The organism is Bradyrhizobium sp., assembly GCF_035309285.1.
Taxonomy (GTDB): domain Bacteria; phylum Pseudomonadota; class Alphaproteobacteria; order Rhizobiales; family Xanthobacteraceae; genus Bradyrhizobium.
Map to the genome: position 1 here is coordinate 55,764 of NZ_DATGFH010000073.1, position 49,375 is coordinate 105,138.

49 protein-coding genes and 1 riboswitch (1 of these 50 running past the window's edge) are annotated in these 49,375 nt (G+C 64.4%); of the genes, 20 read left to right on the forward strand and 29 right to left on the reverse strand.

The features are described 5' to 3' along the window. On the forward strand, nt 1-524 hold the 3' end of the coding sequence (purD, locus tag VKR55_RS14210; RefSeq protein ID WP_324404492.1) for a phosphoribosylamine--glycine ligase. The gene continues 757 nt to the left of window position 1, outside the view; 524 of the gene's 1,281 nt are visible here — the last part of the coding sequence; its start codon lies beyond the left edge, outside the window; the stop codon is at nt 522-524. A gap of 91 nt (nt 525-615) precedes the next feature. Here purD and VKR55_RS14215 read toward each other — a convergent pair whose 3' ends face one another. Continuing rightward, entirely contained in the window at nt 616-1,845 is a 1,230-nt protein-coding gene (locus tag VKR55_RS14215) for an acyl-CoA dehydrogenase family protein (RefSeq protein ID WP_324404403.1), read from the reverse strand. Nucleotides 1,846-2,070: 225 nt separating this feature from the next. Between VKR55_RS14215 and VKR55_RS14220 the strand changes: the two genes are divergently transcribed. Further along, nucleotides 2,071-2,976, forward strand: coding sequence for an alpha/beta fold hydrolase (locus VKR55_RS14220; RefSeq protein WP_324404405.1), 906 nt, complete (start codon nt 2,071-2,073; stop codon nt 2,974-2,976). Between the two features lie 101 nt (nt 2,977-3,077). On the opposite strand, the gene VKR55_RS14225 is transcribed toward VKR55_RS14220, so the two are convergent. Beyond that, nucleotides 3,078-3,524, reverse strand: a complete 447-nt coding sequence (locus VKR55_RS14225; RefSeq protein WP_324404407.1) for a nucleoside deaminase — start codon at nt 3,522-3,524, stop codon at nt 3,078-3,080. Between the two features lie 61 nt (nt 3,525-3,585). Between VKR55_RS14225 and VKR55_RS14230 the strand changes: the two genes are divergently transcribed. Both VKR55_RS14230 and rsmD read left to right on the forward strand, forming a co-directional pair. Further along, on the forward strand, nt 3,586-5,499 hold the full coding sequence (locus VKR55_RS14230; RefSeq protein WP_324404409.1) for a pseudouridine synthase: 1,914 nt from the start codon (nt 3,586-3,588) through the stop codon (nt 5,497-5,499). Nucleotides 5,500-5,693: 194 nt separating this feature from the next. Continuing rightward, complete coding sequence (rsmD, locus tag VKR55_RS14235) at nt 5,694-6,275, forward strand: 16S rRNA (guanine(966)-N(2))-methyltransferase RsmD (protein ID WP_324404412.1); 582 nt, start codon at nt 5,694-5,696, stop codon at nt 6,273-6,275. 96 nt (nt 6,276-6,371) lie between these two features. Here the strand turns inward: rsmD and mutL are convergent, their stop codons facing one another. The 8 genes from mutL to VKR55_RS14275 form a co-directional block, all read right to left on the reverse strand. Further along, on the reverse strand, nt 6,372-8,180 hold the full coding sequence (gene mutL, locus VKR55_RS14240) for a DNA mismatch repair endonuclease MutL (RefSeq protein WP_324404415.1): 1,809 nt from the start codon (nt 8,178-8,180) through the stop codon (nt 6,372-6,374). Between the two features lie 95 nt (nt 8,181-8,275). Beyond that, nucleotides 8,276-8,695 carry an alternative ribosome rescue aminoacyl-tRNA hydrolase ArfB gene (gene arfB / locus VKR55_RS14245; RefSeq protein ID WP_324404418.1) on the reverse strand — a complete coding sequence of 140 codons (420 nt, stop codon included), beginning with the start codon at nt 8,693-8,695 and terminating at the stop codon, nt 8,276-8,278. A gap of 99 nt (nt 8,696-8,794) precedes the next feature. Beyond that, nucleotides 8,795-10,168: a M16 family metallopeptidase gene (locus VKR55_RS14250; RefSeq protein ID WP_414642367.1), complete on the reverse strand. Its 1,374-nt coding sequence runs from the start codon at nt 10,166-10,168 to the stop codon at nt 8,795-8,797. Further along, nucleotides 10,165-11,550, reverse strand: a complete 1,386-nt coding sequence (locus tag VKR55_RS14255; protein WP_414642368.1) for a M16 family metallopeptidase — start codon at nt 11,548-11,550, stop codon at nt 10,165-10,167. Before VKR55_RS14255 ends, VKR55_RS14250 begins: the two co-directional genes overlap by 4 nt. Before the next feature lie 145 nt (nt 11,551-11,695). Next, nucleotides 11,696-12,433 (reverse strand): hypothetical protein, encoded by a 738-nt coding sequence (locus tag VKR55_RS14260; RefSeq protein WP_324404421.1) that lies wholly within the window; start codon nt 12,431-12,433, stop codon nt 11,696-11,698. Nucleotides 12,434-12,474: 41 nt separating this feature from the next. After that, nucleotides 12,475-12,972: a signal peptidase II gene (gene lspA / locus VKR55_RS14265; RefSeq protein ID WP_324404423.1), complete on the reverse strand. Its 498-nt coding sequence runs from the start codon at nt 12,970-12,972 to the stop codon at nt 12,475-12,477. A 139-nt stretch (nt 12,973-13,111) separates the two neighbouring features. Beyond that, entirely contained in the window at nt 13,112-16,165 is a 3,054-nt protein-coding gene (gene ileS / locus VKR55_RS14270) for an isoleucine--tRNA ligase (RefSeq protein ID WP_324404425.1), read from the reverse strand. 184 nt (nt 16,166-16,349) lie between these two features. After that, nucleotides 16,350-17,321 carry a bifunctional riboflavin kinase/FAD synthetase gene (locus VKR55_RS14275; RefSeq protein WP_324404426.1) on the reverse strand — a complete coding sequence of 324 codons (972 nt, stop codon included), beginning with the start codon at nt 17,319-17,321 and terminating at the stop codon, nt 16,350-16,352. Between the two features lie 234 nt (nt 17,322-17,555). Between VKR55_RS14275 and VKR55_RS14280 the strand changes: the two genes are divergently transcribed. Next, complete coding sequence (locus tag VKR55_RS14280; RefSeq protein WP_300254881.1) at nt 17,556-17,951, forward strand: response regulator; 396 nt, start codon at nt 17,556-17,558, stop codon at nt 17,949-17,951. A gap of 4 nt (nt 17,952-17,955) precedes the next feature. Here VKR55_RS14280 and VKR55_RS14285 read toward each other — a convergent pair whose 3' ends face one another. The 8 genes from VKR55_RS14285 to uvrC all read right to left on the reverse strand — a co-directional run bounded on the left by VKR55_RS14285 (nt 17,956) and on the right by uvrC (nt 26,435). Then, nucleotides 17,956-18,810 (reverse strand): TIGR01459 family HAD-type hydrolase, encoded by an 855-nt coding sequence (locus VKR55_RS14285; protein WP_324404496.1) that lies wholly within the window; start codon nt 18,808-18,810, stop codon nt 17,956-17,958. Between the two features lie 12 nt (nt 18,811-18,822). Continuing rightward, on the reverse strand, nt 18,823-20,256 hold the full coding sequence (locus tag VKR55_RS14290) for an EAL domain-containing protein (RefSeq protein ID WP_324404427.1): 1,434 nt from the start codon (nt 20,254-20,256) through the stop codon (nt 18,823-18,825). A 217-nt stretch (nt 20,257-20,473) separates the two neighbouring features. Further along, entirely contained in the window at nt 20,474-21,823 is a 1,350-nt protein-coding gene (gene aptA / locus VKR55_RS14295) for an omega-aminotransferase AptA (protein WP_324404428.1), read from the reverse strand. A gap of 125 nt (nt 21,824-21,948) precedes the next feature. Beyond that, nucleotides 21,949-22,899: a 50S ribosomal protein L3 N(5)-glutamine methyltransferase gene (gene prmB, locus VKR55_RS14300; protein ID WP_324404429.1), complete on the reverse strand. Its 951-nt coding sequence runs from the start codon at nt 22,897-22,899 to the stop codon at nt 21,949-21,951. Continuing rightward, the gene (locus VKR55_RS14305) at nt 22,899-23,366 is read right to left on the reverse strand and encodes a molybdenum cofactor biosynthesis protein MoaE (protein ID WP_324404430.1); all 468 of its coding nucleotides are present in this window, start codon (nt 23,364-23,366) and stop codon (nt 22,899-22,901) included. The genes prmB and VKR55_RS14305 overlap by 1 nt, the downstream gene beginning before the upstream one ends. A 5-nt stretch (nt 23,367-23,371) precedes the next feature. Beyond that, a complete protein-coding gene (moaD, locus tag VKR55_RS14310) occupies nt 23,372-23,623 on the reverse strand; it encodes a molybdopterin converting factor subunit 1 (RefSeq protein ID WP_324404431.1) in 252 nt (83 codons plus the stop codon). After that, on the reverse strand, nt 23,620-24,234 hold the full coding sequence (pgsA, locus tag VKR55_RS14315) for a CDP-diacylglycerol--glycerol-3-phosphate 3-phosphatidyltransferase (protein WP_324404432.1): 615 nt from the start codon (nt 24,232-24,234) through the stop codon (nt 23,620-23,622). The genes moaD and pgsA overlap by 4 nt, the downstream gene beginning before the upstream one ends. 101 nt (nt 24,235-24,335) lie before the next feature. After that, nucleotides 24,336-26,435 carry an excinuclease ABC subunit UvrC gene (uvrC, locus tag VKR55_RS14320; protein ID WP_324404433.1) on the reverse strand — a complete coding sequence of 700 codons (2,100 nt, stop codon included), beginning with the start codon at nt 26,433-26,435 and terminating at the stop codon, nt 24,336-24,338. A 267-nt stretch (nt 26,436-26,702) separates the two neighbouring features. Here uvrC and VKR55_RS14325 point away from each other — a divergent pair, with 267 nt between their 5' ends. Continuing rightward, nucleotides 26,703-27,323 carry an outer membrane protein gene (locus VKR55_RS14325; RefSeq protein ID WP_324404435.1) on the forward strand — a complete coding sequence of 207 codons (621 nt, stop codon included), beginning with the start codon at nt 26,703-26,705 and terminating at the stop codon, nt 27,321-27,323. A gap of 172 nt (nt 27,324-27,495) precedes the next feature. On the opposite strand, the gene VKR55_RS14330 is transcribed toward VKR55_RS14325, so the two are convergent. From VKR55_RS14330 to VKR55_RS14345, 4 genes are all read right to left on the reverse strand, one after another. Beyond that, nucleotides 27,496-27,711 (reverse strand): cold-shock protein, encoded by a 216-nt coding sequence (locus VKR55_RS14330; protein ID WP_291695800.1) that lies wholly within the window; start codon nt 27,709-27,711, stop codon nt 27,496-27,498. 246 nt (nt 27,712-27,957) lie between these two features. After that, on the reverse strand, nt 27,958-28,818 hold the full coding sequence (locus tag VKR55_RS14335) for a 23S rRNA (adenine(2030)-N(6))-methyltransferase RlmJ (protein ID WP_324404438.1): 861 nt from the start codon (nt 28,816-28,818) through the stop codon (nt 27,958-27,960). A gap of 185 nt (nt 28,819-29,003) precedes the next feature. Beyond that, nucleotides 29,004-29,702 (reverse strand): ribonuclease T2 family protein, encoded by a 699-nt coding sequence (locus tag VKR55_RS14340; protein WP_324404439.1) that lies wholly within the window; start codon nt 29,700-29,702, stop codon nt 29,004-29,006. Between the two features lie 114 nt (nt 29,703-29,816). Further along, entirely contained in the window at nt 29,817-30,290 is a 474-nt protein-coding gene (locus VKR55_RS14345) for a hypothetical protein (RefSeq protein WP_324404441.1), read from the reverse strand. Between the two features lie 175 nt (nt 30,291-30,465). On the opposite strand from VKR55_RS14345, the gene VKR55_RS14350 reads away from it, so the two are divergent. Then, complete coding sequence (locus VKR55_RS14350) at nt 30,466-30,756, forward strand: hypothetical protein (RefSeq protein ID WP_324404443.1); 291 nt, start codon at nt 30,466-30,468, stop codon at nt 30,754-30,756. 50 nt (nt 30,757-30,806) lie between these two features. After that, the gene (locus tag VKR55_RS14355) at nt 30,807-31,346 is read left to right on the forward strand and encodes a DUF3617 domain-containing protein (protein WP_324404445.1); all 540 of its coding nucleotides are present in this window, start codon (nt 30,807-30,809) and stop codon (nt 31,344-31,346) included. An 8-nt stretch (nt 31,347-31,354) separates the two neighbouring features. Here VKR55_RS14355 and VKR55_RS14360 read toward each other — a convergent pair whose 3' ends face one another. From VKR55_RS14360 to VKR55_RS14375, 4 genes are read right to left on the reverse strand one after another with little or no spacing between them, the layout of a single operon-like run. Next, complete coding sequence (locus VKR55_RS14360) at nt 31,355-32,743, reverse strand: ATP-binding protein (protein ID WP_324404447.1); 1,389 nt, start codon at nt 32,741-32,743, stop codon at nt 31,355-31,357. A 10-nt stretch (nt 32,744-32,753) separates the two neighbouring features. Next, the gene (locus tag VKR55_RS14365) at nt 32,754-33,485 is read right to left on the reverse strand and encodes a response regulator transcription factor (protein ID WP_324404449.1); all 732 of its coding nucleotides are present in this window, start codon (nt 33,483-33,485) and stop codon (nt 32,754-32,756) included. After that, nucleotides 33,482-34,030, reverse strand: a complete 549-nt coding sequence (locus tag VKR55_RS14370; RefSeq protein WP_324404451.1) for a MarR family winged helix-turn-helix transcriptional regulator — start codon at nt 34,028-34,030, stop codon at nt 33,482-33,484. Before VKR55_RS14370 ends, VKR55_RS14365 begins: the two co-directional genes overlap by 4 nt. Before the next feature lie 23 nt (nt 34,031-34,053). Then, on the reverse strand, nt 34,054-34,197 hold the full coding sequence (locus VKR55_RS14375) for a hypothetical protein (protein ID WP_324404453.1): 144 nt from the start codon (nt 34,195-34,197) through the stop codon (nt 34,054-34,056). 209 nt (nt 34,198-34,406) lie between these two features. On the opposite strand from VKR55_RS14375, the gene VKR55_RS14380 reads away from it, so the two are divergent. From VKR55_RS14380 to VKR55_RS14410, 7 genes are all read left to right on the forward strand, one after another. Continuing rightward, a complete protein-coding gene (locus tag VKR55_RS14380; protein ID WP_324404455.1) occupies nt 34,407-35,486 on the forward strand; it encodes a branched-chain amino acid aminotransferase in 1,080 nt (359 codons plus the stop codon). A 425-nt stretch (nt 35,487-35,911) separates the two neighbouring features. Continuing rightward, a complete protein-coding gene (gene hisS, locus VKR55_RS14385; RefSeq protein WP_324404457.1) occupies nt 35,912-37,387 on the forward strand; it encodes a histidine--tRNA ligase in 1,476 nt (491 codons plus the stop codon). A gap of 175 nt (nt 37,388-37,562) precedes the next feature. Next, nucleotides 37,563-37,766 carry a 2-hydroxymuconate tautomerase gene (locus VKR55_RS14390; RefSeq protein WP_324404459.1) on the forward strand — a complete coding sequence of 68 codons (204 nt, stop codon included), beginning with the start codon at nt 37,563-37,565 and terminating at the stop codon, nt 37,764-37,766. A 124-nt stretch (nt 37,767-37,890) separates the two neighbouring features. Next, a complete protein-coding gene (locus VKR55_RS14395) occupies nt 37,891-38,877 on the forward strand; it encodes a Bug family tripartite tricarboxylate transporter substrate binding protein (RefSeq protein ID WP_324404461.1) in 987 nt (328 codons plus the stop codon). A 4-nt stretch (nt 38,878-38,881) separates the two neighbouring features. Beyond that, entirely contained in the window at nt 38,882-40,120 is a 1,239-nt protein-coding gene (locus VKR55_RS14400) for an aconitase X catalytic domain-containing protein (protein WP_324404463.1), read from the forward strand. After that, nucleotides 40,117-40,524, forward strand: coding sequence for an aconitase X swivel domain-containing protein (locus tag VKR55_RS14405; protein ID WP_324404466.1), 408 nt, complete (start codon nt 40,117-40,119; stop codon nt 40,522-40,524). Before VKR55_RS14400 ends, VKR55_RS14405 begins: the two co-directional genes overlap by 4 nt. Before the next feature lie 28 nt (nt 40,525-40,552). Then, entirely contained in the window at nt 40,553-40,948 is a 396-nt protein-coding gene (locus tag VKR55_RS14410; RefSeq protein WP_324404468.1) for a thioesterase family protein, read from the forward strand. A 136-nt stretch (nt 40,949-41,084) separates the two neighbouring features. On the opposite strand, the gene proC is transcribed toward VKR55_RS14410, so the two are convergent. Together proC and VKR55_RS14420 are read right to left on the reverse strand one after the other, a co-directional pair. Further along, nucleotides 41,085-41,906 carry a pyrroline-5-carboxylate reductase gene (gene proC / locus VKR55_RS14415; protein ID WP_324404471.1) on the reverse strand — a complete coding sequence of 274 codons (822 nt, stop codon included), beginning with the start codon at nt 41,904-41,906 and terminating at the stop codon, nt 41,085-41,087. A gap of 174 nt (nt 41,907-42,080) precedes the next feature. Next, the gene (locus tag VKR55_RS14420; protein ID WP_324404473.1) at nt 42,081-42,581 is read right to left on the reverse strand and encodes a type III secretion system chaperone family protein; all 501 of its coding nucleotides are present in this window, start codon (nt 42,579-42,581) and stop codon (nt 42,081-42,083) included. Nucleotides 42,582-43,013: 432 nt separating this feature from the next. After that, nucleotides 43,014-43,189, forward strand: a riboswitch (FMN riboswitch). A 75-nt stretch (nt 43,190-43,264) separates the two neighbouring features. Here VKR55_RS14420 and VKR55_RS14425 point away from each other — a divergent pair. After that, complete coding sequence (locus VKR55_RS14425; protein ID WP_324404475.1) at nt 43,265-43,828, forward strand: 6,7-dimethyl-8-ribityllumazine synthase; 564 nt, start codon at nt 43,265-43,267, stop codon at nt 43,826-43,828. A gap of 67 nt (nt 43,829-43,895) precedes the next feature. Here the strand turns inward: VKR55_RS14425 and VKR55_RS14430 are convergent, their stop codons facing one another. Beyond that, a complete protein-coding gene (locus tag VKR55_RS14430; protein WP_324404477.1) occupies nt 43,896-44,507 on the reverse strand; it encodes a hypothetical protein in 612 nt (203 codons plus the stop codon). 415 nt (nt 44,508-44,922) lie between these two features. Between VKR55_RS14430 and VKR55_RS14435 the strand changes: the two genes are divergently transcribed. The 4 genes from VKR55_RS14435 to VKR55_RS14450 all read left to right on the forward strand — a co-directional run. After that, the gene (locus VKR55_RS14435; protein WP_324404479.1) at nt 44,923-46,119 is read left to right on the forward strand and encodes an MHYT domain-containing protein; all 1,197 of its coding nucleotides are present in this window, start codon (nt 44,923-44,925) and stop codon (nt 46,117-46,119) included. A gap of 344 nt (nt 46,120-46,463) precedes the next feature. Beyond that, nucleotides 46,464-47,327 carry an FAD binding domain-containing protein gene (locus tag VKR55_RS14440; protein ID WP_324404481.1) on the forward strand — a complete coding sequence of 288 codons (864 nt, stop codon included), beginning with the start codon at nt 46,464-46,466 and terminating at the stop codon, nt 47,325-47,327. An 11-nt stretch (nt 47,328-47,338) separates the two neighbouring features. Further along, nucleotides 47,339-47,839, forward strand: coding sequence for a (2Fe-2S)-binding protein (locus tag VKR55_RS14445; RefSeq protein ID WP_324404483.1), 501 nt, complete (start codon nt 47,339-47,341; stop codon nt 47,837-47,839). Continuing rightward, the coding region (locus VKR55_RS14450) for a molybdopterin cofactor-binding domain-containing protein (protein ID WP_324404485.1) at nt 47,836-49,375 on the forward strand (1,540 nt) is incomplete at its 3' end. The genes VKR55_RS14445 and VKR55_RS14450, both read left to right, overlap by 4 nt.

A 49,375-nucleotide genomic window follows, 5' to 3' on the forward strand; every position in this document is an offset into this window, starting at 1 on the left:
TGACGGGCATGAAGAAGCGCGGCATGCCGTTTCGCGGCGTGCTCTATGCCGGCGTGATGCTGACGGAGCAGGGTCCGAAACTGTTCGAATACAATGTTCGCTTCGGTGATCCCGAATGCCAGGTCTTGATGCTGCGGATGATGTCGGACATCGTGCCGGCGTTTCTCGCCGCGTGTGACGGTGAGCTCAAGCATTTCAACCTGCGCTGGTACGCCGAGCCGGCGATCACCGTGGTGATGGCCGCGAAAGGCTATCCCGGCGATTACAAAAAGGGCACGCGCATCGACGGGCTCGATGAGGCTGCGAAAATCGAGGGCGTCGAAATCTTCCACGCGGGCACGATCGCCAGGGATGGCGCCATCCTCGCCAATGGCGGACGCGTCCTCAACATCTGCGCAATGGGCAAGACCGTCACCGAAGCGAAGACGCGCGCCTATCGGGCGATCGACCGCATCCGCTGGCCCGACGGCTTCTGTCGCCGCGACATCGCCTGGCAGGCGGTGGAGGCGGAGCGAAGCGGTTAGCATTCATCGCCGTCATTGCGAGGAGCGAAGCGACGAAGCAATCCAGACTGTCTCCGCTGCATGGATTGCTTCGCTTCGCTCGCAATGACGGTCAGAGCAAATCCCCGCCGGCGGCGAGCGCGGTCGTGCCGTGCTCGCGGAACGCCTTGATGACGTTGCGGCCGACCTTCCATTTGTGGACCTCGTCGGGGCCGTCGACCAGGCGCTGCGAGCGCACCTGGGTGTACCATGCGGCGAGCGGCGTATCCTGGGAGAAGCCGAGCGCGCCGTGGAGCTGGATCGCGGTGTCGATCACGTGGTGCACCATATGCGCCAGAAACACCTTTGCGATGGAGTTCTCCTGCCGGAAGTCGAGACCCTTCTCGGCCTTATAGGCAATGTGCAGCAGCATCAAGCGGCCGATATAGAGCTGGCTTGCGCATTCGGCGAGCATGAACTGCACGGCCTGGCGGTCGGCGAGCGGCTGGCCGAAGGTCGAGCGTTTTGTCACCCGCGCGGTCGCCATGTCGAGCGCGCGCTGGGCTTTGGCGATGTTGTGCATGCCGTGGCGCAAGCGGCCGTAGCCGAGGCGATGCTGGCCCATGTTGAAACCATTGCCTTCGCCGCCGAGCAGATTGTCGGCCGGCACTTTCAGATCCTTGATGTCGATCTCGGAATGGCCGCCATGGATCTGGTCGTAGTAGGGACCTTCGATCGCCATGTTCTTGACGTTGCGCTTGATCTTGTAGCCGGGGTTCGGCAGCTCGACGATGAAGGTCGAATAGCGCTTGTGGCGTGGCGCGTCGGGATCGGTCATCGCCATCACCAGTGCCATGTTAGCGACGCTCGCCGATGACGAGAACCATTTTTCGCCGTTCAGGATGTAATTCTCGTTGCCGTCCTTCACCGCGCGGGTCTGCATGCCGGTGGCGTCTGCGCCGGAGGCCTTCTCCGTCATCGAGAAGCAGATGCGCTTCTCGCCGTTGAGCAAGGGCTTTAAGAACTTCTCCTTCTGATAATCCGTGCCGTGGGCGAGGATGGTCATGATCGATGCATCGTCGGGGCCTTGCGTGTTCATCGATAGCGCGCCCAGCATGCTCTCGCCCAACTCCATCTGCACCAGCGCATTGGCGAGCGGCCCCAGTCCCATGCCGCCATATTCCTTCGGCACGAAGGGATTCCACAGGCCCTGCGCGCGCGCCTTCTTGCGCAGGTTGGCGAGCACGTCGTCGAATCCCTTGGATTCCAGCTCCTTTTCCGCCGGGATACATTCGTCATGGACGAATTTGCGGACCTTTTCGCGGACCGCCTTGGCTTCGGCGGGGACTTCGAAGTCGAGCATGGCATTTCCTCTTGTGGTTCTTGGTGCGGGTTCTTGATGGCCTGACCTGTGGAATGGCATAACGCCGCCCGCTACCTGCGGCAACGACAAACAAAGTTTGAACCGACGCGAAGCGTCGTACCTCGCGCAGGCGGGGTACCCAGTACGCCGCAGCAGATGTCGCGAAGGGGCTATTAGTGTTTACTGGATCATCCGCTTTCGTGGATGATGACATGGGTGCTGGCAATGACCGATCTCGCCGACCTCTTCCCCGGCTATGACTCCAAGTGGATCAACACCTCGCAGGGCCGCATTTTTGCCCGGTTCGGCGGCAGCGGGCCGCCGCTCCTGCTCTTGCACGGCTTCTCCTCGACCCATGTGATGTGGCACGTGGTGGCGCCGAAGCTCGCCGACAAGTTCACGCTGATCATCGCCGACTTGCCGGGCTACGGCTGGTCGGACATGCCCGAGAGCGACGAGAACCACACGCCCTACACCAAGCGCGCGATGGCCAAAGCGATGGTCGAGGCGATGGAGCAGCTTGGTTACGTGCATTTCGCGCTTGCCGGTCACGACCGCGGCGGCCGCGTGTCGTATCGGCTGGCGCTCGATCATCCCGGACGGCTGTCGCGGCTCGCCGTGCTCGATATCCTGCCGACCTATAATTACTGGGAGCGCATGAATCGTCTCTATGCGTTGAAGATCTATCACTGGACGTTCCTGGCGCAGCCAGCGCCGTTCCCGGAGACGTTGATCTTGGGCGCGCCGGATTTCTTCCTGAAGAAGAAGATGGCGAGCCAAACCAAGTCGAAGACCTTGAACGCGATCGATCCGCGCGCGCTGGAGCATTATCTCGCGCCCTTCCGCGATCCCTCGCGCGTGCATGCGATGTGCGAGGATTATCGCGCCGGCGCCTATGCCGACTATGAGATCGACAGGCAAGATTTCGAGGCCGGCAAGAAGATCACGATCCCGACGTTGGCGCTGTGGGGCGATGCCGGCATTGCATCGGCCGCCGCAACCCCGCTCGACACCTGGAAGCTGTGGGCCACGAACGTTGTGGGCTCGCCGGTCGATTCCGGACATTTCCTGACGGAGGAAAATCCGGACGCCACGGCGAAGTTGCTGCGGGAGTTTTTCCTGGCGGGGTAGGGCGTCTCCGTCATTGCGAGGAGCGTAGCGACGAAGTAATCCAGACTATCTCCGCGGAGCCGGTGTGGATTGCTTCGCTTCGCTCGCAATGACGAACTCGGCTATCGCCGCTCCCTGAAAAACTCCCTCAGCAGGGCCGCCGACGCGCTCTCGCCGAGCCCCGAATAGACTTCCGGTGCATGATGGCAAGTCGGGCTGGCAAAAAACCGCACCCCGCTTTCGACCGCGCCGCCCTTGGGATCGGCTGCGCCGTAATAGACCCGCCGGATGCGCGCAAACGAGATCGCGCCGGCGCACATGGTGCAGGGCTCGAGCGTGACATAGAGATCGCAATCGGTAAGCCGCTCGCTGCCGAGCTTGTCGGCAGCCTCGCGAATGGCCAGCAATTCGGCATGGGCGGTCGGGTCGCGGTCGGCAAGTGTCCGGTTCCCGGCCGAGGCGATCACCTCGCCGTCCCGCACGATGACGCAGCCGATCGGGACCTCGCCGGATTTCCCGGCTTTTTGGGCGGCTTTCAGCGCCAAATCCATGAAAGAGGAGGCGTTCATGCTCGTATTGCTGCAACAAGTCTGCTAATGCGCGTGCCTTCACCTCAAGGCGAGCCCCTTCATGCCCCGCGACACCGACAAACACAATGATTCCCCGCGCGGCCGGCGTGACGGTCCCGAAGGCCGCAAAAGCCGTGGCGGGGCGCGGGATGGCGACAAAAAATTCGCCAAGCGCGGCTTTGGGCCCAAGAGATTCGACAAGAGATTCGATAAGAAATTCGACAAGACATTCGATGGCGAGCGCGGCGACAAGGGCCGCTTCCGCAGCGATCGTGACGAGCGGCCTTTCCGCCGCCGCGATGGCGACGAGGCGCCGCGCCGCTTTGATCGCGACGAGAGGCGACCCAGGCGCTTCGACCGCGATGATCGCCCGCCGCGCCGTGACCGCGATGAGGCGCGTCCCGCCGGCCGCTTCCAGGACCGAAAATTCAGGGATCGCCAGAGCGACCGCGGGGATCGCCAGAGCGACCCCGGGGATCGCAAGAGCGACCGTGGGGATCGCAAGGATCGTGAATTCAGGCCGCGTCGAGACGATCGTGACTTCAAGGGCCGCGACCGCAGCGATGAAAAGCCCTGGCGGCAGCGCGGCGACCGCACGCGCGACGATCGCCGCGGCGGCGATGAGCGTCCACGTTTCTCGCGGTCGCGTGAGGACCGCCCGAAATTCGAGCGCCAACGCGAAGAGCGTCCCAAGTTCGATCGGCCGCGCTGGAAAAAGGATGACTCGCGCGAGCGCCGGGGCGACCACCCGCGCTTTGATCGCGATCGCCGCGACGATCGCCGCCCACGCCCCGAGGGCCGCACGGACTGGCAGGAGCATCCGCGCAGCGATCGCCGGGGACCCGATCGCTTTGCCGACCGCCCGCGCCGTGACAACGAGGACGACAGCAAGATTTTTGCCAAGCGCCCGGCCTTCGGCGGCCGCGGCGCCTACCGTGAGCGCAAGGACGACTTCGACAAGCGCGCCCCGCGCGAGGAGGTAAAGCCGAAGAAATCCGGCGAGCGCATCGCAAAAGTGCTGGCGCGCGCCGGGTTCGCCTCGCGCCGCGACGCCGAGGAGATGGTCACGCAAGGCCGCGTCACCGTCAACGGCCGTCTCATCAACTCGCCGGCGCTCGACGTCACGGCGAATGACGTGGTCGCGGTCGACGGAAAACCCTTGCCACCACGCGAGCGTACGCGGCTCTTCCTCTATCACAAGCCCAAAGGGCTGATGACGACGCATGCCGATCCCGAGGGGCGGCCGACCGTGTTCGACAATCTGCCCGAAGGCCTGCCGCGGCTCATCTCGGTCGGCCGGCTCGATTTCAACACCGAGGGGCTGCTGCTGCTCACCAATGACGGCGGGCTCGCGCGCGAACTGGAATTGCCGGAAACCGGCTGGCTGCGCCGCTATCGTGTGCGCGCGCATGGCGAGATCACGCAAGCTCAGCTCGACGAACTCAAGAACGGCATCGAGGTCGATGGCGTCAAATACGGGCCGATCGACGCCACGCTGGAGCGCGACCAGGGCAGCAATGTCTGGCTGGTGTTTGCGATCCGCGAAGGCAAGAACCGCGAGGTGCGCAATGTCATGGCGCATCTCGGACTCGAGGTGAACCGCCTGATCCGCATCTCCTACGGTCCCTTCCAGCTCGGCGAGCTCGAGGAGGGCAAGGTCGAGGAGGTCAAGACGCGCGTGCTCCGCGAACAGCTCGGCGAGAAGGTGATCGAGCGCTCGGGTGCCGACTTTGCGCGTCCGGAGCAACGCGAGACGGATGATGACGGTGAGGCGCTGCGCGGCAAGAAGCCGTTCAAGCCGGCGGGCAAGAGCGCGCTGGTCAGCGACCGCAAGGGCCGTCGCGTGCTGGTGCAGCGCACGGGCGGTGCGGAAGCACGAGCGCGCAACGAGGAGGAGAACGCCGGCTACGGCCCGCCGCGCCGCCCCAAGCGCGGCTATCACGGCAAGCGCGATCTGAAGCCACGGGATGAGTGAGGTCTCAGGATGACCGTCGCTCTTTCTGAGATTTCTTTAGGCACGCTCTCTCCATTCCCTCCCCCCATGCGGGGGAGGGTCAGGGAGGGGGGTATCCCACGGGAGGTCTGTCCGTGTGGCACTCCCTTCCCCAGCCCTTCCCCGCAAGGGGGAAGGGAGCGCACTTTCCGCGTTGCGACAGGGTTTGCATTGTAATGCGCGTGGTCGGCGGAGAGTTGAAGGGCCGCACTATCGCTGCGCCCGCTTCGAACGAGATTAGGCCGACCGCGGACCGCCTGCGCGAGTCCGTCTTCAATATCCTGGTCCATGCCTACGACGACCCGTTCCACGACGCGCGCGTGCTCGATCTCTTTGCCGGCACCGGCGCGCTCGGCATCGAGGCGATCTCGCGCGGTGCGGTGTTCGCGCTGTTCGTCGACAATGGGGCCGAGGCGCGCGCACTGCTTCGCAACAATGTCGAGGCGCTGGCGCTTGGAGGCGTCACTAAAGTCTATCGCCGCGACGCGACCAATCTGGGCCCCGCGCATCCCATGGAGCCATTCTCACTCGTGTTCCTCGATCCGCCCTATGGCCAGGGGCTCGCCGAGAAGGCGCTGGTGAGCCTGCGCGACGGCGGCTGGCTCAAGGCGAACGCGCTGCTCGTCGTGGAGGAAGCCAAGGCCGCGGCGTTCGCCGCGCCTGATGGCTTCGAGGAGCTGGAGCGGCGCACGTACGATGATACGGAGTTTGTGTTCTTGCAGAACCTTGGCGGACGGATGAGGGATCGTTTGCCGTAGTTTTGTAGGGTGGGCAGAGCGCAGCGTGCCCACCGTTTCCAGGGCGATGCTTGGTGGTGGGCACGGCGCTGCGCGCCTTTGCCCACCCTACGAATCTCACCGCCGCCCGAACAATTTCTCGACGTCGGCGAGCTTCAATTCCACGTAGGTCGGGCGGCCGTGGTTGCACTGGCCGGAGTTCGGCGTGTCTTCCATCTCGCGCAGAAGCGCGGTCATCTCTTCGGGCTTGAGGCGGCGTCCGGCGCGCACCGAGCCGTGGCAGGCCATGGTGGCGGCGACGTGCATCAGCCGCCGCTCCAGCGGCAGCGCCTCGTCCCATTCCTCCATGTGCTCGGCGAGGTCGCGCAACAGGCTTGCGGCATCGGTCTTGCCGAGCAGCGACGGCGTCTCGCGCACGGCGACCGCGCCGGGTCCGAAGGATTCGATCGCAAGCCCAAAGGAAGCGAGCTCGTCGGCGCGCGCCAGCAGACGCTCCACCGTCGCCTCATCCATCTCGACGATCTCGGGGATCAGGAGGATCTGGCGCTGCACGCCGTTTTTGGCGAGCGACGCCTTCAGCCGCTCATAGACGATGCGCTCGTGCGCGGCGTGCTGGTCGACAATGACGAGGCCGTCGCGGGTTTGCGCGACGATGTAGGTTTCGTGGAGCTGGGTGCGGGCCGCACCCAGCGGACGATCGATGAGATCGCCGGCGGCGTGCGCTTCGATGCGCACATCGGCGGTGGGCGCGCCGACATCGAAGGCGACCTGATCCTGCTCGGCGAGGGCCGCCGCGGCCGTCGCGAATGATGGCGTGGCGCCGACCGGATAGGATGGCGAGCGCCGCCAGTCCCAATTGCCCGGACGCGGCGCGAACGCCGGCCGGAATGAGGCGATCGCGGCATCCCCGCTGTTGACGGCCGTGCGCCTACCCTCGCGCGCGAGGCCATCCTTCAGTGCGTGCACGATCAGCGCGCGGACGAGACCGGCATTGCGGAAACGCACCTCGGTCTTGGCGGGGTGCACGTTGGCGTCGACCTCGCGCGGATTGAGCGTGACGAACAGCGCCACCACGGGATGGCGGTCGCGCGGCAGGTAATCGGCATAGGCTGCGCGCACCGCACCCAGGATCAACTTGTCGCGGACCGGACGGCCGTTGACGAAGAGGTATTGCCCGAGGGCATTCGCCCGCGTCAGCGACGGCGAGGCGGCGAAGCCTTCGACCACAACGCCCTCGCGCTCGGCCCGCACGTCGATGGCCGCGTTACGAAAATCCGCGCCGAGGATATCGCCGAGGCGGGTGAGCTGGCCCGGCGCGCCTGGCAGTGCCGCGGCCCAGGTGACGGGCATGCGCTCTTCGCCGGCGAGCGTGAACGCGATGTCGGGCCGCGCCATCGCGAGCCGCCGCACGGTTTCGCGGATCGCTTCGGCCTCGGTGCGGTCGGTCTTCAGGAATTTCAGGCGCGCCGGCGTTGCATAGAAGAGGTCGGCGACCTCGACGCGGGTGCCGCGGGCGAGCGCAGCAGGCCCGATCTCCGACTTCGTGCCGCCTTCGACCGCAAGCTGCCAGGCATGCGGCTCGCCGGCATGCCGTGTGGTGATCGACAATTTTGCGACCGCCCCGATCGAGGGCAGAGCCTCGCCGCGGAAGCCTAGCGTCTTGATCTGCAGCAGATCCTCGTCGTCGAGCTTGGAGGTGGCATGGCGGTCGACGGCGAGCGCGAGATCGGCCGCACCCATGCCGCTGCCGTCGTCGGTGATGACGATCTTCCGTCTGCCGCCGCCATCGGTGAAGACATCGATCCGGCTCGCGCCGGCGTCGATCGCGTTCTCGACCAGTTCCTTGACCACGCTCGCGGGACGCTCGACCACTTCGCCGGCGGCGATGCGGTTGACGACCTGCTCGGGAAGCTGGCGGACGGGCATGGGGGCAATTTAGTGCAGCCGATAGGTAATTGCATGTCACGAGGAAGCGCCACCCACTGTTTCTTCACCCTGCTCTGCAGGAGGAGGGTGAAGAGTCAATCCTCAAACCCGCGGACGCCGCGTCGGGCCTTGATGTCGCTGCGGCGTTTCTTGCCTTCGAGCCGGCGCTGTTTCGAGCCCAGCGTCGGCTTGGTCGGCCGCCTCGGCGTCGGGCGCACCATGGCTTCCTTCAGCATCTCCACCAGCCGCTCGATCGCGTCCGCGCGGTTGCGCTCCTGGGTACGGAAGCGATAGGCCTGGATCACGATCACGCCATCTTTGGTCATGCGGCTACCGGCAAGCCGCGCCAGCCGCTGTGCGGCGTCGGCGGGCAGCGCGATCCTATTGGTATCGAAGCGGAGCTGGGCGGCGGTCGAGACCTTGTTGACGTTCTGTCCGCCGGGCCCGGAGGCGCGGACAAAGACGATCTCGATGTCGTTCTCGTCGATGGAGAGTTCGCGCGAAATCCGCAGCATGGGCGCTACCCGGTCAGAATCGGTGCGCCACCATAGCGGGTTTGTCGTTACGACGCTCGGCTTCCTCCCCGTAAGCTGGGAGGAAGCGCGGCGGACGTCTCAATTCGCCTTGGGCGGTGGCGGCGCACCCGGTGCGCGGGCTGCTTCCGCGGCGGCCTGCGGCTCGCGGCCGACGACGACGGTGACGAGGCCCTGGCCCCACAGCCGCTTCGCCATCTGCCTGGCATCGTCGAGCGTCACTGCATCGATGATGCCGCTGCGCCTCTCGAGATAGTCGATCGGCAGCTTGTCGAGCTGGTACTGCAACATCGCGGTCGCGAGCTTGGAGGAAGTGTCGAGCTGCAGCATCTGCGAGCCCTTGAGATAAGACTTGGCCTCGTCCAGCTCCTGCTGGGTCGGCCCCTCCTGGGCAAACTTGCGGACCTCCTTGTCGATGGCGTCGATGCTTTCGCCGGCGCGGTCCGCGCGCGTACCGGTATTGCCGACGACCAGCGAGGAGTGATCCATCCAGAGCAGCGCCTCGAACATCGAATAGGCGAGGCCGCGTTTCTCGCGGACCTCGTGATAGAGCCGCGACGACAGCCCGCCACCGCCGAGAATGTGGTTGTCGATATAGGCGGCCATGAATTTTGGATCGTGGCGCATGACGCCGGGGGCGCCAAAGGTGATGGTGGTCTGCGGCACGTCGAGCGGCACGAAGGCGCGCTGCGGCGGCGCCGTCGCGACCACGTCAGGCGTGGGTGTCAACTTCGCCTTGGCCGGCAGGCTGCCGAAGGTCTTGTCGAGCAATTGGCCAAGCGTCGCCGGATCGACGTCGCCGACCACGGCGATCTTCAGCGTATCCTTGGCGATGACGCGGCTGATATAGTCGCGCATGTCGGCCACCGTGATGGTCGGCACGCTCTCCAGGGTGCCGCTGGCCGGCCGGCTATAGGCATGGTTGGCGAACTCGAGCTCCAGGAATTTACGGCTCGCCAACGCGTTCGGATTGGTGGTGTCGCGGCGCAGGCCCGACATGATCTGGGAGCGGATGCGCTCGACATCGCTGCTGGCGAGATGTGACGAGGTCAGCGCCATGTGCAGAAGGTCGAAGGCCTCGTCCTTGTTGTCCTTCAGCATGCGCAGCGAGCCGCGGAAATAGTCCCGCGTGATGCTGAAGCTCAATTCGATCGCGCGGCGGTCGAGCCGTTCGTGGAAGGCCTTGGAATCGAGGTCGCCGGAGCCCTCATCGATCGTGCTCGCCACCATGTTGCCGACGCCGGGCTTGTCGGGCGGGTCCTGGGTTGCACCGCCGCCGAAGGCATACTCCATCGCGATCAGCGGCACGGTGGAGTCCTGAACGAACCAGGCCTCGATCCCGCCGGGCGAGATCAGATGCTGGATCTTGGTCGCGGCAACGGCGGGTAGGGGCAGCGTCAGCGCGAAGGCGAGCGCAATCGCGCCGCGGCGCGTGAGGGCAAGAAAGTGGTTCACGAACGCTTCTCCTCGCGCTTGGGCGTGGTGTCCTTGATCAGATAGCCGGTGACCGAGCGATTCTTGTCCAGCCATTTCTGCGCGGCGGCGCGCACCTGGTCTGCGGTCACGGCGCGGATGCGGTCCGGCCAGCTCCTGATATCCTCGATGCTGAGCCCCGTGGCCAGCGCCCCGCCATACCAGCGCGCCATGGTCGCCTGGTTGTCCTGGGCATAGATCGCCTCCGCGACGAGCTGCGTCTTCACGCGCTCCAGGTCCTCGGCCTTCGGCGGATTCTGCTTGAGGTCCGCGATCACGTTGTCGACCACCTGCTCGACTTGCGGAAACTCGACGCCGGGCTTGGGCGCCACCGCGATCGAGAATTGCGAGGGGTCAAGCGCAGTACCTTGATAGGCGGCGGTAGCGGCGACCGCGAGCGGCTTGTCGACTACCAGCGCGCGATAGAGGTAGGAGTTGCTGCCGCCGCCCATGAGCTGCGCCAGCACATCGAGCGCCGTGCTCTCGCCCTTCGATGCGGTCGTGGCGGATGGCACGAGGTAGTAGCGCTTCATAGTCGGCTGCTCGACATGGGGATCGGCGAGCGTCACGGTGCGGGGCGCGACCTGCTTCGGTTCCTGCGGGCGGATGCGGCGTGCCGGGATCGAGGGCTGCGGCGGGATGTTGCCGAAATTCTTCTCGACCAGCGGGCGAACCTCCTTGACGTCGGTGTCGCCGGCAATCACCAGGATCGCGTTGTTGGGCGCGTAGAAGCGGTGGTAGAAGGCGAGCGCCTCCTGGCGGTTGAGCTTCTCGATCTCGTGATGCCAGCCGATTACCGGACGGCCGTAGGGATGGTTCAGGTACAGCGCGGCCATGATCTGCTCGTTCAACCGGGCTTCCGGATTGTTGGCGACGCGCATGTTGTACTCCTCGAGCACGACGTCGCGCTCGGGCAGCACGTTCTCGTCCTTGAGGATGAGTCCGGTCATGCGATCGGCCTCGAACTCCATCATCAAGGGAAGCTTCTCGCGCGGGACGCGCTGGAAATAGCCGGTGTAGTCGTTCGAGGTGAAGGCGTTCTCGTTGCCGCCGACCTTCAGCACGGTCTGGGAAAATTCGCCCTCCGGATGCTTGGCCGTGCCCTTGAACATCAGATGCTCGAGGAAATGTGCAAGGCCCGATTTGCCGGGCGTCTCGTCGGCGGAACCGACCTTGTACCAGATCATCTGGGTCACGACCGGCGTGCGGTGATCCTGGATCACGACGACCTGCAGGCCGTTCGGAAGCGTGAACGTCGCCGGCGGCTCGGAGGTGAACGTCGTTTGCGCGGACGCGCCGGTTGTCGAGAGCACGAGCGCAGCGAAGAGGAGGATAAAGGCGACAAAGCGGGTTTGGGACATCATGACCTTTGTGAAAGCCGACCGGTGGGTGCGGGTCAAAAGCGCCGCATCCTACACGGCGCGGCCAACACGGGGCGTCACGAAGCTGAGAGAAATCGCGACGTGGGCGCGATGAGGATAGTCATCCTGCGCCGCAATGGATTACGCGCTACTCGTCGCCGTACTTGCCGGCGACCGGGTTGTATTCCTTGTTCAGGGATTTCATCGGTCCGGTGCCGTACGAATAGTTCGGCGACGGTGTCTGATAGCCGGGCGGCGGTTGAATCAGCGAAGTCCGCGGCGGCTCGGCCTTGAACTCCTTGCTCTCGGACTGGTTGCCGTGGAACAGGCTCGAGAAGCTGCCCTCAAAACCGAGCTGCGAAGGGCTGAGCGGCGCGGCGTTGGGATCGCCGGGCTTCAGCGAATCAGATGTCTTTGCTCCCTCCGGGTCAGGCCGGGTTCGGGCCACGTTGAGCTGGCTCGGCGTGAGCGGTCGAGCTTCGTCAATGGCCGCCTGCGTAGCGTCCTTGTGATTGTTCTTGTCCTTCTTGCGCGCGGCGATCGCGGCCTTGCGCCGCATTTCGTCGGGGTCCTTCGGCCAGTTCGGCACGTTCGTCTCGGTGGAAGCCGAAACCGGCGGCGGCAAATCCAGCTTGGGCGGCACGACCAGCGGCGAGCGCTCGCGATAGTCGATGCTGGAGTTATCCATGTTGACGGCGCCCATGCCCCTCATGATGCCATCGATGATCTTCTGGTCGAAGGGCTTGTCTTCCTCCCCGTCATCGTCGTCGCCGGCGCGCGCGGCGCCTGCAGCGACAAGCAGGCCGACGCCGAGCACGACCGCCGCGAGCCGCAAGGCCTTCGGCGAGCACTTCATCATCCAACCGCTGGTTCCGGTCCTGCGCATCGACTTTACCCGTTTGGTACAGGGGTCCTGATCAGCCGGGATCAGGGCGCTTTTGCGGCGGGTACCCCCATAAAGGAATCATACAATAGGGCCATGACCCCGGCAACAATGGCCACATCCGCGAGGTTAAACACATACCAATTGAAGGTATTTCCGCCGATCCGGACGTGAAACAGGGCAAAATCGACCACCGCTCCATAGGCGAGGCGGTCGATACCGTTGCCGATGGCCCCGCCGATGATTAACCCGAGGGCAATGGTGGCAAGCGCCTTTTTCGAGCGCGCCATCCAGATCGCGAGCGCAACGACCGCCGCGGCCTTGAATACCATCAGGGCGGCCTGGGCGATGGGATTGTCGTTCTGAAACCAGCCGAAGCTGATCCCGATATTCCACTCCAGCACCAGGTCGAAGAACGGCGTCACGCGGACCGCGCCGCGATGGGTGATATCGAACACGTCAAGCAGCCAGAGCTTTGACGCCTGGTCAGCCAGCAGCGTGACGATCGCGGCGATGACGCCGTAGCGGAGCGGGGAGGTCATTGTCTTGTCGTCCCGGCGAACGCCGGGACCCATACCGCGTGATGCCAATTGATTGGGAGATTGCGGGACATCTTTCGTCGCTAGCCGAGAAGCCTGTGGTTATGGGTCCCCGCTTTCGCGGGGACGACGATAGCAATTGTCAGACGCTGACCCCCAGCGCTTTCCATTCGCGCAACGCCCTGGCATCGCGTGGCGAGACGTCGGGATACTCCCTGTCCTCGCCCACTGTCGGCAGAATCTTCCACGACCGCGCGCATTTGATGCCTTGCGCCTTCTCGATCACGACGGCGACACCGGGTACGTTGTCGAGACGGAAAGCGCCGCCGGGCGCCTCGCCCTCCTGCACCTCGCAGCTCGAGGTGATGCAGATCTCGGCGAGGTCAACGTCGAACAGCGTCGCCAGCATTCGGCGGTCGGCGACATGGATGACCGGGGAGGCTTCGAGCGAGGAGCCGATCTTTTTAGCCGCACGCTCCAATTCCAGCGCGCCGGTGACGACGCGACGCACGTCGCGGACGGTCTCCCATTTGCTCGCGAGATCGTCGTTCCGAAACTTTTCGAAGCCGTCCGGGAACAGCGTCAGGTGCACCGAGGGCTTGTCATTCGGCTTGTACATCCCCCAGGCTTCGTCGCAGGTGAAGCTCAAGATCGGCGCGAGCCATTTCAGGATCGCGTCGCAGAGGATGTCGATGGTGGTGAGCGCCGCCTTGCGCGCCACCGAAGACGGCGGATCGCAATAAAGCGTGTCCTTGCGGATATCGAAATAGAACGCCGACAGCTCGGAGTTCATGAACGCCGACAGCGTTGCGACCACGGTCTTGTAATCGAACTCGGCATAGGCCTGACGCACGATCCTGGCCTGTTCGGCAAGCTCGTGCAGCATCAGCCGCTCCAGCTCCGGCATGTCCTTGGGCGCGACCGCGTCTTGCGGCCCAAAATGATGCAGCGTGCCGAGCATCCAGCGGATGGTGTTGCGGAGCTTGCGATAGGTCTCGACCGTGTTCTTCAGGATTTCGGGGCCGATGCGCTGGTCGTCGGTGTAGTCGCAGGCTGCAACCCAGAGCCGCAGGATGTCGGCACCGGATTCCCTGATCACAGCTTGCGGCTCGACAGTGTTGCCCAGAGACTTCGACATCTTGCGGCCGTGCTCGTCCTGGGTGAAGCCGTGAGTCAGGACGATGTCGTATGGCGCCCGTCCCCGCGTGCCGCAGCTTTCCAGCAGCGAGGAATGGAACCAGCCGCGGTGCTGGTCCGAGCCTTCCAGATACATCACGGTGTCGGCGCCGCCATCGACCTTGCGCTTGATGCCGGCCAGCCCGGGGAACTGCACGGGGTCTTCGAGCACGAAGGCATGCGTCGAGCCGGAATCGAACCAGACGTCGAGGATGTCGTCGACCTTCTTCCAGTCTTCGTTGGCGCGCGAGCCCAGGAAACGCTCGCGCGCGCCTTCCATGTACCAGGCGTCGGCGCCTTCCTTCTCGAAGGCGTCGGCGATGCGCTTGTTGACGGCCTCGTCCTGCAGGATTTCTGCGGAGCCGTCACCGTTTTCGCGCACGAATACGGCGATCGGCACACCCCAGGCGCGCTGGCGCGAGATCACCCAGTCGGGTCGCGCCTCGATCATGCCGTTGATGCGGTTCTGGCCCGACGGAGGCACCCATTGCGTCACCGAGATCGCATGCAGCGCGCGGGCCCTAAGCGTATCGGTGCCGTCGGACTTGCTCATCGGCTCATCCATGGCGATGAACCACTGAGGTGTGTTCCTGAAGATCACCGGCTTCTTTGATCGCCAGGAATGCGGGTATTGGTGCTTCAATTTCCCGCGCGCGAGCAGCATGCCCGCGTCGACGAGGGCTTTGATGACGGCGTCATTGGCGTCGCCCTTCTCACCCTTGTCGTTGATGACGCGCTTTCCCGTGAAGCCCGGCGCTTGATCGGTATAGGCGCCGTTCTCATCGACGGTATAGGGGATCGTAACGTTGATGCCATCTTCCTGAAGACGTCGCGTGTTTAGTATCCACACATCGAAGTCTTCTCGGCCGTGGCTCGGCGCGGTGTGCACAAAACCCGTGCCGGTGTCGTCGGTGACGTGATGGCCCAATAGCAATGGAACAGCAAAATCGTAGCCACCAAGTGCTTTTAGGGGATGATCGCAGGCAACAACCACGTCGGCCGGGCCAGCCTCAAACACCACATCTCGAAGTCTTTTGAATTCTTTGACGCGGGCATGACGAAAAACGTCTTCTGCCAGCTTGTCGGCAAGGACGTAACGATCGCCGGTTTTCGCCCAATTGTCCGCAGGCGCGTCTACGACCTCGTAGAGACCGTACTCCACATGCTCCCCAAAGCTGATCGCGCGGTTTCCGGGAAGCGTCCAAGGTGTCGTCGTCCAAATCACGATGGAGCTGGACTGGAGATCTTTGGCGAGCTCGTGAAGGGACTTTAGGTCTTTCTCAGTTGCCTGCTGGTGAATCCCAGCAACTTTCGCCTCTCGGACCGGGAATTTCACCCAGACCTGATCGGAGACGTAATCCTCGTATTCGACCTCGGCTTCGGCGAGCGCGGTCTTCTCCACCACGCTCCACATCACGGGTTTCGAGCCGCGATAGAGCGTGCCGTTGGCGACGAACTTCATCAATTCGCGCGCGATCTGGGCTTCGGCCGCATAGGTCATGGTGGCGTAGGGATGCTCCCAGTCGCCGATGACACCGAGGCGCTTGAACTCCTCGCGCTGTACGTTGAGCCAGTGCGTCGCATAGGCGCGGCATTCGCGGCGGAACGCAACCATTGCGGCGGAGTCGCGGAAGTCCGGCTTCGCCTTGCCCTTGGAGCGGTAGTTTTCTTCCTCGACCTTCCACTCGATCGGCAGCCCATGACAGTCCCAGCCCGGCACGTAATTGGAATCCTGCCCGAGCATCTGCTGGCTTTTGGTGACGAGGTCCTTCAGGATCTTGTTCAGCGCCGTGCCGATGTGGATGTTGCCGTTGGCATAGGGCGGGCCGTCGTGAAGCACGAACTTGGCGCGGCCACGAGCCTCTTCGCGCAGTTTCTCGTAGAGGCCGATCTGGTTCCAGCGCTTGAGCATGTCCGGCTCGCGCTGCGGCAAGCCCGCCCGCATCGGGAAATCGGTCTGCGGCAGGAACAGGGTTTTGGAATAGTCTTTGGCGTCGGACTTTTGCGGCTTTTGGGACATGCGGTGTACTGGCTCGGAGGGGCGCGGGAAGAAGCGATTGGTCGCGGATGAACGAGGAAATCCCGGTCTTGCGCCGAGCCTTCAGGCTCAGGCGGAAGCCGGGCCGCTAATCCCTATGATGCGCTGCGCAAACATGGGCTCTCCATAGCAGGGGAGGCGCAAATCGCAAAGGCCGAAAGGGTCGTCAGGTGATCACGCCGAGCCTCGGAAAGACCCCGGGCGCGGCGGCCAATTGGGCGCGGGCGCGGGCGGAATCGTCATCCATCTGCCTGATCAGCGCATCCACGCTGGCAAATTTCAGCTCCTCGCGGATGAAGCCGATGAAGGCGACGTCCAGCCTCTCGCCATAGAGGTCGTCCCCGAAGTCGAACAGGAAGATTTCGAGCAGCGGCGCGCCATTGTCGAAGGTCGGGCGCCGGCCGAAGCTCGCCACGCCATCAAAGCGCTGTTCACCGCGGCCGATCCGCACCGCATAGATGCCGTGCTTGAGGCCGCAATTGTTGTCGAGGCGGATATTGGCGGTGGGATAGCCGAGCGCGCGGCCGCGCTTTTCGCCATGGATCACTTCGCCGTTGACGAACCAGGGTTGGCCCAGCATGGCGGTGGCCTCATCGATCTGCCCTTCCGCCAGCGCAGTGCGGATGGCGCTGGATGAGACCGGCCGCTCCTCGATATCGACATGCGGCTGCACGTCGACCTCGATGCCGAGCCGCGGCCCTTCAGCGACCAACAGGCTCGGCGAGCCGACGCGGCCCTTGCCGAAATGGAAATCGTAGCCGACCGCGATCCCGGAAATCCCGAGGCGCTCGATCAGGTCATGCTTAATGAAATCCTGTGCCGGCGTCCCGGCCCGCCTCTTGTCGAACGCCATGATCACCGCGCCCGCGAGCCCCGTGCCGGCGAGCAGACGCAGCTTGGCGGCCTCATCCGACAGCCGGAACTGGGGGGTGGTCGGGCTGAAGAAGCGCCTGGGATGCGGCTCGAAGGTCAACGCCAGCGCAGGCCGGCCATGCGCCTTGCCCATCTCGAGCGCGGCGCGAATGACCGCCCGGTGACCGAGATGGACACCGTCGAAATTGCCCATCGCCACCACGGAGCCCTTCGGAATGTCCGCCGCTGGGGTGGAATCGCGGATCACGGTGAAGACTGGCGGCATTTTGGAGCACTTTGGATCGGGTCGGGATGGGGCCGGACGGTTGCTTGGCGGACGCGGTTAAGTCAAGCCGGCACAACCATATCTACTTGGGATTGCAGCACATAACGCCTCGACTCAGGGTCGGTTAACGGGCTGTTTAAGGCCTGATGCTAGTCCTAGGGGTGGACTCGCGGTGGGCCTTTGGGCCGCCGTCGCGGGCCTGTTTGTCGTGTCTGTCCGCGCGGGGGTCAAGAAATGGCGGTTGATCTGTCGATGCCGGTTCTGGTGGTGGATGACTATTCCACCATGATCCGTATCATCCGCAATCTCTTGAAGCAGCTTGGCTTTGAGAACATCGACGACGCCAGCGACGGCTCGGCTGCGCTCAACAAGATGCGCGGCAAGAAATATGGCCTCGTGATCTCCGACTGGAACATGGAGCCGATGACCGGCTATGACCTCCTGCGCGAGGTCCGCGCCGACCCCAACCTCGCCACCACGCCGTTCATCATGATCACGGCGGAGTCCAAGACCGAGAACGTGATCGCGGCCAAGAAGGCCGGCGTGAACAATTACATTGTCAAGCCGTTCAACGCCGCCACGCTGAAGACCAAGATCGAGGCGGTCTTCCCCGACATGGCGAACGCATAATGCATCACCACCTTAGTTCCCGCGTCAGCGCGCGGGGCGGGTGGCCGAACAGTTCCTTCACCGACGCCGGGTCGAACTGATCGACGCCCTCGAACTCTTCGGAATGAATGCCTCGCGTGACAAACAGGCAGTCGATCCCGAAGCCATGCGCGCCGGCCAGATCTGTCCGCACGGAATCCCCGATCGCGAGCACCCGGTCGAGCTTGATTGCGTGGCCGCCATGCTCGGCGGCGAGCCCAATCGCCCGCTCGTAGATAGGTCGGTGCGGCTTGCCGTAGAAGATCACCTCGCCGCCAAGCTCGCGGTAGAGTTCGGCGATGGCGCCGGCGCAATAGATCAGGCGGTCGCCGCGCTCGACCACGATGTCCGGATTGGCGCAGATCAGCGGCAGCTTGCGCTCGAGCGCCTGCCTCATCATCGGACGATAATCCTCCGCCGATTCCGTCTCGTCGTCGAGCAGACCCGTGCAGACGATATAATCGGCTTCCGCCAGCGGCGACAGCACCGGATCGAGCCCGTGATAGATCGAACTGTCGCGCTCGGGGCCGAGCCAGAACACCTTTCGCCCGGGGTGGCCGGCGACGTAGTGCCGGGTCAGATCGCCTGACGTGACGATCGCGTCGTAGGTATCGTCGGCGACGCCGAGCTTCTGCAATTGCCGCTGCACGGAATCGGCCGGCCGCGGCGCGTTGGTGATCAGGATGACGGTGCCGCCGCGGCTGCGATACGTGTGCAGCGCCTCGCAAGCCTCGGGAAACGACTCGAGCCCGTTATGCACCACGCCCCAGATGTCGGACAGGATCACCTCGACTCCATCGACGAGGTCGCGCAGCCGCTCGACGAAGCGCAAGGTCATGATGCGTGGATCCGATTAGCCCGGGCCCGCAGCGCGGCGTGCCAGCGCAGCGTTGCCGACGGCCCGCGGCGGCGGATCGATGGCGGCAGGCTCTGGCAGCGGGGCCTTGGCGGCGCCGTTGATTTCCTGCGCGCCGGCGGGTGCCGCTGCGCCATTCGCCGGCGCGCCTTCCGGCCGCACCGGGCGCGGAGGGGCGAACAGGAAACCCTGGCCGAGGCGGACATCAAAGTCGAGCAGATCGACCACGGCGCGCTCGCCTTCGATCTTCTCGGCAATCAGGTCGATGCCGAAACGGCCGAGCAGGTCCGACAGATCGGAGGGATGGATGTCCGAGGTCGAGGTCTGTTTCGGATCGAGCAGGAGGGAAGCCGGCACCTTGATGAAGCGGACGCCGCGGTCTGCAAGCTCTCGCGGCTCGAAGCGCAAATCCGTCACGTGGTCGATCGAGAAACGGTAGCCGCGCTGGGCAAGGGCTGCCAGATGCTCGGTCTCGGACGGGCCGAGGTGACGGAAGGTCGTCTGCTTGAACTCAAGCACGAAGGATGGCGCAAGCGCGCGATTGGCGTCGAGGAAGTCGAGGCACTGCGAGAACGTCGCGCTGTTGCTCAAGGTCGAGGCGGCGACGTTGCAGAACACGCCGACTTCCTTGTTGCGCACCATCAAGCGACGCAGCACCTGCACGCAGCGGAGCATCACCATGTGGTCGATCCGCCCGATCAGGCCCGCGGTTTCGGCAATGCCGATGAAATCCTCCGCGGCGAGGACCTGATCCTTGTCGTCGCGGAGCCGCGTCACGGCCTCGTAGTAGCGCACCTTGCGCTGCGGCAGCGTCACCAGGGGCTGCAGATAGATGTCGATGCGGTTTTCCTCGACCGCGGCGCGCACGGCGGCAAGCGTCTGCATCTGGCTACGGGACGCTGCGGTTTCACCGGCCGCCGCCGCGTGAGGGGCGGGGGGAGGTGTCATCAGCTTCTCTTCGCCGAACCCCGGCGTCGCGGCGGATGGTCTGTCGGTCTCCGGCGCCGCCGCGGCATTGGCCTGGACCGCGGCCAGCATGTCCTCGTGGTTGGCGACTGAGGCGGCGAGCTGCTTCACCAACCCGCCCAGTTCGCCGATCTCGTTGACCACCCCCTGGATGCGGTCGGCGCCGGCCGAATTGGCCGACACCAGCCGGCTCTCAACGGCGGCGAGCCTGCGGCCGAATTCGGCGACCTGGCGGGCGAGGTCGGCGGTGCCGCGGGAGAGGTCGGCGATCTGGCTGCCGACGTCGGTGCGGTCGCGCATCCGCATCGACACAGCGTTGTAGAGGATCAGGAAGGTCAGCGCCGCGAGCGCCACGATGGCCGATTCAGACCCGCTGATACCGGCGACGGAATAGAGGATCAGCCCCAGCGATGCCGCGACCAGCACCATGCACAGGGCGATGAAAATCGTCGAAATACGGATCATGTGGCGCGCGCACTCCCCCGAGTGCGGCAACCTTACCACTAATGTTGATTCGGAAGGCTAGTGTTTCTTTGGCGCGGCCCGGAACCGAGGGGAGGCGGGCGGCGCCCAATAACTCGTCATGCCCGGCCTTGTGCCGGGCATCCACGTCTTGCCTTTGTGCAGAGAAGACGTGGATGGCCGGGACAAGCCCGGCCATGACGAAGCGAAAAGAGGAGGATCAAGCCACCGCCTTGATGACCTTGCCGACCTTGTCCACGATCTCGCCGATCTGCGCCTCGCTGACGATCAAGGGCGGGGTCAGCGCCAGCGTGTCGCCGGCAATGCGCAGCATCAGGTCGTTATCGTGGAACGCGGAGACCATCGCGTCATAGCCGCGTTTACCCGCCAGATCGGCGGCGCGGGGCGCGAGGTCGATGCCGGCCGTCAGGCCGACGGTGCGGATGTCGAGCACGTTCGGCAGGCCCTTCAGGGTCATCACAGTGTCTGCGAATTTCGGCTCCAGCGCCTTGGCGCGCTCGAACAGCTTTTCGTCGCGGTAGACGTCGAGTGTGGCGAGGCCTGCGGCGACCGCGAGCGGATGCGCCGAATAGGTGTAGCCGTGGGTGAATTCCACCATGTGCTCGGGGCCGCTCATGAAGGCGTCATGGATGGTGTCGCGCACGATCACGCCGCCCATCGGCGCCGCGCCGTTGGTGACGCCCTTGGCGAAGGTGAGCAGGTCGGGCAGCACGCCATAGCGCTCGGCGGCGAAGGCGTGTCCAAGCCGGCCATAGCCGGTGATCACCTCGTCGAAGATGAGCAGGATGCCATGCTTCTGAGTGATCTCGCGCAGCCGCTTGAGATAGCCCTTGGGCGCCGGCAGCACGCCGGTTGAGCCCGCCATCGGCTCGACGATCATGGCGGCAATGGTGTTGGCGCCGTGCAGCGCGACGAGGTTTTCCAATTCGTCGGCGAAATGCGCGCCGTATTCCGGCTCGCCCTTGGTGAAGGCCTGCTTCTCGCGATCGTAGGTCGCGGGGATGTGGTCGACGCCGGTCAAGAGCGTGCCGAACATCTTGCGGTTATTGACGATGCCGCCGACCGAGGTGCCGCCGAAGCCTACTCCATGATAGCCGCGAGCGCGGCCGATCAGGCGGGTACGGCTGCCTTGGCCGTTGAGCTGGTGATAGGCGAGCGCCATCTTCAGCGCGGTGTCGGCGGCTTCCGAGCCGGAGTTGCAGAAGAACACATGGTCAAGACCTTTGGGCGCGAGGTCGGCGATGCGGCTCGCGAGCTCGAAGGCCTGGGGGATGCCGAACTGGAAGGGCGGCGCGTAGTCGAGCGTTGCGGCCATTTTCGCGATCGCTTCCGAAATCTGGCTGCGCCCGTGGCCGGCATTGGTGCACCACATGCCGGAAGCAGCGTCGATGATCTTGCGGCCGTCGACGGTGATGTAGTGCATGTCCTTGGCGCCGGCGAGCAGACGCGGCTGCTTCTTGAAGGCGCGGTTGGCGGTGAACGGCATCCAGTGTGCCGCAAGGTCGTTCGGCACGTTGACTGATGGGGCGTTAGGGCTCTTGTCCAGCATGGGGGCCTCTTTAAGCGTTTCCGGGTAAAAGCGAGCTGACACGAAAGCTATCAGCTTCGAACCGCGACTGGAACGCCGATAACTTGCGATCTTTGGTCTATTTGCGGTGAATTGTTGCGCGGATGTCAGCGAAGATCGCCCGCCGCGACGAAAAATACCTCAGCCTCCGAATCCTCGGTATCAAGCCATAGCAACGGCAGCTCCGGATAGGCCGCCTCGACATTGTCACGGCCGCGGCCGATCTCGCAAACGAGCCCACCTTCGGGTGTAAGATAGGAGCCGGCCTTGTCCAGGATACGCCTGACGATATCAAGCCCGTCGGCGCCGCCATCGAAGGCAAGCCTGGGTTCGGCGCGGCATTCCGCCGGGAGCGCCGCCATGCCCTCGGCATCGACATAGGGCGGGTTGCTGATGATCAAATCGTAGCGTTTGCCAGCAAGCGGCTCGAACAAATCGCCGCGGTGCAACATGATGCGATCGTTCAGGCCATGGTCGGCGACGTTGCGCGCGGCCACCGCGAGCGCATCCTTCGAGATGTCCACCGCGTCGACCTCGGCGTGGGGAAAATGCCGCGCCGCAAGAATGGCGAGGCATCCGGAGCCGGTGCAGAGGTCGAGCACGCTTCCGATGCTCGCCGGGTCCATCAGCGAAGCGCCGTCGCCGCCGGCAAAATGCGAATCGAGCAATTCGCCGATGAAGGAGCGCGGCACGATCACGCGCTCGTCGACATAGAACGGCAGCCCGCGCATATAGATTTTGTTGATGAGATAGGCCGCAGGTTTCCGCGTGGTGACGCGTCGTGTGATCAGGTCGACGATGGACTTGCCTTCCGCGGCTGTCACGCGCGCGGTGGCAAAGCTCTCGAACTGGTCGGGATTAAGGTGCAGCGCTTCGCAAACGAGGAACGCGGCTTCCGCGACGGGATCGGTGGTGCCATGCGCGAAGGCGAGTTTCGCCTCGTTGAAGCGGCTCACGGCATAGCGGACGAAATCGAGCAGCGTGAGCAATTCGCCGCTGGTGACTTTGGGCAGTCTGGCCGCTCGCTTGCTCGCAGCCGGCTTTGCACGCTTCGCCATCAGGACTTGGTCCAGCGCGCTGCAGCGGCGTCATCATGGGCGCGGGCTTCGACCCAGCCTCTGCCCTCCGTGTTCTCTTCCTGCTTCCAGAACGGCGCGGAGGTCTTGAGATAATCCATCAGGAATTCCGCCGCCGCGAAGGCCGCCTGCCGGTGCTTTGAGGCCGTCACGACCAGCACGATGTTCTGCCCCGGCTCGATCCGGCCGAAGCGGTGAATCACGGTGACGCCCTGCAGCGGCCAGCGCGCCATCGCTTCATCCACATGCCGTTTGATCTCGGCTTCCGCCATGCCGGGATAATGTTCAAGCGTGAGCGACGCGATATCGTCGCCGCCCTCCGGTCCGCGGCAAATGCCCGAGAATGTCACCACCGCACCGATATCGGTGCGATCCCGGCTGAGGGCTGCGATCTCCCGCGCGACATCGAAATCATCTTGCTGGATACGGATGGTGACGGGCGCAGTCATGTCTTTTAGCCGCCGGTCATCGGCGGGAAGAAGGCGATCTCGCGCGCGCCGGCGATCGCCGCATCGGCTTTCACGTGGGCGTGGTCGATCGCGGCGCGGATCACCTTCGGCTTCTCGAAGGCATGCGCATAGGCCTCATCACGCGCGGAAAGCCAGGCGATCAGGTCGCCGACCGTGTGCACGTTCGAAGGCGGCTCGATCGTCTCTTCCGCCTTGCCGACGCGCTCGCGCACCCAGGCGAAATATTTGACCTTCATCCCTCATCCTCCTCGAGGACGTGGTGGATGCCGTGCCGGAAATAATCCCATCCCGTATAGATGGTGAAGATCGCCGAGATCCAAAGCAGCAAGAGCCCGATCTGGGTGACGACCGGAACCACCATGTCGCCGGCTTCGCCGGCGAGCAAAAAGCCGATCGCGATGAGCTGGATCGTGGTCTTCCATTTCGCCAGTTTGGTCACGGGCACGCTGACGCGGAGCGCGGCGAGATATTCGCGCAGGCCCGAGACCAGGATCTCGCGGCACAGGATCACGATCGCGGCCCAGAGCGACCAGCCATGGATGATGCCGTCGGCGGCGAGCATCAGCAGGCAGGAGGCGACGAGCAGCTTGTCGGCGATCGGGTCGAGCATGCGCCCGAAGGCCGATTGCTGATTCCAGACCCGGGCATAGTAGCCGTCGAGATAGTCGGTGATCCCGGCGGCGATGAAGACGGCCACCGCGACCCATCGCAGCCAGAGCGGGCCGTCCATAATGGACTGGGCGTAGATGCAGCCGATCACCACCGGGATGGCGGCGATCCTCGCGCAGGTCAGGATATTCGGGATCGACAGCGCGCCTTTCGCCGTCCGGGTGGTTGCGATGTTCATCCGTCCTTCCAATACCGCCGCGAGGCGCAGGTCAACCGGGTTGACCTAGATCATCCGTCGCAGGCGACAAGTGTATAACTCCCTCCCGGTCGGGCTCCGGTCTAGCCCGGCTGGGCATGGAAAAACTCAAAAATCTTGCGTGCGCTTTCGGCACTGACTCCCGGAACCTTGCCGAGGTCGGCGATCGAGGCCCGCTCGATCTCCTTCAGCGTGCCGAAATGGTGCAGCAGCGCGCGTTTGCGCGAGGGGCCGATGCCGGGAATTTCCTGCAGGCCGGCCTCGCGGATGTCCTTGGTGCGGCGCTTGCGGTGCGAGCCGATCACGAAGCGATGGGCCTCGTCGCGCAGACGCTGGATGAAATAGAGCACGGGATCGCGCGGCTCGAGCTTGATCGCCTCGCGGTCCGGCATGAAGAGGGTTTCGCGGCCGGCGTCACGGTCCGGCCCCTTGGCAACCGCCATCAGGGAAACCTTGGTCAACCCAAGGCTCTGGAAGATCTCGCGCGCGGCGTTGAGCTGGCCGCGGCCGCCATCGATGATCACGAGGTCCGGCCATTGCGGCACCGTGTCGTCGGTCGTCTTGTTGTCCCTAGCCTTGTCGGCGTCGGGCGGCGAAAGCAGCCGCTTGAAGCGCCGCTCCAACACCTCGCGCATCATGCCGTAATCGTCGCCGGGGGTAAGGCCTTCGGATTTGATGTTGAACTTGCGGTACTGGTTCTTCGCGAAGCCATCCGGCCCCGCGACGATCATGGCGCCGACTGCATTGGTGCCCTGGATATGGCTGTTGTCGTAGACCTCAATGCGCTTGGGCGTTTGCGGCAATTGCAGCGTGGCGGCCAGCGTCTCCAACAGCCGGCTCTGGGTCGCGGTGTCGGCAAGCTTGCGGCCAAGCGCCTCGCGCGCATTGGTCAGCGCGTGAGCGATCAGCTCCTTCTTCTCGCCGCGCTTCGGCGCCGAGACCTCGACCCTGTGGCCGGCCTTCACCGAAAGCGCGTCGGCGAGCAGGGTGCTCTCCTCGATCTCATGCGAGAGCAGGATCAGTTTCGGCGGCGGTTTGTCGTCGTAGAATTGCGCCAGGAACGACGACAGCACTTCTTCCGGCGTGAAGGATTTCTCCGCGCGCGGGAAATAGGCGCGGTTGCCCCAGTTCTGGGAGGTGCGGAAGAAGAACACCTCGACGCAGGAATAGCCGCCTTCCTGGTGGATGGCGAACACGTCGGCTTCTTCCACAGTGCGCGGGTTGATGCCTTGCTGCGACTGGATCGCCGACAGCGCGGCGAGGCGGTCGCGATAGACCGCCGCCGTCTCGAACTCCAGTTCGCCGGACGCTTTCTCCATCTCGGCGGCGAGCTGCTCCTTCACCGCCTGGCTGCGGCCGGACAGAAACTCCGTCGCCTCGCGCACGAGCTCGGTATAGCCGCCGAAATCGATCTCGCGGGTGCAGGGGCCGGCGCAGCGGTGGATCTGATAGAGCAGGCACGGGCGGGTGCGGCTTTCAAAAAAGCCATCGGTGCAGGAGCGGATCAGGAAGGCGCGCTGCAGCGCCGTGATGGTGCGGTTGACGGCGCCGGCGGAAGCGAACGGGCCGAAATAGCGCCCCGGGCGGCTCTGCGCGCCGCGGTGCTTGAGGATCTGCGGCGCCCAATGGTCGCCTGTGATCAGGATATAGGGAAACGATTTGTCGTCGCGGAGCTGCACGTTGAAGCGCGGCCGCAGCTGCTTGATGAGGTTGGCCTCCAGCAGCAGCGCCTCGGTCTCGGTCGTGGTCGAGACGATCTCGACGCTCACGGTCGCCGCGATCATGCGCAGGATGCGCGCCGGCAGCGGCGCGTTGGCGCGCGCGTAGGAGGAAAGGCGCTTGCGGACATTCTTGGCCTTGCCGACGTAGAGCACGTCGCTGGCCGCGTTCAACATGCGATAGACGCCCGGCGAGGTCGGCGCGAGTTTCACCGCATTCTCGATTGCGGCATGGCCGACCGCGAGCGGCCCTTCGGCGACAGCTTCGGTTCCTTCCTCGGCAAGCTCCGGCAGGCGGCCGTCCTCGTCGTCCTCGATGGCGAGCGCGGGATCGATGTCGGGGGCGGAAATCTCCTCCGGCGGCAGATCGCCCTTGCAGCCTTCTTCTTTGGGGCCATGCTTGTTGCCAAGCTTGTCTTGCCGCGGGCCGGGCGCCTTCGGTCGTTCGGTCTTCTCGGAATCCATGGGGCCTAACTTAGGGGCCGGGATGAGCGATTTGAAGTTCCTGGGCCGCCACTGCTGCCATAACGCACAGGCGGGATGGCCGGCGGGCCGGGAGCGGCCCGGTAACGCTTCATTAAGAACGTTAAGAGCCCGGTAACCCGGCTTAACAAGCCTTTAACTTAAGACTCTCGATAAATCTTGCAGGAAAAAGCCGGGGTTCCGTAACCATGGCGCCCGCGCAAGGCCGCGAGGCGCGCAGGGGGCGCGGCCGTTGCGTTGGAGTGCAAGATGAAAGGGTTCGTTTGGGGGGCAGTGGCGCTCGCCGTGGCGGGAGCCGCCTCGGCACGCGCAGCCGATCTTTCCTACGGTTCGCGCGCGCCCTATACGGTCAACCAGCCGCTCAATGCCTATAGCTGGGCCGGCCCCTATCTCGGCGGCAATCTCGGCTACGAGTGGGGCAGCGTCGAGAACAGTCGCACCAAGCCTTCCGGCATCGTCGGCGGCGCCACCGCCGGCTACAACTTTCAGAATGGCCCGTGGGTGTTCGGCGTGGAGGGCGATCTCGAGGTGACCGGCGCCGACGACACCTTTGCGCCCTGGAAGTTCTCCAATCCCTGGTTCGGCACCGCGCGGGGCCGCGCCGGCTATGCCTTCAGCAACGTGCTGGTCTACGGCACTGCGGGTCTTGCCTTTGGCGAGCTGCGCGCCGAGACGTTCGGTCTTTCGGAAAGCCACACCACCGCGGGCTGGACCGCGGGCTTCGGCGCCGAGGTCGGGTTCGCGCCGAACTGGAGCGCCAAGGTCGAATATCTCTATGTCGATCTCTCCGACAGCGCATTTGCGATTACAGGGGTGTCAAACGGCTTCCGGTCCAACGTGGTCCGGGCCGGCGTGAACTATCATTTCTGATAGCAACAAGAAAACTAGGTGACGCGAAAACTCCCGGCCACGGCGGTGGCCGGGATTTTTTTGGCACCTGCGATTGCGAGGGGCGCAAAAGGTCGTAGGAAGAAGGCCACACAAAAGCGGGCCCCACATGGAGCTGCTTGATGCTGTCAAGACGCTTCAAAACGAAACGCTACTACGATTGAACCACCAGATTGACCGCCTTGGGGCCTTTGCCCTTCTTGTCCGGTTCAACCTCGAAAGTGATACGTTGTCCTTCGGTCAAATCCTTCAGCCCGGCCCGCTCGACCGCGGTGATGTGCACGAACACATCGCGTCCGCCATCGTCTGGCTTGATGAAGCCGTAGCCACGTTCTCCATTGAAGAACTTGACCGTCCCAGTCATGGCCATCGGGAACTCCTCCCCCGCAATGCTCCACCGTCGCGCGCACGCCGCGCGGCGGCCGACCGACAATCGTATCTGAAGCTCTGGCCACCTGGGCCGGGTGGTGTCACGTCACCGCCCTGCCTGGCTGTTATTGTTAGGCCTTGTCACTCCGCCGCAACCATTCGCGGAAGCGGAACGTAAAGCCAGTCCGGAACCAAGCATAATACGGTTCCGGCGAAATTGAATACGGAAATTCCTTGAAAACGCGGCTCAAGGCTTAGGCGTCTCTAATCTGAAGCGGCCGGCGCCGCCTTGGCCAAGCGGCTTTTCCAGCTCGGACAGGATGATCTTGAGCTCGCGCTGCAACGTCCACGGAGGGTTGACGATCAGCAACCCGCTGGAGGCGAGCGCGGCGTCCGCGGTCTGCGGCGCGACGCTGAACTCGAGTCGCAGGCAGTTGCCGGACGGCTTGACCGAAGCCGCAACCAGCGCCACTCGCGCGGCGAGGCCGTCGGTCGCGCGCCGGCTTTTCGCGGGGTACCAGATCAAATAGCTGCCGGTCGGCCATTTTTCGAACGCGGCCGCAAAGCGGTCGGCGAGACGCTCGAACTCGTCGCTCTGCTCGAAGGCGGGATCGATCAGCACCAGGCCGCGCCGTTCATTCGGCGGCACGAAGGCCGGTAGCGCCGTCCAGCCGTCGAGATCAACCACGCGCGCCTGCGCATCGCGCCGGAGCGCGTCGATCAGCGACTTGCGCGCGGACGGCTCGAGCTCGCAGGCCGTGAGCCGGTCCTGCGGCCGCAGCAGAGCCCTCGCGATCAGCGGCGAGCCCGGATAGGTCTTGAGCAGGATATCGGGATTGAAGGCCCGGACAATGTCGAGATAGGGTTTGACCAGCGGCAGTGCGGCTTCCGAAAATCGCGCCTGCATGATCCGCGCAATCCCCGTCACCCACTCGCCGCCGCGGCGAGCTTCGTCACCCTCGAGATCATAGAGGCCTGCGCCGGCATGGGTGTCGATGACACGGAACGCGGACGGCTTCTCCTGCAGGTAGAGCAGGATGCGCGTCAGCACGATGTGCTTGATGACGTCGGCAAAGCCGCCGGCGTGAAAGGCGTGACGGTAGTTCATGCCCGAGGGTTACGATATTGGGGCCGTCATTGCGAGCCACACGGTCCGCGCAAAGCGCGGCCGGATGACAGGCTCCGCGAACCAATCCAGCGCTGGAAGAAAATGACAAGGACTGGCTCGCTTCCGCCTTCGCTCGTTGAGCTACGGCGGACAGGTCGTCGCTTACGCTTCTCGCAATGACGCCGTCAACCACCCCTGACCGGCGGCATGACCACCTGATCGCGGCGGCAGGCGCGGCTGTCGATCTCTTCACAGGCGCGAAATTGCAGGTCCTTGCTGAGGCAGATGCGCACCTCGCTCAACCGTTTGCTGTTGCAGGTCACCGCGATCGCCGAGGTCGACAGGCCCGGATTGGCCTTGACGAAAGCGTCCTCGATGTCGGCCGGCGCAAGCGTCTTCGGCTCGGACAATTGCAGGAATTCCTCCGGGATCTTGATCGCGGCGCGCGCCTTGCGAATGGTTTCGAAATAGGCGCGCTCACCGAGGCCGGAGCAGGTGCCGTGCTTGTCCCATTCATTGTAGATCAGCCTCGGCGCCGGCATCAGGTCGAGCATCGAAGTCATGATGTTGCGCGCAAGCCGCGGTGAGGGGTGCTCGCAATATTCGGGAAAGCCGTGCTCGTATTGCGGCCATAGGCCGTGCACCACGAAGGAATAAGGCCGCCCGCCGCACTGCTGGGCTTGCGAGCGTCCGCTACCACCACGCTCCTCGGCGGCCTCGCAGAAGGAGGGCGACCACGACAGCGACAGCACATAGAAGTCGAACTCGCCAGGCGTATTCTGTCGGCTGTCCTGGGCTGAGGCGCTTCGTGCGGCGGGCAGCGCGGCCGCGGCTATCAGCGCAAACGCGACCAGCAGGCGCGACATCGCAGCGGAATGAAACATGGTGACGCCCTCAACTTGACGGTGCAGGAGCCTAGACAGCGGCGCGGAACATTTCAAGAACAAAAGCAAAAGGCGCCCGAGCGGGCGCCCCCTCATGTTTGCCGCTATCCAAATTTATGGGGCCGCTGCCTTGCAGGCAGGGTTGTAGGCCCAATTGCGGTCGAGGCCGACCACGCACCATTCGACGCCCTGGCCGTAGCCGGCAAAGCCACCATCCTCGATGATGGAATAGTTCAGGGCGTGGACGGCGCCGTCGTTGAGCTGCACGCTGCCGGTGCAATAGCGGCGTGGGATATTGTCGGATTGCCACGGCCGGAAGGCGATCTCGTGGATGTTGCCGTAAGAGACGATCTGGAGCTTGGAATTCCAGAACTTGCTCTCCTTTTCCCGGAATTGCGCGGTGATGGTGCCGAGCGCCTTCTCGCATACCGCCACGCGGCCGTCATACTTCGGGCCGAACAGTCCGAAATTGAGCTCCCACGGCCAGGCGGCGTGTGCCGGGCGGCCGAGCGCCAGCAAGGCGAACAGGGCGGCAAAGCCGAAGCGGATAAGCCCGAAATGCTTCGAGGAGGTAGCGAGGTCGCGCATGTGCAATCCCGGAAAGGGCAGTCTAACCCGTGGAGCGGACCGTGCCCCCTCGGCTGTGAGCGGTCAAGTGCAACTCGGCAACACTTGGCCCAAGTCTGCACAACGCGGTCGCGGCATTCTTTTCACGGCCTCCGGCGCCCCTTAAGATGGCGGTCAAGCGAAATGGAGATTTCCAATGCGAAAGACGTTGGCCGCTGTCCTGGTTGCCACGTGCGGGGCGCTCGTGGGCGCGCCGGCTTGGGCGGATTGGGTGCCCAGTTTCAAGGGCAACGATACCGGCGGCATCATCGCCTGGGAGCTGGCGCATGAGGCCGATGCGCGCCAGCTCGCGGTCAACCACTGCGCCAAGTACGGCAAGGTCGCGCGATTCCTGGCGGTCGATCCCCAATATGGCGGCTATATCTCCTTTGCTTGCCGCTGGGTCCCTTACGGATCGAGTGAGCTGCCGGTGAAGGCCAGATACTGATCGCAAGAATCACTTCACGAGATCGACACATCGAGCAGGGAGCGCGCAACATGATGCGACGGCTTCTTTCATGGGGTCTTTGTGGAGGCGCGCTGGCGCTAACCGTCGTGGTTGCGGGCGCCGATGAATTGCCGACGCGCAAGCCGGGCCTATGGGAGATGAAGATCGTCAAGGTCGGCTCGCAGCTTCCGGAAATGACCATGCAGCATTGCACCGATGCGACCACCGACAAGGACATGGCCAATTCGGTGTCGCCGCTCGCCAAACAGATCTGCACCAAGCAGGATGTCCAGAAGACCGCGACCGGCTATGTCACGGATTCAGTCTGCACGGTCGCCGGCGTGTCCATGACCTCGCATTCCGAGATTACGGGCGACTTCAATTCCGCCTACACGGTCATGACCAAGGCTCATCTCGACAAGGGCCCCGATCAGCTTCGCGACACCACGACCAAGATCGAGGCGAAGTGGCTCGGCGATTGCAAGCCCGACCAGAAGCCCGGCGACGTCGTGATGCCCGGCGGCTTCAAGATCAACGTCAAGGACGCCGAGAAGCTGAAGAACCTGATTCCGAAGCCGAAGGCGAATTAGGAGCGACGCTAAACCGGCACGCGCACGGTGGCGCGCAGGCCGCCCATCGGGCTGTCGCCGAGCATGATTTCGCCGCCATGCGAGCGGGCGATGTCGCGGGCGATCGCGAGGCCCAGGCCCGTGCCGCCTTCATCCTGGTTGCGCGCATCGTCGAGCCGCAGGAAGGGCTTGAACACCTCTTCACGCATAGCGGCGGGGATCCCGGGGCCGTCGTCGTCGACGGTGACGGTGAGATAGCGATGATCGCGGTGGCCGGCGATGGCGATGTTGTCGGCGTGGCGGGCGGCATTGGAGACGAGATTGCCGAGGCAGCGCTTGAAGGCGGCCGGCTTGACAGTGACCACCGGCAGCCCCTGGAACGCGACCGTCGCGATGTGGCCGTTGCGCTCGGCGTCGCTGCGCAATTCCTCGAGCGCCGCCGCCATATCGGTCGGCTGCGCATTCTCGCCGAAATCGCCGCGCGCAAAGGCGAGATAATCCTCGAGCATGTTCGACATCTCGTCGACGTCCTTACGCATGGCGTCGATCTCGGGGCTGTCGCCGATCAGCGCCAGCTCCAGCTTGAAGCGGGTGAGGATGGTGCGCAGATCATGGCTGACGCCCGCGAGCATCGCGGTGCGCTGTTCGATGGTGCGCTCGACACGCGCCTTCATCTCCAGAAAGGCCTGCGCGGCACGCCGCACCTCGCGCGCCCCGCGCGGCCGGAAGTTCGGCGCTTCGCGGCCCTTGCCGAAACTTTCGGCGGCGTCCGCCAGCCTGAGGATCGGCCTGACCTGGTTGCGCAGGAACAGCACCGCGACGATCAAAAGGATCGAGGAGGTGCCGACCATCCAGAACAGGAAGATCTGTGAATTCGAGGCGTAGGCGGCGCTGCGCTCTGCGAACACCCGCATCACGGCATCGTCGAGCAGGATGCGGATCTCGACGAGGTTGGAATTGCCGACGGTGTCGATCCAGAACGGCCGGCCGATCTGCCGGCCGATCTGCTTCGACAGCGACTGGTCGAGCAGGGAGAAGAACGGTTTTGGGCCGGGTGGCGGCATGTCGCCGACGGGCAGAAAATCCACCACGAGGTTGAGCCGCTGCTGCGCGATGCGGCGGATTTGCGTGCGGTCCTTGTCCTGCGGATAGGTCTTGTAGACGTCGATCAGGCCGGCGATGTCGGCCACAACCGCGGCCGACAGGCGCCGCGTCACCATGTTGTAGTGGCTTTCCATGAACACGCCAGCCACCACCGTCTGCAGCACCACCATCGGCACGATCATGATCAACAGTGCCCGGGCGTAAAGTCCGGTCGGCATCCAGCCCTTGAAGGCATTGCCGAGCCTGCCATTTACCGCCGAGACGCGGTCGGCCGCGGAGCGGATCAGGGTCAGGCCGGCGTCCAGCGTGCTCATGGGCGGGGCTCTAGGGCGAGGCGACCAGGCGATAGCCGATGCCGCGGACCGCCTGCAGGAACAGGGGGCTTGCCGGATCGCGCTCGATCTTGCGGCGCAGCCGGTTGATCTGGACGTCGACGGCGCGCTCGTTGACGCTGCCGTTGCCGGTCAGTGCGCCGCGCGGCACGGTCTCGCCGGGTGCCAGCGCCAGGATACGCAGCATTTCGCGCTCGCGGTCGGTGAGGTGGATGATCTCCTCTCCCTGGCGAAGCTCGCCGCGGCCGAGGTGATAGACATAAGGCCCGAACGCGACTTGCTCGATGGTTTCGGCCGGCGGGGGCGGCGCGGCGCGTTTCAGGATGTTGTTGATGCGCAGCGCCAGCTCGCGCGGCTCGAAGGGTTTTGCGACATAATCGTCGGCGCCGATCTGCAGACCCTCGATGCGCGCCTCCGCCTCATGGCGCGCCGTCAGCATCACGATCGGCACCGTCGAGGACTTTCGGATGGAGCGGGCGAGGTCGAAGCCGGTCTCGCCGGGCATCATCACATCGAGGATGAGCAGGTCGAAATGGAGCCCTGCGAGCTTGGCGCGGGCATCGCTCGCGCTCATCGCGGTAGTGACGCGATAGCCGTCGCTGCAGAGGAAGCGGGAGAGCAGGTCGCGGATGCGGCGGTCGTCGTCGACCAGGAGAATATGCGGCGCGTCATCGGCGGGTTGCGCGGGGGGACGCGCGGCGGTCGCGGTGATCGGCACGGTCATTCCTTCACGGTGGCGGTGCTGAAGATCGTCTCCAGCACCTTGTCGGGGTCGTCGCGGTCGATCATCGCCCGCAGGAAACGGCGGACGGTGTCGGCGCCGGCCGGCCCGATCTCTTCCAGGGCGCGGTCGATGCGCTTGGTCTGCAACGTCGCGAGCTTGGCGACCAGGGCTTCGCCTTTGGCGGTGGCATAGAGCAGGCGCTGGCGACGGTCGTTGTTGCCGGTCTTCTGCACGATGTAGCCTTCGTCGAGCAACTGCTTCAGCACCCGCCCGAGCGACTGCTTGGTGATGCGAAGCACGTCGAGCAGGTCCGCGACTTTCAGGCCCGGATAGCGGTAGACGAAATGCAGCACGCGATGATGCGCCCGGCCGAACCCGAAAGCCTCCAGCTCATGGTCGGCGTCGCCGACGAAATCGCGGTAGGCGAAGAACAGCAACTCGATGATATCCCAGCGCAAAGTGCCGTCGCGCGCGGGCGTTTGGCGCGCGTCGGCGGTCCTCGATTCGGAGGCCTGCTGGGGACTCGAAAAATTTATGTCAGCCATATTGACATATCTTGGGTTCAATGTTACAAAACGATCAGCCACGACGAAATTTTAGATCGTTTCGTGCTGCGGTGACGTTTTACAGGTGGCCCGAGCGGGTCGAAGCGGGCGGCAAGCGCCGCGAGTTGATCTACCGTGCGATTGTCGAGCGGCATGTCGGCAAACATACTGGACTTCCGCACTTCGCAAAAGCATGTCCTCTGACATGGAAGGGGTGGCAAGGCTGGTCCAGGCATCATAAACCGTGCCGAGCCACAAAAAAGGCGGGGCGCGCCGATCCGGGAGAGAGCCCATGGCTGTTGCGTTCGATAAATCCGCTCAAAACCGAGCCAGCAGGCCAGAAATCGCGCCGGTTCCGGCGGCGGAAAGCAAGGCAATGAGTTTGAAATTCGAAATCAAGCCTACGGCGAATCCGACGCCCGAGAAGGAGCGCGCAGCCAAGCTCGCAGACCCGGGCTTCGGCCGGGTTTTCACCGACCACATGGCTATCGTCCGCTACAATCAGGCGAAGGGCTGGTACGGCGCGTGCATCGAATCCCGCGCCAATTTTCCGGTCGATCCGGCGTTAGCCGTCCTGCACTATGCCCAGGAGATTTTCGAAGGCCTTAAAGCCTACAAGCGCGACGACGGCGGGGTGAACCTGTTCCGTCCTGACGCCAATGCCCGGCGCTTCCACAGCTCGGCCGAGCGCATGGCTATGGCGCAGCTTCCCGAACCGGTCTTCATCGAAGCGGTCGAGCAGCTCGTGCGCGTCGACCGCGCCTGGATCCCGGGCGGCGAGGGCAGCCTTTACCTCAGGCCCTTCATGATCGCGAGCGAGGTCTTTCTCGGCGTGAAGCCTTCGTCCGAATACATCTTCGCCGTCATCGCTTCGCCGGTCGGCTCGTATTTCAAGGGTGGGCCCGCGCCGGTGTCGATCTGGGTGTCGGAGAATTACACCCGCGCGGCGATCGGCGGCACCGGGGCGGTCAAATGCGGCGGCAATTACGCCGCGAGCCTGCGCGCGCAGGCTGAAGCCATCGAGCACGGCTGCGATCAGGTCGTTTTCCTCGATGCGGTCGAGCGGCGCTACATCGAGGAGCTCGGCGGCATGAACATCTTTTTCGTGTTCGATGACGGCTCGCTGCTCACGCCGCCCCTCGGCACGATTCTGCCCGGCATCACCCGCGATTCGATCATCACGCTCGCCAGGGATTCGGGCACGCGCGTGCGCGAGGAGCCCTACACGATCGACCAGTGGCGTGCGGATGCCGCCAGCGGCAAGCTGAAAGAGGCCTTCGCCTGCGGCACGGCGGCCGTCATCTCGCCGATCGGCAAGGTGTGTTCCGTGAGCGGCGATTTCCTGATCTCCGGCGGGGTGGCCGGCCCCGTTGCCATGGGCATGCGCAAGAAGCTGGTCGACATCCAGTACGGCCGGACGAACGACCCGCACAACTGGATCAGAAAGGTGTTTTGACTGGTATGCTGGTGCGACACACATAATTAAGCGTTGCCTTGTATACAGAAGCGAGATCGCGAACGCGCGGTCTCGCTTTTTCAGTCTCGTCGAAGCATTGCCGGTTCATTCAAATTCTTCAGCGCTTCAGGCGCTGCTTCCACGACGAAGAACTGAGAGTTCAATCACATTCTTGATGCGAACGCGTTCGAGCGAATCCTCGACGCGAAAAAGTCGTGGCGTTTCAGATTCGAAGCGCCAACTCCTCATCCGCGATATCGGCTCTGATAGAACTCGGTTGAGTCGCGCGAAGGCACTTCAACTTCGCAAGGTTGGACCTTTAAAGTGCGTTCTTGCGCGCCCCGCGAGGCGCGACGTGACGAGAACGCCGGTTGCCGCCGCGCGCCCCGGCTGATACCAACGCGGCCCAAACGTTACGAACCAAAATGGCCGAAAAACCCAAAAAACCCTCGAAATTGAAGGCGCGCCTGCCGCGCGGGCTGGAGGATCGCGGTCCCGCCGCGATCAAAGCCACGCTGCAGATGGTGGAGAAAATCCGCGCCGTCTATGAGCGCTACGGGTTCGAGCCGGTGGAGACGCCGGCGTTCGAATACACCGACGCGCTCGGAAAGTTCCTGCCCGACCAGGACCGCCCGAACGAGGGCGTGTTCTCGTTCCAGGACGATGACGAGCAGTGGATCTCGCTACGCTATGACCTCACCGCGCCGCTCGCCCGCTATGTCGCGGAAAACTTTGAGACGCTGGCCAAGCCCTACCGCTCCTATCGATTCGGCTGGGTGTTCCGCAACGAAAAGCCCGGCCCCGGCCGCTTCCGCCAGTTCATGCAGTTTGACGCCGACACCGTCGGCGCGCCGACTCCGGCGGCGGACGCCGAGATGTGCATGATGGCGGCAGACACCATGGAAGCGCTCGGCATTCCGCGCGGCTCCTATGTGGTAAAGGTGAACAACCGCAAGGTGCTGGATGGGGTACGCGACGCACTCGGCATCAACGACGACGGGCAATGGTTGACCGTGATGCGCGCGATCGACAAGCTCGATCGGCTCGGCGTCGACGGCGTGAAGCAATTGCTTGGCGAAGGCCGCAAGGACGAGTCCGGCGATTTCACCAAGGGCGCCGGGTTGAAGCCGGCCGACATTGCACTGGTGATTGGATCGATCGCGCCGGGCAGTGCGCTCGATTCGCGCCTGCGCGAAAGCAAGATCGGCCAGGAGGGCCGCGCGGAGCTGGATGAAATCGGCAGAGTTGCCGGTGCGTCGGGCTATGGCGAGGATCGCATCAAGATCGATCCCAGCGTCGTCCGCGGCCTCGAATATTACACCGGCCCCGTCTTCGAAGTTGAACTTCTGCTTGAGACAAAGGACGAAAAGGGCCGCCCCGTGCGCTTCGGCTCGGTCGGCGGCGGCGGGCGCTATGATGGGCTGGTCTCACGCTTCCGCGGCGAGCCGGTGCCGGCAACCGGATTTTCTATCGGTGTGTCGCGGCTGCAGGCCGCGCTCACCATGCTGGGCCAGCTCGACACGCGGCCCGAGACCGGGCCCGTCGTGGTGACCGTATTCGGCGGCGATATCGCAGACTACCAGAAGATGGTTGCAGCCTTGCGCGCGGCAAACATCCGCGCCGAGCTCTATCTCGGCAATCCCAAGCACAGCCTCGGCCAGCAGATGAAATATGCCGACCGCCGCAACAGCCCTTGCGCGATCGTGCAGGGCTCGGACGAAAAGGCGAGGGGCAAGGTGCAGATCAAGGATTTGATCCTCGGCGCGGGCCTGACCGAGATCAAGGACCGCGAGGACTATCTGAAGCGCCAGGGCGAAGCGCAAACCGAGGTTGATCAGGGCGAACTCGTCGAAGCCGTGCGGAAAATCCTCGCCCGGCATGATGTGAAGTGGCAAATTTGAATTCGTCATACGCGGGCTTGACCCGCGTATCCATCTAAAAAATGATGGATCGCCGGGCCTTCGCCGCGCCGAAGGGGCACTCAACGAAGCCTGACTCTGGCTTCGGCTCCGCAAGCGGGTCGAGCCTGGCAACGACGATCTGGTAAAGCGAACAAGAATAAAGGGAGCAGTGAACATGCCTGAGGTCACCATCAATCTCGCCGCCGGCCGTACCGAAGAACAGAAGAAGGGGATGATGCTCGACATCACCCAGGCGGTGGTGAAGCATACCGGCGTCGATCCCGAAGCCGTGGTGGTCCAGATCAACGAGGCGCCGCTCAACAACAAGATGAAGGGCGGCAAGACCTTCGTGGAACGCGCGGCTGCCGCGAAGAAATGACGCGCAGCGTCATTCCGGGGCGATGCGCAGCATCGAACCCGGAATCTCGAGATTCCGGGTTCGCGCTTACACGCGCCCCGGAATGACGACCGCTACCAGCGGGTCTCAATCATCGGGATATCAGATGCATCGCAGAGAGCTGTTGGGATTGGCCGCGGTTCTGGCGGGAGCTCGGGTGCTCTCGCGGGTGCAGCCGGTGCGCGCGCAGTCCCTCGCCGGAAAGCAGATCCGCGTCGTGGTGCCGTTTCCGCCGGGCGGGCCGACCGACATCGTGGCGCGGCCGTTCGCGCAGATGCTGGGCGAAGCGCTGCAGGCGACCATGATTGTCGACAACCGCGCCGGCGCCGGCGGCTCGATCGGCGCCGAGCTCGCGGCACAGTCGGCGCCCGATGGACAAACCCTCCTGGTCGGCACCGTCGGCACGCATGCGATCAATTCCGCGCTTTATGCAAAGCTGCCGTATGACCCGGTGAAGGATTTCACGCCGCTGGCGCTGATCGCTCTCGCGCCGGTCGCGGTCGTGGTGCATCCCTTGGTGCAGGCCAAAAGCCTCGCTGATCTCGTCGCATTGGCGAAGAAAAATCCGAACAAGCTGAACTACGGATCCGCCGGCATCGGCACGCCCGGCCATCTCACCGCCGAGATGTTCCGCGCAGCCTCCGGCATCGACATCCAGCACGTGCCGTATAAAGGCAGCGCGCCTGCGCTCACCGACCTCATCGCAGGTCAGATCCAGATCATGTTCGATCCCCTGCAATCGGTGCTGTCGAACGTGAAGGGCGGCAAGATTCGCGCGCTCGCGGTCTCGTCCAAGACCCGCGCGCCTGTCGTCCCCGATGTGCCGACGATTGCCGAATCCGGTTATGACGGGTTTGAAACCACGGCATGGTGGGGCGTGTTCGCGCCCGCAAGTCTGCCCGATGCGCTGACCACCTCGCTTGTCACCGAGATCGAGCGCATCGTCGCCAGCGACACCTTCCGCAGCAAGCTCGAGCCGCTCGGCGTCACGGCGGTTGCCGACATTGGCGGCAGCGCGTTCGCCGATTTCCAGAAGAACGAGATCGCCAAATGGGGTAAGGCCGTGCGTGATGCGCACGTGAAGATCAATTGATGCGATGAAACTCAACGACGAAGAACAGGACATCCTGGCGGGCAAGGCAGGACCGGTCCCGCAGCTCGCGCTGAAACATCAGATCAAGGTCGGCGACTTCTTCGGCGCGAAAGACTTCGTGCCGGTGACGCAGGCTCACATCATGGCCGATACCGAGAGTCTCGGCGAAGCCGGCGTGCAGTGGCTCGAAGGGCTGGCCGCGACGACCGAGGGCCAGCGGCGCGTGCGCGTACCCACGATCACCGATCCGCGCGGCACCGATTTTGCGAAAGCCGAGTGGCTCGGCCAGACTTCGGCGATGGTCGATCTCGAACGCCGCGCGATTGCCGCGTTCGAGACGCTCGGCGTCGCCATGACCAACACCTGCATCAACTACCAGACCATCCAGCCGCCGACGCGGAACGAGCACACGGCGTTCGGCGATACCGGTGTCGTGATCTATGCCAATTCGGTGTGCGGCGCGCGCTCCAATTTCGAGGGCGGGCCTTCGGCGCTTTCCGCCGGCCTCACGGGGCGCACGCCGCGCTACGGCTTTCATCTGGAGCAAGCACGCCGCGGCACCTTGCGGATCGAGGTCGACCACACGCCGGCCTCGCTCAACGGCTGGGGCGCCCTCGGCGGGGTGATCGGCCGCATCGCCGGCAATTACTGGGCGGTGCCCGTGATCGAGGGCATCGAGGGCGCGCCGCGGTCGGACCAGCTCAAGCATTTCGGCGCGTCGATGGCGAGTTTTGGCTCGACCGCGCTGTATCATCTGGTCGGGCTGACGCCGGAAGCGACGAAACTCTCCGATGTCTCCGCGAACGATCTGCCGGTGCATCGCGTCACGAAAGCCGATGTCGAAGCGTTGCAGCGCTCCTATCACACCGACGACACCGTCGATGTCGTCGTATTCTCTGCGCCGCAGCTCAGCCTCTACGAGCTCGCCGATCTCGCCTTGCTCTGCGATGGCCGGAGATTCTCCGTGCCGATGCTTGCGGTGACGAGCCCGCAGGTGAAACCGGATTCCGACCGCATGGGCTATACGGCGCGGATCGAGGCGGCGGGCGGCGCCGTGCTGTCGGGCATGTGCTTCTATCAGTCCTATGCGCGCGAGATTTCGGAAGCACGCGGCTGGAAGCGGCTCGCCACCAACAGCGCAAAGCTCGTCAATATCCTGGGCGGCTACGGCTATCGGCCAATGCTGGCCTCGATGGAAGCCTGCGTGGACGCAGCGGTCAGCGGAAAACTGGTGCGGACATGAGCGCGAAGATATTCAAGGCGCGCCACGCCATGGGGCCGCTCGTGCGCGGGACCGCACTGGTTGCGAGCGACGGTTTCTCCGCGCGCTATGATCTCGATCGCATCAAGGGCGTGTTCAGCCGCCCCGCGCACAAGCTTGCCGGCCAATCCTATGTCGGCAAGATCCTGGTGCTTGATACCGCCAAAGGTGGCGTCGCCACCGCCTGGATGCTGCATGAGATGAAATCGCGCGGCATCGTGCCGCTCGCGCTGGTGCTTAATTCGGTCAACCCGATCCTGGCGCAGGGCGCGGCGCTCGGCGATGTCGCCATGCTTGCGGGCTTCGACCAGGACATCACCGCGGCCGTTCCGAACGGCGCCGAGGTGGAAGTTGACCCAGCCCAAGGTGTACTCAAACTGATCTGAGGCCGGCTCGCGCGGATATAGGGACATCATGGACGCACGCGAAGTTATCACGATTGGCCTGAGCGCCGAGCGCACGCTCGTCGTGCCGGTGGAGCAGACGGTCGGCCATTTGCTCAAGGGCATGCCGATGGTGTTTGCGACCCCGATGATGATCCTGCAGATGGAGTTGACCTCGGGCGATGCCATCCGGCATCAGCTTTCGTCCGGCTGGGTCACGGTTGGCACCGAGGTGAACATCAAGCACCTTGCGGCGTCGCCCGTCGGCGCCACGGTGCGCACGACCTCGAAGGTGATCGCGGTCGAGCGCCGCGTCATTCGCTTCGAGGTCGCCTCCTTCGACGGCGAGCGCAAGATCGGCGAAGGCTTTCACGCCCGCGGGCTGGTCAATATGGATGCGTTCAACAAGCGGTTCGGGGCGATGTAGTTCGCCACGTAATCAATGCCGTAGGGTGGGCAAAGGCGCTTTTGCGCCGTGCCCACCTTCCATCGTAACTCGCGTCACGAAATTGGTGGGCACGCTTCGCTTTGCCCACCCTACAACGTGCGATGGCAACGGAAAACTACTTCGCCAATTCCTTCGACCTTGCCGTCGCCGCGGCAATGGCGCGGGTCATGAGCTCGCGCAGGCCGTCCTGGCCCATCAGGACCTCCAGCGCGGCGGCCGTGGTGCCGCCGGGCGAGGTGACGTTCTGGCGCAGCGTCGAAGAGGGCAGGTCGGAGCGATGCAACAGCTCGCCGGAGCCGGCCACCGTTTCGCGTGCGAGCTTGGTCGCAAGCTCCTCGGGTAATCCGGCGGCGACGCCAGCGCGTGCGAGCTCTTCTGCGAGCAGGAAGATGTAGGCGGGGCCCGAGCCCGAGACCGCGGTGACCGCGTCCATCAGGCTTTCGTCTTGAACCCATTCGACCGCGCCGGTGGCACGGAGCAGCGCGTCGGCAGTCGCGCGCTGCGCAGGACTGACATTGTTTGCCGGAACCGCGACGGTGATGCCGCGGCCGATCGCGGCCGGCGTGTTCGGCATCGCGCGCACCACCGCACCGCCGCATACCTCCTGCAGCGATTTGATGGTGATTCCGGCCATGATCGACACCACCAGCGTCGCGGGCGCGACATGCGCTTTCAGCGCGGCGCCCGCCTCGCGGAACGACTGCGGCTTCACCGCGATCACCAGCGTCTCGATGGCGCCCGCATCGTTCGGATTGAGGCGGATGCCCCTGGCGATGAGCGCGTTGATCTCGGGCGATGGCATCGGCTCGATCACGACGACGTGCCTGGCGTCGAACCCGCCCGCCAGCCAGCCCGTCAGCATCGCGCCGCCCATCTTGCCCGCGCCGGCCAGGGCGATGGTGCCGGTGATGTTTTGCAGAGTGCTGTGTGAGTCCATTCAGCAATGCCTCGTCATTGCCGGGCTTGACCCGCCTGCGGGGCCGAAGCCTGAGTCAGGCTTCGTTGAATGCCCCTTCGGCGCGGCGAAGGCCCGGCAATCCATCCAAAGTGAAGCCGCTTTTTGGTTCTAGATGGATGCGCGGGTCAAGCCCGCGCATGACGAACTGAGGGCCTACGCCTCCCCCTCCACATCGAACATCGCGGCCGCCATCGCCTCCTGCGGCGATTTGCCGGCCCAAACCACGAACTGGAATGCCGGGAAGTAACGTTCGCAGGCGTGAATCGCCCCCGCCAGCATGCTCTCGCATTGCGCGGTGGAAGCGTTGAGCCCGCCGGGCAGCACCAGGGCCTGGCGGTGCATGATCATCCCGGTGTGGGTCCACAGATCGAAGTGCCCGATCCAGAGCTGCTCGTTGATGGAAGCGATCAGCTTTTGCACCTCGCCGCGGCGCGCCGGTGGAATCTTCATGTCGAACGCGCAGGCAAGGTGCAGCGCCTCGATCTCCGGCATCCAGGTGAAGGAGAGCTGGTAGTCGGTCCACTCGCCCTTGGAGACGATGGTGATCTCATCATCGCCCGAGCGCTCGAACGACCAGTTGTTATGGGCGGCAATGTCCTCGATCACCGCAAGCGGGTGGTTCTTCGAATCGATTATGCCTTCGAGCATGGACATGCCGTCTCGACCTCAATTTTCCAGTGTTCTTCTGATACGCACTCGGGTTCACCGGCCCGCTTTGTGCGCGTGGTTGCCGGCTGCAATCCCAAAGGTGTCCCAAGGGCGTCCCTCAAGGGCCTGCCGGGACCAACTGATGTGATTTGCGGAATCTGCGCAACTGCCCGCGGAGTCCGTCCACAGGGCGGCGGCTTACTTTCCCACAGCAGATCATCCCGGACTCGTTAACGATCAGAACAAACCGGAATCGGATTTGTGTCCTCGTCGCAATCGTTAATTTTTCGGGGCGAAATTTGGCTGGACCGGAGTCAGCGTGGAGTCGGAGTCGCCCGCTGCCGGCATGGGGACCATGCCGGTTCCCTATGCCAAAGCCGCTTGCCCCGTGGCCAGCGTTTCGCCATTATTCCCACCAGGCCGCTCATCCCGAACGGCCGATGTTCTCAGGGCGGGGTGAAATTCCCCACCGGCGGTAAAGGGGCGATAGCCCCAAGCCCGCGAGCGCCTTCCTCCAGAGCGGCTTAAACAAACCGCAGCTTCAGGAAGAAGGGTCAGCAGATTCGGTGCAATTCCGAAGCCGACGGTTAAAGTCCGGATGAAAGAGAACGGTCGCGATGCCAGCGCTTCTTTGGGCGCGGGTTTTCTCGTTCCGTGTGCCCTGATTCTGGTCCTGAAAGAGGAAAGCCATGAATCAGATGCTGCAAGACACCGAAACCAAGACCCCCGAATCCGCAAGCCCGCCGCCCCTGCCGCTACAGCATCCGCGCTTCGCCAAGCCGCAGCGGGTCGCCTTCGTGCAATCCCGCTGGCACCGCGAGGTGGTGATGGAATGCCAGACCGCGTTCCTGGCCGAGGCCGAGGCGCGTCACATCCCTCGCGCGGCAATCGACATTTTCGAGGTGCCGGGCTCGTTCGAGATCCCGCTGCATGCGCAGATCCTCGCCAAGACGCGACGCTACACCGCGATCGTCGCGGCCGGCCTCGTGGTCGACGGCGGCATCTATCGCCATGAGTTCGTCGCCGACACCGTGATCAAGGCGCTGATGGACGTGCAGTTGAGCACCGAGGTGCCGGTGTTCTCCGCGGTGCTCACGCCGCAGCAATTCCACGAGAGCCAGGCGCATTTCGAATTCTTCAAGAAGCACTTTGCGACCAAGGGCGTCGAGGTCGCGGAAGCCTGCGCCGACACGCTGCTCTCGCTCGAACGACTCCGCGGCCAGGTCGCCGCGGGGATTGTCGCGGGCGCTTAGGGACGAAAACGAACATCGGACGCCTGGAGGCGTCCGATGTCTCGCTGGGATCAGGGAGCGCCGGTGATTAGCGGGCCGGCGCGTCCTGTGTCTGGTCCTGCGGCGCAGCCCGTGACTGGGCCTGCGCCTGCAGGTCGGCCTGCGTTGCCATCGCGGCTTCGTGCGTGCAGAGGTCGCGGAACACCACGCTGCCGTCGCTCTGATACTGTTTGGTCAGGCAGTTGCAGGATTCACTGGAGGCCGCGGCCGCGTTGGGTGCTTCGACCGGCACCGGGCGGGGCACGTACACCGGCTCGGGCCGGACGATGACATGAGGCGGCGGTTCGACCACGACCGGCGGCGGCGCAACGATGACCGGCGGAGGGTTGACCCCAACGGGCTTCACGCACTTCGACGGCATGATCACGCAGATATCGATCGGTTTGACGATCGGTCCGGGCTTCGGCGGGTTGACCACCGGCTTGGGCGGGTTCGGAAGGACGATCGGTTTGACTGGAATAAACACCGGCTTGGGTGGGTTCGGATTGAACACCGGCTTGGGCGGGGGAAATTGAGGCTGCCCCGGGCCGGGGAAGGGCTGCGGCTTCGCGGCCGCCGGCATGGTCGCTGCGCCGAACGCGGTGAGGCTGAGGGCGACGGCCACGAAAGAGGATCGTCGAACGAGCAAGGCAAAGGACATGACAGGCTCCTGGAGAGCATTGGATGTGACCATTCACACCTGCTCCTTGGTGCCTGCCCTCGCATCGACGGTTCGTGGATTGATCTGGACGGCGACGCGGATGTGCGTTTTGTCACATCGCTTTCGCTGCGATGAATGCAGGATGAACGTTTGCGCTTTGCTGGCGCGGATACTGGCGCAGCGCGACGTTGCCTCTCAGGACGCCGCGACAGGCTAACGGCGGCACCGGTCGCGCCCTCAAAGCGCCATCGCGTCACAGCGACAAGGAACGCGCGGCGCTGCTCGCGGTTTCGAGCTCGCTCCGCAAGTGCGACGCGAGGGCGCCACAATCGATTGATTGTCATTTCCGTCGCCCCACCTGTAAAGTCGGCGGCGGGAGGAGGCCGTCCGTGGAGACGGACCGGCTGAGACGATCATGTTCGAAGGACACGATCCCTATCTCGTCGCGCTCTCGGTGGCGATCGCGATTCTGGGTGGATATACCGGCTTCTCGCTGGCGGCGCGCGTGCGCGGCGCGCCGGGGGTGAGCCGTCGCGTGCTGCTCGCCGGAGCTGCAATCTTTCTCGCGGTCGGCATCTGGACCATGCATTTCGTCGGGATGCTGGCCGCGCCAATTCCGCCCGACACCGTCTATCTCGTGCTGCCGACCACGATCTCGTTTCTGATCTGCGCGCTTGTGGTCGGCATCTCCCTGTTTTTCGTCTCGATCGGCGAGCCGACGCTGTTGCGCGTGGCGTCCTCCGCGGTCCTGCTTGGGCTGGGCATCGTCAGCATGCACTATGCGGGGATCCACGGCCTCGCCGGCCATTTCGCAGTCCAGCATGACTGGACCATGGTGCTCCTGTCGGTGGTGGTCGCAATCGTCACCGCCTATGGCGGCCTGCGCGCCTTTTTGGCGCGGCAGGAGGGCATCCGGCTGATCGCAAGCTCGATCGCTTTTGGGCTTGCGGTGTCGGGGATGCATTACACCGCAACCTACGGCATGCATTTCGTGCTGGTGACGGACGCCGCGCCGCATCATGGCGCGGGCGGGCTCGCCGCCTCGCCGCAGATGCTGTCGATCATCGTCTCCGTGCTCTGCTTTGTCATCGCGGCCGGCTTCCTGCTGTCGCTGGTGCCCGACCCGCGGCGGCAATCGACGGCTGCTGCCGCGGACGCCCCGACTGCGGCGGCCGCGCAAGCCGACGCTGCGCCGCTTACGCTGACTGCACCGCGGTTGATGCCGGCCCCGCTCGGCGGGGTCGGCCAGCCGCCGCGGGCCGCGCCGGCGCCGCGGCTGCCGGTCGAGGGCGCCAACGGCACACACTTCATCGATGCGACGGAGGTCCGCAGCGTCCGGGCGGACGCGCATTACACCAGGGTGCACGATGGCACCCGCGAGCGGATGTGCCCCTGGTCGATCTCGGAGGCCGAAGCTCAACTCGACCCCGGCCTGTTCCTCAGGGTCCACCGCAGCCATATCGTGGCGATCCCCCATGTCTCCTTCGTCCGCAAGGAAGGCGACGGCGCCGTGATCGAGCTCGATGGTCCCAGCCCCCACCTCGTGCCAGTCAGCCGCGCGAAGATCGCCGAGGTGAAGGCCCGGCTGGGGCTGGTGAGACGTCACGCTTAGCAAGTTACCGGTCTCAGCTCTGGGCTCCGTTCACCTCTCCCGCTTGCGGGGGAGGTCGCATCGCATCGGAGATGCGATGCGGGTGGGGGCTCTCTCCACAGGAACAGTGCGACTCGCGGAGACACCCCCACCCCAAGCCTCCCCCGCGAGCGGGAGAGGGGCGCAATCCCGCGCGGCGACAGTCCGCGCGTTAGGTCTCTCTCCCTGACGCAATTCGTGCGCCGACTGCCGCAACTCGTGCGAAATTCACGCGCTGGTGCCGGCGCCGTTGCCCTGAAACGCGGGTGGAGGGAGCGTCCTGCCAAAATCCACGCACGTCAGAAGCGTGGATCATGGAGGAGACGATGATCCCTGGCGCATTCAGCTACCATCGACCCGCGACTGTGGCCGATGCGGTCAAACTCTTGACCGATCTCGGCGATGACGCCCGCCCGCTGGCAGGCGGCCATAGCCTGGTTCCGATGATGAAGCTCCGGCTCGCGACGCCGGCCCACCTGGTCGACCTGCATTCCGTCGCCGGGCTGAAAGGCGTGAGCCGCGGCGACGACAAGGTCGTCATCGGCGCGATGACGACCCAACATGAGCTGCTCGCCTCCGACGAGATCGCAAGATCGCTGCCGATCCTGCAGGAAGCCGCGCTTCTGATCGCCGATCCGCAGGTGCGTTACCGTGGCACGATCGGCGGCAATCTCGCCAACGGCGATCCCGGCAACGACATGCCGGCGCTGATGATGACGATGGGCGCAAGCTACCAGCTTCACGGCCCGAACGGCGCGCGCGACGTTCTCGCCACCGATTTCTATCAAGGCGCCTACTTCACTGCGCTCGAGCCCGGCGAAATCATGACCTCGGTCACGATCGCCGTACCCGCGGCCGGTCACGGCTACGCCTACGAGAAACTGAAGCGAAAAGTCGGCGACTATGCCACAGCCGCGGCCGCGGTGGTGCTCACCATGGCGGGCGGCAAGGTCGCAACCTGCTCGATCGGGCTCACCAATTTGCACGAGACGCCGCTGCTCGCGATCGAAGCCGCGAGGGCGGTGATCGGCACCACGCTCGATGCCGCCGCGCTGAACAAGGCGGCCACCGCAGCGCAGGCGATCATGTCGCCGGCCGCGGATGCGCGCGGGCCGGTCGAATACCGCAAACATGTCGGCGGCATCATGGTGACGCGCGCGCTGCAGCGCGCCGCCGGCCGCGCGAAATAAGGGAGGGGAGGATGGCCAAAGTCCATGTGATCATGAAGGTCAACGGTGCCGAGGTCGAGGGCCTCGTCGAGCCGCGAACGCTGCTCGTGCATTTCATCCGCGAAAACCTGCAGATGACCGGCACCCATATCGGCTGCGAGACCACCCATTGCGGCGCCTGCACCGTCGATATCGACGGCATGTCGGTGAAGTCCTGCACCATGTTCGCGGTCCAGGCCCAGGGCAGCGACATCACCACCATCGAGGGCATGGCCAACGCCGACGGCTCGCTGTCGGCGCTGCAGGAAGGCTTCCGCATGATGCATGGCCTGCAATGTGGCTTCTGCACGCCCGGCATGATTCTCCGCGCGCATCGGCTGCTGAAGGAGAATCCGTCACCAGGCGAAGAGGAAATCCGCGCCGGCATCTCCGGCAACATCTGCCGCTGCACCGGCTACCAGAACATCGTCAAGGCGATCCAATACGCCACCGCCAGGCTCAACGGCGTGGAATTCAAGGAGGCCGCGGAATGAACGACATGACTCCCACGCGGGAACAGCGCACCGCCGCCCTCGAAGGCCTGGGCTGCAAGCGCAAGCGCGTCGAAGACATCCGCTTCACGCAAGGCAAGGGCAATTACGTCGACGATCTGAAGCTGCCGGGTATGCTGCACGGCGACTTCGTGCGCTCGCCGCATCCGCATGCGCGGGTGAAATCGATCAACTCGGAAGAGGCGCTGAAGGTGCCGGGCGTGCTCGCGGTCATCACCGCGGAAACGCTCAAGACCGTCAACCTTGCCTGGATGCCGACGCTCGCGGGTGACGTGCAGATGGTGCTCGCCGACGGCAAGGTGCTGTACCAGAACCAGGAGGTTGCCTTCGTGGTCGCGACCGACCGCTACGCCGCCGATGACGGCGTCGCCAAGGTCGTCGTCGAATATGAGCCGCTGCCGGTCATCATCGATCCGTTCAAGGCGATGGCGCCGGATGCGCCCGTGCTGCGCGAAGACCTCGCGGGCAAGACGGCAGGCGCGCACGGCCCGCGCAAGCACTACAACCACATCTTCGAGTGGACCGTCGGGGATAAAGAGCTCACCGACGCCGCTTTCAAGAAGGCCGACGTGACGATCAAGGAGATGATCTCCTATCACCGGACTCACCCATCGCCGCTGGAGACCTGCCAGTGCGTCTGCTCCTTTGACAAGATCAAGGGCGAGCTGACGATCTGGGGCACGTTCCAGGCGCCGCATGTGATCCGTACCGTGGTGTCGCTGATCGCCAAATTGCCGGAGCAGAAGATCCATGTGATCTCGCCCGACATCGGCGGCGGCTTCGGCAACAAGGTCGGCGCCTATCCCGGCTATATCTGTGCAGCCGTCGCCTCCATCGTCACGGGCAAGCCGGTGAAATGGGTCGAGGACCGCATCGAGAACCTGACCGCGACCTCGTTCGCGCGCGACTATCATATGACCACCGAAATTGCCGCCACGAAAGAGGGCAGGGTCACGGGCCTTCGCGTCCATGTGCTGGCCGATCACGGCGCGTTCGACGCCTGCGCCGACCCGTCGAAATGGCCGGCCGGCTTTTTCAACATCGTCACCGGCTCCTACGATTTCCCGGTGGCCCATGTCACCGTCGACGGCATCTACACCAACAAGGCGCCGGGCGGCGTCGCCTACCGTTGCTCGTTCCGCGTCACCGAGGCGGCCTATTGCATCGAGCGCGGCATGGATATCCTCGCGCAAAAGCTCAACATGGACCCCGCCGAATTGCGGCTGCAGAACTTCGTGAAGCCGGAGCAGTTCCCGTATCACTCGGCGCTGGGGTGGGAATACGATTCCGGCGATTACCACACCGCCATGAAGAAGATGATGGAGAGCACGAATTACGCCGCGCTGCGAAGAGAGCAGGCCGAGAAGCGCGCGGCGTTCAAGCGCGGCGAGACCCGCGAGATCATGGGGCTCGGCGTCTCCTTCTTCACCGAGATCGTCGGCGCCGGTCCGTCGAAGAATTGCGACATCCTGGGGATAGCGATGTTCGACTCCTGTGAGATCCGCATGCATCCCACGG

Coding starts and splice junctions, on each gene's coding strand:
- VKR55_RS14400 (WP_324404463.1), top strand. CDS start 38,882: ATGAAACTCAACGACGAAGAACAGGACATCCTGGCGGGCAAGGCAGGA.
- aptA (WP_324404428.1), bottom strand. CDS start 21,823: ATGCTGGACAAGAGCCCTAACGCCCCATCAGTCAACGTGCCGAACGAC.
- VKR55_RS14440 (WP_324404481.1), top strand. CDS start 46,464: ATGATCCCTGGCGCATTCAGCTACCATCGACCCGCGACTGTGGCCGAT.
- moaD (WP_324404431.1), bottom strand. CDS start 23,623: ATGAAGGTCAAATATTTCGCCTGGGTGCGCGAGCGCGTCGGCAAGGCG.
- VKR55_RS14305 (WP_324404430.1), bottom strand. CDS start 23,366: ATGACTGCGCCCGTCACCATCCGTATCCAGCAAGATGATTTCGATGTC.
- VKR55_RS14410 (WP_324404468.1), top strand. CDS start 40,553: ATGGACGCACGCGAAGTTATCACGATTGGCCTGAGCGCCGAGCGCACG.
- VKR55_RS14405 (WP_324404466.1), top strand. CDS start 40,117: ATGAGCGCGAAGATATTCAAGGCGCGCCACGCCATGGGGCCGCTCGTG.
- prmB (WP_324404429.1), bottom strand. CDS start 22,899: ATGGCGAAGCGTGCAAAGCCGGCTGCGAGCAAGCGAGCGGCCAGACTG.
- hisS (WP_324404457.1), top strand. CDS start 35,912: ATGGCCGAAAAACCCAAAAAACCCTCGAAATTGAAGGCGCGCCTGCCG.
- rsmD (WP_324404412.1), top strand. CDS start 5,694: ATGCGCGTGGTCGGCGGAGAGTTGAAGGGCCGCACTATCGCTGCGCCC.
- VKR55_RS14215 (WP_324404403.1), bottom strand. CDS start 1,845: ATGCTCGACTTCGAAGTCCCCGCCGAAGCCAAGGCGGTCCGCGAAAAG.
- VKR55_RS14280 (WP_300254881.1), top strand. CDS start 17,556: ATGGCGGTTGATCTGTCGATGCCGGTTCTGGTGGTGGATGACTATTCC.
- VKR55_RS14275 (WP_324404426.1), bottom strand. CDS start 17,321: ATGCCGCCAGTCTTCACCGTGATCCGCGATTCCACCCCAGCGGCGGAC.
- VKR55_RS14220 (WP_324404405.1), top strand. CDS start 2,071: ATGACCGATCTCGCCGACCTCTTCCCCGGCTATGACTCCAAGTGGATC.
- VKR55_RS14355 (WP_324404445.1), top strand. CDS start 30,807: ATGATGCGACGGCTTCTTTCATGGGGTCTTTGTGGAGGCGCGCTGGCG.
- proC (WP_324404471.1), bottom strand. CDS start 41,906: ATGGACTCACACAGCACTCTGCAAAACATCACCGGCACCATCGCCCTG.
- mutL (WP_324404415.1), bottom strand. CDS start 8,180: ATGCCCGTCCGCCAGCTTCCCGAGCAGGTCGTCAACCGCATCGCCGCC.
- ileS (WP_324404425.1), bottom strand. CDS start 16,165: ATGTCCCAAAAGCCGCAAAAGTCCGACGCCAAAGACTATTCCAAAACC.
- VKR55_RS14325 (WP_324404435.1), top strand. CDS start 26,703: ATGAAAGGGTTCGTTTGGGGGGCAGTGGCGCTCGCCGTGGCGGGAGCC.
- pgsA (WP_324404432.1), bottom strand. CDS start 24,234: ATGAACATCGCAACCACCCGGACGGCGAAAGGCGCGCTGTCGATCCCG.
- VKR55_RS14330 (WP_291695800.1), bottom strand. CDS start 27,711: ATGGCCATGACTGGGACGGTCAAGTTCTTCAATGGAGAACGTGGCTAC.
- uvrC (WP_324404433.1), bottom strand. CDS start 26,435: ATGGATTCCGAGAAGACCGAACGACCGAAGGCGCCCGGCCCGCGGCAA.
- VKR55_RS14445 (WP_324404483.1), top strand. CDS start 47,339: ATGGCCAAAGTCCATGTGATCATGAAGGTCAACGGTGCCGAGGTCGAG.
- VKR55_RS14425 (WP_324404475.1), top strand. CDS start 43,265: ATGAATCAGATGCTGCAAGACACCGAAACCAAGACCCCCGAATCCGCA.
- VKR55_RS14290 (WP_324404427.1), bottom strand. CDS start 20,256: ATGATCCGTATTTCGACGATTTTCATCGCCCTGTGCATGGTGCTGGTC.
- VKR55_RS14340 (WP_324404439.1), bottom strand. CDS start 29,702: ATGTTTCATTCCGCTGCGATGTCGCGCCTGCTGGTCGCGTTTGCGCTG.
- VKR55_RS14335 (WP_324404438.1), bottom strand. CDS start 28,818: ATGAACTACCGTCACGCCTTTCACGCCGGCGGCTTTGCCGACGTCATC.
- VKR55_RS14375 (WP_324404453.1), bottom strand. CDS start 34,197: ATGTTTGCCGACATGCCGCTCGACAATCGCACGGTAGATCAACTCGCG.
- VKR55_RS14380 (WP_324404455.1), top strand. CDS start 34,407: ATGAGTTTGAAATTCGAAATCAAGCCTACGGCGAATCCGACGCCCGAG.
- arfB (WP_324404418.1), bottom strand. CDS start 8,695: ATGCTGCGGATTTCGCGCGAACTCTCCATCGACGAGAACGACATCGAG.
- VKR55_RS14395 (WP_324404461.1), top strand. CDS start 37,891: ATGCATCGCAGAGAGCTGTTGGGATTGGCCGCGGTTCTGGCGGGAGCT.
- VKR55_RS14345 (WP_324404441.1), bottom strand. CDS start 30,290: ATGCGCGACCTCGCTACCTCCTCGAAGCATTTCGGGCTTATCCGCTTC.
- VKR55_RS14365 (WP_324404449.1), bottom strand. CDS start 33,485: ATGACCGTGCCGATCACCGCGACCGCCGCGCGTCCCCCCGCGCAACCC.
- VKR55_RS14390 (WP_324404459.1), top strand. CDS start 37,563: ATGCCTGAGGTCACCATCAATCTCGCCGCCGGCCGTACCGAAGAACAG.
- VKR55_RS14350 (WP_324404443.1), top strand. CDS start 30,466: ATGCGAAAGACGTTGGCCGCTGTCCTGGTTGCCACGTGCGGGGCGCTC.
- VKR55_RS14370 (WP_324404451.1), bottom strand. CDS start 34,030: ATGGCTGACATAAATTTTTCGAGTCCCCAGCAGGCCTCCGAATCGAGG.
- VKR55_RS14230 (WP_324404409.1), top strand. CDS start 3,586: ATGCCCCGCGACACCGACAAACACAATGATTCCCCGCGCGGCCGGCGT.
- VKR55_RS14420 (WP_324404473.1), bottom strand. CDS start 42,581: ATGTCCATGCTCGAAGGCATAATCGATTCGAAGAACCACCCGCTTGCG.
- VKR55_RS14360 (WP_324404447.1), bottom strand. CDS start 32,743: ATGAGCACGCTGGACGCCGGCCTGACCCTGATCCGCTCCGCGGCCGAC.
- lspA (WP_324404423.1), bottom strand. CDS start 12,972: ATGACCTCCCCGCTCCGCTACGGCGTCATCGCCGCGATCGTCACGCTG.
- VKR55_RS14225 (WP_324404407.1), bottom strand. CDS start 3,524: ATGAACGCCTCCTCTTTCATGGATTTGGCGCTGAAAGCCGCCCAAAAA.
- VKR55_RS14260 (WP_324404421.1), bottom strand. CDS start 12,433: ATGCGCAGGACCGGAACCAGCGGTTGGATGATGAAGTGCTCGCCGAAG.
- VKR55_RS14430 (WP_324404477.1), bottom strand. CDS start 44,507: ATGTCCTTTGCCTTGCTCGTTCGACGATCCTCTTTCGTGGCCGTCGCC.
- VKR55_RS14435 (WP_324404479.1), top strand. CDS start 44,923: ATGTTCGAAGGACACGATCCCTATCTCGTCGCGCTCTCGGTGGCGATC.
- VKR55_RS14255 (WP_414642368.1), bottom strand. CDS start 11,550: ATGATGTCCCAAACCCGCTTTGTCGCCTTTATCCTCCTCTTCGCTGCG.